This window comes from Hoeflea sp. CAU 1731 (assembly GCF_039888615.1).
Classification (GTDB): domain Bacteria; phylum Pseudomonadota; class Alphaproteobacteria; order Rhizobiales; family Rhizobiaceae; genus Flavimaribacter.
Map to the genome: position 1 here is coordinate 111,704 of NZ_JBDQQS010000007.1, position 57,370 is coordinate 169,073.

General features: G+C 61.7%; 52 protein-coding genes, 1 other RNA gene and 1 riboswitch (2 of these 54 cut by a window edge). Of the genes, 19 read left to right on the forward strand and 34 right to left on the reverse strand.

Annotation, left to right across the window (positions count from 1 at the left end; translation table 11 throughout):
* The 6 genes from AAFN47_RS13150 to AAFN47_RS13175 form a co-directional block, all read right to left on the reverse strand.
* On the reverse strand, positions 1-12 hold the 5' end (the start) of the coding sequence (locus tag AAFN47_RS13150; RefSeq protein ID WP_499809693.1) for a hypothetical protein. 258 nt of this gene lie to the left of the window's left edge; the window shows 12 of its 270 coding nt (coding positions 1-12); it begins with the start codon at positions 10-12; its stop codon lies beyond the left edge, outside the window.
* A gap of 6 nt (positions 13-18) precedes the next feature.
* Positions 19-141 (reverse strand): hypothetical protein, encoded by a 123-nt coding sequence (locus AAFN47_RS13155; protein ID WP_499809694.1) that lies wholly within the window; start codon positions 139-141, stop codon positions 19-21.
* A 227-nt stretch (positions 142-368) separates the two neighbouring features.
* Positions 369-787: RNase P RNA component class A (gene rnpB / locus AAFN47_RS13160), an RNA gene on the reverse strand.
* A gap of 68 nt (positions 788-855) precedes the next feature.
* Positions 856-1,401, reverse strand: a complete 546-nt coding sequence (locus tag AAFN47_RS13165) for a lytic transglycosylase domain-containing protein (protein ID WP_499809695.1) — start codon at positions 1,399-1,401, stop codon at positions 856-858.
* Positions 1,402-1,606: 205 nt separating this feature from the next.
* Positions 1,607-2,386 carry an N-acetylmuramoyl-L-alanine amidase gene (locus AAFN47_RS13170; protein ID WP_499809696.1) on the reverse strand — a complete coding sequence of 260 codons (780 nt, stop codon included), beginning with the start codon at positions 2,384-2,386 and terminating at the stop codon, positions 1,607-1,609.
* Positions 2,383-3,093, reverse strand: a complete 711-nt coding sequence (locus AAFN47_RS13175; protein WP_499809697.1) for a TerB family tellurite resistance protein — start codon at positions 3,091-3,093, stop codon at positions 2,383-2,385. The genes AAFN47_RS13170 and AAFN47_RS13175 overlap by 4 nt, the downstream gene beginning before the upstream one ends.
* Positions 3,094-3,232: 139 nt before the next feature.
* On the opposite strand from AAFN47_RS13175, the gene AAFN47_RS13180 reads away from it, so the two are divergent.
* The 7 genes from AAFN47_RS13180 to AAFN47_RS13210 all read left to right on the forward strand — a co-directional run bounded on the left by AAFN47_RS13180 (position 3,233) and on the right by AAFN47_RS13210 (position 11,818).
* Positions 3,233-6,868 carry a hydantoinase B/oxoprolinase family protein gene (locus tag AAFN47_RS13180; protein ID WP_499809698.1) on the forward strand — a complete coding sequence of 1,212 codons (3,636 nt, stop codon included), beginning with the start codon at positions 3,233-3,235 and terminating at the stop codon, positions 6,866-6,868.
* A complete protein-coding gene (locus tag AAFN47_RS13185; RefSeq protein ID WP_499809699.1) occupies positions 6,865-7,107 on the forward strand; it encodes a hypothetical protein in 243 nt (80 codons plus the stop codon). The genes AAFN47_RS13180 and AAFN47_RS13185 overlap by 4 nt, the downstream gene beginning before the upstream one ends.
* 26 nt (positions 7,108-7,133) lie before the next feature.
* Complete coding sequence (locus tag AAFN47_RS13190; protein WP_499809700.1) at positions 7,134-7,529, forward strand: hypothetical protein; 396 nt, start codon at positions 7,134-7,136, stop codon at positions 7,527-7,529.
* A 289-nt stretch (positions 7,530-7,818) separates the two neighbouring features.
* Positions 7,819-9,069 carry a BtaA family protein gene (locus AAFN47_RS13195; RefSeq protein WP_499809701.1) on the forward strand — a complete coding sequence of 417 codons (1,251 nt, stop codon included), beginning with the start codon at positions 7,819-7,821 and terminating at the stop codon, positions 9,067-9,069.
* The gene (locus tag AAFN47_RS13200; RefSeq protein ID WP_499809702.1) at positions 9,066-9,710 is read left to right on the forward strand and encodes a class I SAM-dependent methyltransferase; all 645 of its coding nucleotides are present in this window, start codon (positions 9,066-9,068) and stop codon (positions 9,708-9,710) included. Before AAFN47_RS13195 ends, AAFN47_RS13200 begins: the two co-directional genes overlap by 4 nt.
* 77 nt (positions 9,711-9,787) lie before the next feature.
* Positions 9,788-10,570, forward strand: coding sequence for a glycoside hydrolase family 25 protein (locus tag AAFN47_RS13205; RefSeq protein WP_499809703.1), 783 nt, complete (start codon positions 9,788-9,790; stop codon positions 10,568-10,570).
* A gap of 51 nt (positions 10,571-10,621) precedes the next feature.
* A complete protein-coding gene (locus tag AAFN47_RS13210; protein WP_499809704.1) occupies positions 10,622-11,818 on the forward strand; it encodes a lytic murein transglycosylase in 1,197 nt (398 codons plus the stop codon).
* Positions 11,819-11,822: 4 nt separating this feature from the next.
* Here AAFN47_RS13210 and AAFN47_RS13215 read toward each other — a convergent pair whose 3' ends face one another.
* Positions 11,823-13,250: a cation:proton antiporter domain-containing protein gene (locus AAFN47_RS13215; RefSeq protein ID WP_499809705.1), complete on the reverse strand. Its 1,428-nt coding sequence runs from the start codon at positions 13,248-13,250 to the stop codon at positions 11,823-11,825.
* 209 nt (positions 13,251-13,459) lie between these two features.
* Between AAFN47_RS13215 and AAFN47_RS13220 the strand changes: the two genes are divergently transcribed.
* Entirely contained in the window at positions 13,460-14,365 is a 906-nt protein-coding gene (locus AAFN47_RS13220) for a DMT family transporter (protein WP_499809706.1), read from the forward strand.
* Between the two features lie 463 nt (positions 14,366-14,828).
* On the opposite strand, the gene metF is transcribed toward AAFN47_RS13220, so the two are convergent.
* The 4 genes from metF to ettA form a co-directional block, all read right to left on the reverse strand.
* On the reverse strand, positions 14,829-15,752 hold the full coding sequence (gene metF / locus AAFN47_RS13225) for a methylenetetrahydrofolate reductase [NAD(P)H] (RefSeq protein ID WP_499809707.1): 924 nt from the start codon (positions 15,750-15,752) through the stop codon (positions 14,829-14,831).
* A 2-nt stretch (positions 15,753-15,754) separates the two neighbouring features.
* The gene (locus AAFN47_RS13230; RefSeq protein WP_499809708.1) at positions 15,755-16,774 is read right to left on the reverse strand and encodes an ArsR/SmtB family transcription factor; all 1,020 of its coding nucleotides are present in this window, start codon (positions 16,772-16,774) and stop codon (positions 15,755-15,757) included.
* 161 nt (positions 16,775-16,935) lie between these two features.
* Positions 16,936-17,520 carry an MOSC domain-containing protein gene (locus AAFN47_RS13235; RefSeq protein ID WP_499809709.1) on the reverse strand — a complete coding sequence of 195 codons (585 nt, stop codon included), beginning with the start codon at positions 17,518-17,520 and terminating at the stop codon, positions 16,936-16,938.
* Positions 17,521-17,554: 34 nt separating this feature from the next.
* Positions 17,555-19,204, reverse strand: a complete 1,650-nt coding sequence (gene ettA, locus AAFN47_RS13240; protein ID WP_499809710.1) for an energy-dependent translational throttle protein EttA — start codon at positions 19,202-19,204, stop codon at positions 17,555-17,557.
* A 259-nt stretch (positions 19,205-19,463) separates the two neighbouring features.
* On the opposite strand from ettA, the gene AAFN47_RS13245 reads away from it, so the two are divergent.
* The 4 genes from AAFN47_RS13245 (at position 19,464) to AAFN47_RS13260 (ending at position 22,365) form a co-directional block, all read left to right on the forward strand.
* Positions 19,464-19,652: a hypothetical protein gene (locus tag AAFN47_RS13245; protein WP_499809711.1), complete on the forward strand. Its 189-nt coding sequence runs from the start codon at positions 19,464-19,466 to the stop codon at positions 19,650-19,652.
* Between the two features lie 78 nt (positions 19,653-19,730).
* Positions 19,731-20,474: a DUF6969 family protein gene (locus AAFN47_RS13250; RefSeq protein ID WP_499809712.1), complete on the forward strand. Its 744-nt coding sequence runs from the start codon at positions 19,731-19,733 to the stop codon at positions 20,472-20,474.
* Positions 20,475-20,513: 39 nt separating this feature from the next.
* Positions 20,514-21,476 carry an alpha/beta fold hydrolase gene (locus AAFN47_RS13255; protein WP_499809713.1) on the forward strand — a complete coding sequence of 321 codons (963 nt, stop codon included), beginning with the start codon at positions 20,514-20,516 and terminating at the stop codon, positions 21,474-21,476.
* A gap of 79 nt (positions 21,477-21,555) precedes the next feature.
* Positions 21,556-22,365, forward strand: a complete 810-nt coding sequence (locus AAFN47_RS13260) for a TerC family protein (protein ID WP_499809714.1) — start codon at positions 21,556-21,558, stop codon at positions 22,363-22,365.
* Between the two features lie 40 nt (positions 22,366-22,405).
* On the opposite strand, the gene AAFN47_RS13265 is transcribed toward AAFN47_RS13260, so the two are convergent.
* Positions 22,406-22,744 (reverse strand): protein tyrosine phosphatase family protein, encoded by a 339-nt coding sequence (locus AAFN47_RS13265; protein ID WP_499809715.1) that lies wholly within the window; start codon positions 22,742-22,744, stop codon positions 22,406-22,408.
* 128 nt (positions 22,745-22,872) lie between these two features.
* Here AAFN47_RS13265 and AAFN47_RS13270 point away from each other — a divergent pair, with 128 nt between their 5' ends.
* Positions 22,873-23,898, forward strand: coding sequence for an ABC transporter ATP-binding protein (locus AAFN47_RS13270; protein ID WP_499809716.1), 1,026 nt, complete (start codon positions 22,873-22,875; stop codon positions 23,896-23,898).
* Positions 23,899-24,062: 164 nt separating this feature from the next.
* On the opposite strand, the gene AAFN47_RS13275 is transcribed toward AAFN47_RS13270, so the two are convergent.
* The 15 genes from AAFN47_RS13275 to glpK form a co-directional block, all read right to left on the reverse strand.
* A complete protein-coding gene (locus AAFN47_RS13275) occupies positions 24,063-25,781 on the reverse strand; it encodes an ABC transporter permease (RefSeq protein ID WP_499809717.1) in 1,719 nt (572 codons plus the stop codon).
* Positions 25,774-26,754 (reverse strand): ABC transporter substrate-binding protein, encoded by a 981-nt coding sequence (locus AAFN47_RS13280; RefSeq protein WP_499809718.1) that lies wholly within the window; start codon positions 26,752-26,754, stop codon positions 25,774-25,776. Before AAFN47_RS13280 ends, AAFN47_RS13275 begins: the two co-directional genes overlap by 8 nt.
* A gap of 96 nt (positions 26,755-26,850) precedes the next feature.
* Positions 26,851-28,428 (reverse strand): hydantoinase B/oxoprolinase family protein, encoded by a 1,578-nt coding sequence (locus AAFN47_RS13285; protein ID WP_499809719.1) that lies wholly within the window; start codon positions 28,426-28,428, stop codon positions 26,851-26,853.
* A gap of 4 nt (positions 28,429-28,432) precedes the next feature.
* Positions 28,433-29,518: a M24 family metallopeptidase gene (locus AAFN47_RS13290; protein WP_499809720.1), complete on the reverse strand. Its 1,086-nt coding sequence runs from the start codon at positions 29,516-29,518 to the stop codon at positions 28,433-28,435.
* A gap of 25 nt (positions 29,519-29,543) precedes the next feature.
* Complete coding sequence (locus tag AAFN47_RS13295) at positions 29,544-30,371, reverse strand: aspartate/glutamate racemase family protein (RefSeq protein ID WP_499809721.1); 828 nt, start codon at positions 30,369-30,371, stop codon at positions 29,544-29,546.
* Positions 30,372-30,392: 21 nt separating this feature from the next.
* The gene (locus AAFN47_RS13300; protein ID WP_499809722.1) at positions 30,393-32,057 is read right to left on the reverse strand and encodes a hydantoinase B/oxoprolinase family protein; all 1,665 of its coding nucleotides are present in this window, start codon (positions 32,055-32,057) and stop codon (positions 30,393-30,395) included.
* Positions 32,058-32,069: 12 nt separating this feature from the next.
* The gene (locus AAFN47_RS13305) at positions 32,070-34,142 is read right to left on the reverse strand and encodes a hydantoinase/oxoprolinase family protein (RefSeq protein WP_499809723.1); all 2,073 of its coding nucleotides are present in this window, start codon (positions 34,140-34,142) and stop codon (positions 32,070-32,072) included.
* Positions 34,139-34,648 carry a GAF domain-containing protein gene (locus tag AAFN47_RS13310; protein ID WP_499809724.1) on the reverse strand — a complete coding sequence of 170 codons (510 nt, stop codon included), beginning with the start codon at positions 34,646-34,648 and terminating at the stop codon, positions 34,139-34,141. The genes AAFN47_RS13305 and AAFN47_RS13310 overlap by 4 nt, the downstream gene beginning before the upstream one ends.
* Positions 34,638-35,465 carry an ABC transporter ATP-binding protein gene (locus AAFN47_RS13315; RefSeq protein ID WP_499809725.1) on the reverse strand — a complete coding sequence of 276 codons (828 nt, stop codon included), beginning with the start codon at positions 35,463-35,465 and terminating at the stop codon, positions 34,638-34,640. The genes AAFN47_RS13310 and AAFN47_RS13315 overlap by 11 nt, the downstream gene beginning before the upstream one ends.
* Complete coding sequence (locus tag AAFN47_RS13320) at positions 35,462-36,340, reverse strand: ABC transporter ATP-binding protein (protein ID WP_499809726.1); 879 nt, start codon at positions 36,338-36,340, stop codon at positions 35,462-35,464. Before AAFN47_RS13320 ends, AAFN47_RS13315 begins: the two co-directional genes overlap by 4 nt.
* Entirely contained in the window at positions 36,337-37,170 is an 834-nt protein-coding gene (locus tag AAFN47_RS13325; protein ID WP_499809727.1) for an ABC transporter permease, read from the reverse strand. The genes AAFN47_RS13320 and AAFN47_RS13325 overlap by 4 nt, the downstream gene beginning before the upstream one ends.
* Positions 37,167-38,201 (reverse strand): ABC transporter permease, encoded by a 1,035-nt coding sequence (locus tag AAFN47_RS13330; protein ID WP_499809728.1) that lies wholly within the window; start codon positions 38,199-38,201, stop codon positions 37,167-37,169. Before AAFN47_RS13330 ends, AAFN47_RS13325 begins: the two co-directional genes overlap by 4 nt.
* A 99-nt stretch (positions 38,202-38,300) precedes the next feature.
* Positions 38,301-39,905: an ABC transporter substrate-binding protein gene (locus AAFN47_RS13335; protein ID WP_499809729.1), complete on the reverse strand. Its 1,605-nt coding sequence runs from the start codon at positions 39,903-39,905 to the stop codon at positions 38,301-38,303.
* Positions 39,902-40,582 carry a helix-turn-helix domain-containing protein gene (locus tag AAFN47_RS13340; RefSeq protein WP_499809730.1) on the reverse strand — a complete coding sequence of 227 codons (681 nt, stop codon included), beginning with the start codon at positions 40,580-40,582 and terminating at the stop codon, positions 39,902-39,904. The genes AAFN47_RS13335 and AAFN47_RS13340 overlap by 4 nt, the downstream gene beginning before the upstream one ends.
* Before the next feature lie 148 nt (positions 40,583-40,730).
* Positions 40,731-42,224 carry a glycerol kinase GlpK gene (gene glpK / locus AAFN47_RS13345; RefSeq protein WP_499809731.1) on the reverse strand — a complete coding sequence of 498 codons (1,494 nt, stop codon included), beginning with the start codon at positions 42,222-42,224 and terminating at the stop codon, positions 40,731-40,733.
* Positions 42,225-42,429: 205 nt separating this feature from the next.
* On the opposite strand from glpK, the gene AAFN47_RS13350 reads away from it, so the two are divergent.
* From AAFN47_RS13350 to cysN, 5 genes are all read left to right on the forward strand, one after another.
* Positions 42,430-43,599, forward strand: coding sequence for a YeeE/YedE family protein (locus tag AAFN47_RS13350; RefSeq protein ID WP_499809732.1), 1,170 nt, complete (start codon positions 42,430-42,432; stop codon positions 43,597-43,599).
* A gap of 111 nt (positions 43,600-43,710) precedes the next feature.
* A complete protein-coding gene (locus tag AAFN47_RS13355) occupies positions 43,711-45,126 on the forward strand; it encodes a mannose-1-phosphate guanylyltransferase/mannose-6-phosphate isomerase (protein ID WP_499809733.1) in 1,416 nt (471 codons plus the stop codon).
* A gap of 39 nt (positions 45,127-45,165) precedes the next feature.
* A complete protein-coding gene (gene cysQ, locus AAFN47_RS13360; RefSeq protein ID WP_499809734.1) occupies positions 45,166-45,975 on the forward strand; it encodes a 3'(2'),5'-bisphosphate nucleotidase CysQ in 810 nt (269 codons plus the stop codon).
* Between the two features lie 667 nt (positions 45,976-46,642).
* A complete protein-coding gene (gene cysD / locus AAFN47_RS13365) occupies positions 46,643-47,578 on the forward strand; it encodes a sulfate adenylyltransferase subunit CysD (RefSeq protein ID WP_499809842.1) in 936 nt (311 codons plus the stop codon).
* On the forward strand, positions 47,578-49,461 hold the full coding sequence (gene cysN, locus AAFN47_RS13370) for a sulfate adenylyltransferase subunit CysN (RefSeq protein ID WP_499809735.1): 1,884 nt from the start codon (positions 47,578-47,580) through the stop codon (positions 49,459-49,461). The genes cysD and cysN overlap by 1 nt, the downstream gene beginning before the upstream one ends.
* Here the strand turns inward: cysN and thiD are convergent.
* From thiD to AAFN47_RS13405, 7 genes are all read right to left on the reverse strand, one after another.
* Positions 49,451-50,227 (reverse strand): bifunctional hydroxymethylpyrimidine kinase/phosphomethylpyrimidine kinase, encoded by a 777-nt coding sequence (gene thiD / locus AAFN47_RS13375; protein WP_499809736.1) that lies wholly within the window; start codon positions 50,225-50,227, stop codon positions 49,451-49,453. The genes cysN and thiD overlap by 11 nt on opposite strands.
* Positions 50,197-50,802 carry a thiamine phosphate synthase gene (locus tag AAFN47_RS13380; RefSeq protein ID WP_499809737.1) on the reverse strand — a complete coding sequence of 202 codons (606 nt, stop codon included), beginning with the start codon at positions 50,800-50,802 and terminating at the stop codon, positions 50,197-50,199. Before AAFN47_RS13380 ends, thiD begins: the two co-directional genes overlap by 31 nt.
* Positions 50,799-51,575 (reverse strand): thiazole synthase, encoded by a 777-nt coding sequence (locus AAFN47_RS13385; protein WP_499809738.1) that lies wholly within the window; start codon positions 51,573-51,575, stop codon positions 50,799-50,801. The genes AAFN47_RS13380 and AAFN47_RS13385 overlap by 4 nt, the downstream gene beginning before the upstream one ends.
* Before the next feature lie 3 nt (positions 51,576-51,578).
* The gene (gene thiS, locus AAFN47_RS13390) at positions 51,579-51,776 is read right to left on the reverse strand and encodes a sulfur carrier protein ThiS (RefSeq protein ID WP_499809739.1); all 198 of its coding nucleotides are present in this window, start codon (positions 51,774-51,776) and stop codon (positions 51,579-51,581) included.
* A complete protein-coding gene (gene thiO, locus AAFN47_RS13395; RefSeq protein ID WP_499809740.1) occupies positions 51,760-52,755 on the reverse strand; it encodes a glycine oxidase ThiO in 996 nt (331 codons plus the stop codon). Before thiO ends, thiS begins: the two co-directional genes overlap by 17 nt.
* The gene (gene thiC / locus AAFN47_RS13400) at positions 52,752-54,590 is read right to left on the reverse strand and encodes a phosphomethylpyrimidine synthase ThiC (RefSeq protein ID WP_499809741.1); all 1,839 of its coding nucleotides are present in this window, start codon (positions 54,588-54,590) and stop codon (positions 52,752-52,754) included. Before thiC ends, thiO begins: the two co-directional genes overlap by 4 nt.
* 112 nt (positions 54,591-54,702) lie before the next feature.
* A riboswitch (TPP riboswitch) is annotated at positions 54,703-54,819 on the reverse strand.
* A 254-nt stretch (positions 54,820-55,073) separates the two neighbouring features.
* Positions 55,074-56,903 carry an acyl-CoA dehydrogenase gene (locus tag AAFN47_RS13405; RefSeq protein WP_499809742.1) on the reverse strand — a complete coding sequence of 610 codons (1,830 nt, stop codon included), beginning with the start codon at positions 56,901-56,903 and terminating at the stop codon, positions 55,074-55,076.
* Positions 56,904-57,023: 120 nt separating this feature from the next.
* On the opposite strand from AAFN47_RS13405, the gene AAFN47_RS13410 reads away from it, so the two are divergent.
* Positions 57,024-57,370, forward strand: the beginning of a protein-coding gene (locus AAFN47_RS13410; RefSeq protein WP_499809743.1) for a GMC family oxidoreductase. Its footprint extends 1,288 nt past the window's final position; the window shows 347 of its 1,635 coding nt (coding positions 1-347); it begins with the start codon at positions 57,024-57,026; the stop codon falls past the right edge of the window.

Here is a 57,370-nt window from a genome sequence, read left to right on the forward strand (position 1 = left end):
GAAATCTGTCACGCAATTCTATTCACCACCGACGACGAACCACCGGGCGGCGGCGATTGTGAGGAGTTCGCGACCGATCTGGCCGTGACGTTTTTCGGTTTCGGAGTTTTCGCCGCCAACAGCGCTTTCGAGTTCCGGCAATTTTCCGACGGTGTGACGCAGGGGTGGTCGACGCGGCGCCAGGGCTATCTGACGGAGGCGGAGTGGGGCTTTTCTCTCGCTACTTTTCTCAGCCTGAAGGAAGAAGGCGTGGAGACGGCCCTCAAATATCTCAAGCCGGCCCTCGCAACCCACCTGAAGAAATCGTTGAACTATCTCAACAGCAATCCGGATCTCCTGGCTCCCCTCAAGAGCGGTCACGGAAACGAAGCGTCAGCCGGCCTGTAAGCCGGGTTTTGTATGGCAACGCCATGGATATGGAATTGCGTGGCAACCATTCCTCTGGGACAGGATTTGCATCCTGCCTCTAGCGACCAACCCGGGCGACGACCCGGAAACGGGCCCGGACTTGCGTCCTCGCCACCCCTATTCGGTCTTGCTCCCGGTGGGGTTTGCAATGCCGTTCCTGTTGCCAGCAACGCGGTGGGCCCTTACCCCACCCTTTCACCCTTACCCCGCCGGTATTCAGGTCCGCGACAGGACCGGAATACAGGCGGGGCGGTTTACTTTCTGTGGCACTTTCCCTGGGGTCGCCCCCGCCGGATGTTATCCGGCACCGTGTTTCCGTGGAGCCCGGACTTTCCTCACCGCGGACCGAAGTCCGAAGCGCGGTTGCCCGGCCGGCTGACGGCTTCCTGATAGCCGAGACTGCATTGCTTGACCAGTCCCGGCGTCAGGCGCCGCGGTTAAGGGATATCAGCCGAGGATATTCTTCACCTTGGAGCAGTAGCCGGCGGAAATCTTGTTCATCCGCTTGGCGGCGTGTCCGGCGTTGTAGCGCAGGATGGTGCCGCAGGTGTCTCCACCGGACAGCTTGTGCGCGCCGCCGAGATATTTCATGCCGTATTTCAGGTTGGTGTCCGGATCATAAAGACCGGACTTCGAACCCTTGTAGCCCATGCCGCGCGCGGTCTGGAGCTTGATCTGCATCAGGCCGATCTCGCCGGCGCGGCCACGGGCCTTCGCGTTGAAATTGCTCTCAACCTTCACCACGGCGTGCGCAAGATCGACAGGAACGCCTTCGCGCCTTGCATGCGCCCTGATCATATTGCTGTAATTGCTGTTGAACTTCTTGGTTTCTTCAGTCTTCGGCTGAAGCGCATTGTTCAATGCTTTTCCAATAGATGAGAGAGTAAGGGTATTCTTCTCTTCCTTCTTGGCGTCTCCGGCATAGGCGGCGCTTCCCATAGTCACCGCCAGAACACAACAAACCGCTGACGCGAGCACTCGGTACTTTTTCATTCATGACTCCAGATCAAAAGTCGGAAATCCGGGTCCCTCCAGCAACCGGTTTCCAGACAGTAAAAAAAGCCGCCAACGCAAAACCCTATGGCGGCTGCAGGTTTGAGCAGGTGGTTCTAGTGGAGAATTTCCGGGAATGGTGGCGGCGCGTTCAACTTGTGTTACACGCAGTAAGCGGACTTGCAGTTTGGCGCGGATTCCATGCTTATTTCGCCATGGACGGCAGCGCTGCAGTCAGCCGGTAGAGGGTTTCGATGGTCGCCGCGTCCGCCACGCCATCGACCTTCGACGGTCGGAAATGCTGTTGAAACGCATAAACGACGGCGCGCAGGTCATCGTCAAATTCGCCTGTAACTTCAGCATTATAGCCGTAAAATGACAGCATCGCCTGCAGCGCCTCGACAGGCTGACCCCGGTCGCCCGCCTGCAGAAAGCGTCCGCCGACTGCCTGCGACGGATCGACCCAATGCCCTACTCCTGCGTCGAAAAGTGAACTCCAGGGGAATTTTTCCCCCGGATCGACCTTTCTGCCGGGCGCGACATCGCTGTGACCAAGGACACGATCAGCCGGGATCGCCCACTTTGCGACACATTTACGACAAAGTTCGATAACCGAACGAATTTGTTCCTTGGAAAAATCCGGATAATCGTAGGCGTGCCCCGGATTGGCGATCTCGATTCCGATCGATCGCGAGTTGATATCCGTCTCGCCGCGCCAGAAGCTCCTGCCCGCGTGCCAGGCCCTTTTATTCTCCGCAACCATCTGGATGATACGGCCGTCTTCGTGCACCAGATAGTGAGACGACACCTGCGATTCCGGATTGCACAGCCAGGCTTGCGCCTTTTCCGTCGATTCCATGCCGGTATAGTGAAGGATGACCGTGTCCACGGATTTTCCGTGCGCCCTTTCTCCGAAATTCGGAGACGGACAGACCTCGGCGTCCGCAAAATCCGCCGCAAATGAAACCCCGTGAGCAGCCGTCATGCGGCCTTGCGCTCCTTCTCGATATCCGCGAAAGCCACGTTGAGCGCGCTCATCCGGTCATTGGCGATCGCCAGGAACTCTTCCGGAACGCCGCGCGCCGTCAGCCGGTCCGGATGGCTTTCAGCCGCCAGTCGTCGATAGCGTCGCCGGATCTCCTCGAACGGCGTATCCCGTGTTACACCCAGAACCGCGTAGGGATCCCTCACGGAAGCATAGCTGTGACGCGCGACGATCTGTTCGAAGCGATCTTCGTCGATCTGAAAAATATCCGCAATGCGTGCCAGAAAGGCCAGTTCCTTCTCGTGAATGACGCCGTCTGCCTTGGCGATGTGGAACAGTCCGTCGAGAATGTCTTCGAGAACAAGGCAGTTGGCTTCGCCTGTTCCGCACAGGCTCGCCATCCTGGCGGCGTAGGTCTCGTAGCCGGCGATATCCTGCTTGGCGAGATTGTAGAGCCTGGAGACGTTGCGCGATTCGCTTTCGGAAATCTCGAAAATGTCCTGGAACGCGATCACCTCGTCGGGCGTAACCACCCCGTCGGCTTTCGCCATTTTGGCCGAAAGCGCAATCATCGCGATCGAAAACGCCACGCGCCGCCGGGTTTCGGGATCACCCTCTAGCGCCGTGCGCACAATTTCGATTACTCCGGACAACGCGCCGGACGTAGCGTTGCCGATCAGGTCGCCAAGTTTCGAAAAGATGGACATATCCGCTGTTTAGACGATTTCGCACTGCAATGCGAGTGTCGCACAACGCACACGCGCAATTGCCTCGGCAAGCGCCGGCGGTTATGCACGGGGCGAGGCAATCATTCATCCTCTCGATGGCTGCGAAAGGACAAGCGACATGGTGGGCAAGTGGGAATTCTGGATAGACCGCGGCGGCACATTCACCGACGTCATCGGACGGTCGCCGGATGGAAGCCTGATCCAGAAGAAGCTCCTGTCGGAGAACCCGCAAGCCTATCGGGACGCCGCCATCAAGGGCATCCGTGACCTCATCGGCGTCGGCGCTGACGATCACATTCCCTCCGGCGTGATCGGCGACGTGAAAATGGGCACGACCGTCGCCACCAATGCGCTGCTGGAGCGCAAGGGCGATCGTACGCTACTCGTCATCACGAAAGGCTTTCGCGACGCTCTGCGCATCGCCTACCAGGCGCGGCCGGACATTTTCGCCAAGGAAATCATCCTGCCGGAACAACTTTACGATCAGGTCGTCGAGATCGCCGAACGGGTGCGCGCCGACGGCGCCGTCGAGGCGGCGCCGGACGCAGCGGCGATCCGGCCCGAACTCGAAAAGGCCTACCGAGACGGCATCGACGCGGTCGCCATCGTCTTCATGCATTCCTGGAACTATCCGGACCATGAACGGACCGTCGCCGAAATTGCCCGCGAGATCGGCTTTTCGCAGGTTTCCGTGAGCCACGAGGTCTCGCCACTCGCCAAGCTCGTTGGACGCGGCGACACGACGGTGGTCGACGCCTACCTTTCGCCCATCCTGCGGCGTTACGTCAACGAGGTCGCAAGCGAACTCGGCGCCGGCGAAGCGGGCGCCGAGGACACCCCGACCCTGAAGTTCATGATGTCCTCGGGCGGCCTGACAACCGCGAAGCTGTTTCAGGGAAAAGACGCCATCCTTTCCGGCCCGGCCGGCGGCGTCGTCGGCATGGTCGAGACAGCGGCGCTGGCCGGCTTCGAACGCGTCATCGGCTTCGACATGGGCGGCACCTCGACGGATGTCGCGCACTATAACGGCCGTTACGAGCGCGCCTTCGACACCGAAGTGGCGGGGGTGCGCATCCGCGCCCCGATGATGGATATCCACACCGTGGCCGCCGGCGGCGGCTCGGTGCTTCACTATGAGTCCGGCCGGTTCCAGGCGGGACCCGATTCCGCGGGCGCCGATCCGGGCCCGGCCTGCTACCGTCGCGGCGGACCGCTGGCGGTGACGGACGCCAATGTCATGCTCGGCAAGCTGCAGCCGGATTTCTTCCCCGCGATCTTCGGTCCGGACCAGGACCAGCCCCTCGACAGCAACGTCGTGGCCAGCCGTTTCGCCGAACTGGCGCAAAGCATCGGCGACGGCAAGACGCCGGAGGAAATTGCCGAGGGCTTCATCACGATCGCGGTGGAAAACATGGCGAACGCCATCAAGAAGATCTCCGTGCAGCGCGGCTATGACGTGACGAAGTACCTGCTCAACTGCTTCGGCGGCGCCGGCGGACAGCACGCCTGCCTTGTCGCCGACGCGCTGGGCATGGAGGCAATTCTCATTCACCCTTTCTCGGGCCTGCTTTCCGCCTACGGCATAGGACTCGCAAGCCTCTTTTCCACGCGCCAGCAGGCGCTGGTCAAACCGCTGGACGAAAGTTCCGTCGCCGATGTGGAGGCGCTTGTCGAACGCCTGTCCGGGGAAACCGCCGAAGAGTTGCGCGCGCAGGGCGTCGCCGATCAGGACATGCGCTGGCGGCCGCAATTGCATCTGCGCTACGACGGAACGGACACCGCCCTGCCCGTCGATTTTACGAGCCGTTCCTTCTCGGATGCGCGCAGCGCTTTCGAAACCGCCCACAAGGCGCAATTCGGGTTCATCTACGACGCCAAGCCCGTGGTGGTGGAAGCCGTCGCGGTGGAAGCGACCGAAACACGCGGCCCGAGCGCAGCAGAGACCGGACAGGAACTGGCGCTGCGCGACATCGCGTCAGACCGTGTCCGGCCGGTCTTCTCCGGCGGCAAGTGGCATGACGCCGCCATCGTCCGGCACGACGAGCTGTCTCCCGGCGCTCGGCTCAGCGGGCCAGCCCTCATCATAGAGAAAAACCAGACGATCGTCGTCGAGCCCGGCTGGCAGGCCGAAATCAACGCCTGCAATCATGTCGTCATGCGCCGCCGCGAAAAGAAGCAGCGGCAGCAGGCGATCGGCACGAGACAGGCCGATCCGATCCTGCTCGAAGTCTTCAACAACCTCTTCATGTCGATCGCCGAGCAGATGGGCGTGACGCTGCAGAACACCGCCCATTCCGTCAACATCAAGGAGCGGCTCGACTTCTCCTGCGCGGTCTTCGACAGCAGCGGAGCGCTGGTCGCCAATGCGCCGCACATGCCGGTCCATCTCGGCTCCATGGACCGTTCGGTCGAAACCGTCATCCGGCTGAACAAGGGAAAGATCAGGCCGGGCGACGTCTTTGCGCTCAACGCGCCCTACAATGGCGGCACCCACCTGCCCGATATCACCGTGGTGACGCCGCTCTTCGACAAGGCTGGCGAAGAAATCCTCTTCTATACCGCGTCGCGCGGCCACCATGCCGACATCGGCGGCACGGCGCCTGGTTCAATGACGCCGCTTGCGACGACCGTCGACGAGGAAGGCGTGCTGATCGACAATTTCCTGATCGTCGATCAGGGCCGCTTCCGCGAGAAGGAACTGGTCGACCTGTTGACCGACCACCCCTACCCCGCCCGCAACACGTTCCAGAACGTCGCGGACCTGAAAGCCCAGATCGCGGCGAACGAAAAGGGGATCGCCGAACTGCACAGGATGGTCGCCGATTTCGGCCTCGACGTCGTTCAGGCCTATATGGGCCACGTCCAGGACAACGCCGCCGAGAGCGTGCGCGAAGTCATCGACGCGCTCTCCGACTGCGAATACGAATATCCGACCGACACCGGCCAGGTCATCAAGGTGAAGATCAGCGTCGATCGGGAAGAGCGCACGGCGACGGTCGACTTCACCGGCACGTCGCCGGTCATGAAGAACAATTTCAACGCGCCTGAGCCGGTCACGCGCGCCGCCGTGCTCTACTGTTTCCGGGTGATGGTCGAAGGCTCGATCCCGATGAACGCCGGCTGCCTGCGGCCGATCAACATCGTGCTGCCCGACGAATGCATGCTGAAGCCCTCCTGGCCGGCCGCTGTCGTCGCCGGCAACGTCGAAACATCGCAGCATGTCACCAACGCGATCTTCGGCGCGCTCGGCGCGCTCGCCAACAGCCAGGGCACGATGAACAATCTCACCTTCGGCAATGACCGCTACCAGTATTACGAGACAATCTGCTCCGGCTCTCCGGCTGGAAGAATGAACAACGGCCGCGGCTTTTCCGGAACTTCGGGCGTGCACGTCCACATGACCAATTCGCGGCTCACCGACCCGGAAATCCTGGAAATGCGCTTTCCCGTGCTTCTCGAGGATTTCCGCATCCGTGAGGGCTCCGGCGGCCGCGGCGCCTTCAAAGCCGGCGACGGCACCCGGCGCACAATCCGTTTCCTTGAAAAAATGGAGTGCGCGATCCTGTCGTCCCACCGCAACAGGCCACCACAGGGGATGGACGGCGGCGGCGACGGTCAGGTCGGCAAAACGGAGGTCCGTCGTCGCGACGGCACTGTCGAGGAACTGAAGGCCTGCGACCAGACGGAACTCGAGGTCGGCGAGGCGGTAATCCTGACGACGCCGACCTCGGGGGGATATGGGGAAGTATCATGACTGAGGACCGAATGCGCTGGATAATACAAATCAAGCAGCTTCGAGAAGAGCATGGCTTCAGCATATATGAGGCTGAGCGAATGGCGTTCGGCTCCGAAGAATGGTGGAGATGGACCGAGCGGCGGATAAACAGCGACAAACAATGCCGGAAAATGGCGCTGTTCCACATCAAACACCACGGAGAAAAATCACTCATCGTGGAAGAAGCCGGCAGGCTGAAAGTCAAGAAACCCGACTGAATACAGGAAGCGTTGCGAGAAGCAGGATGCGATATGTCATTGCGCTGGACACCACGCTTCGGTTGTGTCGCGAAAACTTGATCCCGCCAGCCAGTAAGCTGGTCGCGCCGGCTCTGTTGAGATCCCAGATGCTTTCGCAGCTCTACGCATCGGTTCGTCGCGGGGAAATCGATCGCAAAACCGCAAATCTCCAACTCGATCACTTGAGAACGCTGAAGGTTCGTCTTCTTGGCGACCGCGTTCTGCAGAAAGCCGCATGGGATATCGCCGCGCATTTTGATTGGAATGACACCTTCACCGCCGAGTACGTGGCGCTCACGAAGTTGCAAGCGGATGCTTTTATCACTCTGGACGATGATCTTGCCCGATCCCTGGACGGGATTGTGCCGCTGGCTCCGTTTGAAAGTTTAATGGACACGTAGACGGTCCCCAAAGCGACTTTGACGCCCACTTGATTGCTTTCTGGCGTCGGATACGCGCGTTTCACATCGATTCGTTCGTCAAAAACATTGCAATGTGTCCGGGCAATGGGTAGCGGCGACAGGCCGGAGCCGTCGGCATCGAGACCAACGATTCTCATTTGAAATTCAACATTTTCAATATCTTGCACTCATTCCACCCCACCGTCACCATTCTGTCACCGATATGTCATGTCGATGTCACCGCCCGGAGGTACCCGCTCGGAAATGACGGAATGCGGGGAATTGCAGCATGTCGGATATCGCCACGGAATCGGGTTTTGTACTTAGCGGCAATCGCCATCTGGGAAAGGCGCTTTACCAGAACAGGGCCTATACGAAGGAAGGATTGTCGGAGCGACTCTTCGCGCTGCTCTTTACCGGGCTCGTCTATCCGCAGATCTGGGAAGACCCGAAGGTCGACATGGAAGCCATGGCGCTGTCCGAAGGCCACCGGATCGTCACCATCGCGTCTGGCGGCTGCAATGTGCTCGCCTACCTCACCGCGCGACCGGAAAGCATTGACGTCGTCGATCTGAACAAGGCGCATATTGCGCTCAACCGCATGAAGCTCACCGCCATGCGGCGCCTGCCGGGCCACAGCGAGGTCCTGAGCTTCTTCGCCAGGGACAACCAGCGTGGCAACTCGGCCATCTACGACAGGCACGTCGCGCCGCATCTCGATCCGGCGTCGCGATCCTATTGGGAGCGGCGGACCATCAAGGGCCGTAGGCGCATCGAAGCCTTCAACGGCAACTTCTACAAGGGCGGCCTTCTGGGCTGGTTCATTGCAACCGGCCACCTGATCGCCCGTCTGCACGGCGTCGACCCGGCCGAAATCATGCAGTCCGGCAGCCTGCGCGAGCAGCGGCGGTTCTTTGACGACCGTCTCGCGCCGCTGTTCGAAAAGCCGCTCGTCAAATGGATGACAGGTCGCAAGGCGTCGCTGTTCGGCCTTGGCATTCCACCCGCGCAGTATGACGAACTGCTCGCCGGCGAAGACACCATGGCCGCAGTCCTGAAGACGCGGCTCGAGAAACTCGCCTGTCACTTCCCCCTGAACGAAAACTACTTCGCATGGCAGGCCTTCGCGCGCCGCTATCCGGAGCACGGCGCGGCGGAACTGCCGGCCTACCTACAGGAAGACCACTACGAGACGATCCGCGATCTGGCCGATAACGTCTCCGTCAATCATATCGGCTTCACCGATTTCCTCAGACACAAGCCCGCCGCGTCCCTCGACCGCTATGTGCTGCTCGACGCCCAGGACTGGATGAGCGACGCGCAACTCAACGAACTCTGGTCGGAAATCACGCGCACGGCCGACGCCGGCGCGCGCGTCATATTCCGCACCGCCGGCGCCCCGACCATTCTGCCGGGCCGCGTCGACGCCGCCATCCTCGACCAGTGGCGCTACCGCGAGACTGAATCCGAAACCTGTTGCCGCCGGGACCGGTCGGCGATCTATGGCGGCTTCCATCTTTACGAGAAGCGCGCCTCATGAGTTCGGCCGCCCATGCGGAGCTGATGGACGGGACCTATCGTCATCAGCGGCATATCTACGACCTGTCACGAAAATATTACCTGCTTGGCCGCGACCGGATGATCGAGGCGATGGAAATGCCCCGGGGCGCGGACGTTCTGGAGCTCGGATGCGGAACGGGCCGCAACCTTGCAGCCGTTGCGAAACGCTGGCCCAACGCCCGCCTGCACGGGCTGGACATCTCGTCCGAGATGCTGGCTTCGGCGCACAATACGGCGCGACGTTCAGGTCTGGAGATGAGGCTGGTGCAGGGCGACGCCTCCGGCTTCGAACCGGAAGCGCTGTTCGAAAAGCCCCGTTTCGACCGGGTTTTCATTTCCTATTCGCTGTCGATGATACCCGCCTGGGAAGAGACGATCGACGCCGCAATGGCTGCGCTGTCGCCGCAGGGCTCCCTGCACATTGTGGATTTCGGTCAGCAGGAACGGCTGCCGTCCCTCTTCCGATCCGCGCTTCACGCCTGGCTCGCGCGCTTCCACGTTAACCCGCGAGCAACCCTTTTCGATGTAGTACAGGGCAAGGCCGAAAAGGCCGGATTGAAGGCCAGAAGCGAACGGCTCTACCGCGGTTATACTTGGCACATGATTGTCTCGCAGGCTTGAATACGCCTTTTCACTGACGAGAATCTGCATTATTACTGCCAGAGCCGGTTATCGCCAACCGAATTGGACGGTTCGCCATGCGTCGACGCGCGCTCATTTTCGCACCCCTGCTTTTCATGCTGGCGGCATGCACCACATACGAATACAGCTTCGACGACATCACGGCGCCGTCGCCGATGCGCTATGGCGACAGGGACCCGCAGAATTTCGGCAAGAACCATCCGGCCCGCCATGAGGTGCATGGCATCGACGTGTCCAAATGGCAGGCGGACATCGACTGGCGCAAGCTGCGCAAATCCGGCATCGACTTCGCCTATATCAAGGCGACGGAAGGCGGCGACCTGAAGGACGACCGTTTCGACGAGTACTGGCGCAAGTCCAGGCAGGCCGGCATTCCGCGCGGCGCATATCATTTCTACTATTTCTGCACGACGCCGGAAAAGCAGGCTGCATGGTTCATTCGCAACACGCCGAAGGAACGCGGCGCCCTGCCGCCGGTGCTCGACATCGAATGGAACCACGCCTCGCCCACATGCAAGAAACGCCCAGACCCCGCCACAGTGCGCAGGAACATGAAAATCTTCATGGACCGCGTCGAGGCGCATTACGGCCGCAAACCGATGGTCTACACGACGGTGGATTTCCATCGTGAAAACCTGGTGGGTCACTTCTCCGATTACACCTTCTGGGTCCGTTCCGTCGCCGATCATCCCGACAACATCTATGCCCAGCGCGACTGGCATTTCTGGCAATACACGGGAACCGGCATCGTGCCCGGCATCCAGGGCGACACCGACATCAACGTCTTTGCAGGCGACCGCAAGGACTGGCTCAAGTGGGTTTCCGCTTCCGCGCTCTGAGCGCGGCCACAATCCTACGACAAACAGACCGCCACCCTTTCGGAGGAATTCATGATTCGCCTGAACAGACTCGCCGCAGCAACCGCCCTGATCTTCGCCTGCCAGTTCGCGACAGGCATCGCTCAGGCGCAGACCTGCGGGGGCGATCTCGGCTCCTTCCTCGCGGGCGTCAAGCAGGAAGCGGTTGCAAAAGGCGTGCCGCCGCGCGTCGCAGACCAGGCGCTCGCCAACGCGCGCATCGACAAGACGGTGCTGAGCCGCGACCGGGCCCAGGGCGTCTTCAAGCAGACATTCCTGGAATTCTCCAAGCGCTCCGTCAGCGGCTACCGCATGCAGCACGGCAAGGCGAATATGGGCAAATACGCCAACGTTTTTGCGCAGGCCCAGCGGGAATATGGCATACCGCCGGAAGTCATCACCGCCTTCTGGGCGCTGGAGACAGATTTCGGCGCGGTCCAGGGCGATTTCAACACCATGAACGCCCTGGTGACGCTCGCCCATGACTGCCGCCGGCCGGAACTCTTTCGTCCGCAACTGATCGCCGCGATCGAGATGGTCCAGCACGGAGATCTCGATCCGGCCAGGACGACGGGCGCCTGGGCCGGCGAGATAGGCCAGGTGCAGTTGCTGCCGGAAGACATAATCCGCTACGGCCGCGACGGCGACGGCGACGGGCACGTCAATCTGAAGACAAGCGCGCCAGACGCCATCCTCACGGCGGCGGCTTTCATCCACCATCTCGGATGGCGACCGAACGAACCATGGATGCAGGAAGTCACGGTTCCGTCCAATCTCGACTGGTCAAAAGCGGGAATCGACCAGACCCTGCCCGTCAGCCAGTGGCAGGCCATGGGAATAAAGGCCCGGAACGGCGCTTTTCCGTCGGGCTCGCTACCGGCCTCCCTGCTTATGCCGCAGGGCCGCAAGGGACCGGCGTTTCTGGTCTATCCGAATTTTGCGATCTATCTGGAATGGAACCAGTCCCTCATCTACACCACGACGGCCGCGTATCTTGCGACCCGTCTCGGCGGCGCCCAGCGTTATGACGCCGGCAATCCGGACCCCGGCCTGAGCGACGCCCAGATGAAGCAGCTGCAGACCATTCTCCAGTCGCGCGGCTACGATGTCGGCAAGATCGACGGCATTCTCGGCAGCGGAACGCGCAACGCCGTCCAGCAGGAACAGCTTCGGCTTGGAATGCCGGCCGACGCCTGGCCGACGCCGGAACTCCTGTCACGGCTGCAATAATCGGTCAGTCGACCTTTTCCCCGGTCTTGTCCGGTTCCACGGCGGCGTTCTTTCCGGGTTCGGCGTCCTTCGCCGCGGCCTGCTCCATACGCGCCGCGCGGCGGTGGTAAGCGGCAAGCCGCACAGCGCGGTAACGCAGCCGCGTATGGAATATCGCCACATCGACCACCATGCGGCCACGCTGCATCTCCTCGATCTCGCGCGCATAGGCCTCGCGAAGCGCAACGCGATAGGACGTGATGTGCGACGCAGCAACGTTCTCTATGCGATGCATGAGCCCCGCCCAGACAGGCGAAACCAGCAGCGATATGGCGGTCACGGCGATCGCCAGCCGATAGGTGTCGTCGTGCAGAATATGCGCGCTCATCCCGGCCGCCGCCAGCACGAAGGAGAATTCGCCGATCTGCGCCATGGACAGGCCGGCGACCAGCGCCGTGCGGGGATCAGACCCCGTCATGCGCAGGAGAGCGATATTCAGCACCGACTTCGCGGCGATCACGACCAGGCAGGCCAGCAGCACAATCAGTAGATTGTCCCAGATGAACCACAGATCGATCAGCAGTCCGATCGACAGGAAGAATATGACGAGAAGCACGCTCTGTATCGGTTCGATGACCGGTATGACGCGGCTTCTGAGCGTCGAGTTGCCGATCAGGATTCCCGCCAGGAAAGCGCCGTATACGGGCGATAATCCCGCAAGACTCGAAAGCGAAGCGGCGGTGAAGCAAATCGCCAGCGCCCCGACCGCGACGATTTCCACATTGCGCTCGATCTTCTCGGTATAGGGCACGCGCAGTTTCCCGCGCGAACCGAGCCACCACAAAAGGCCGCCGAGGAGCCCCACCGAGATCACGATCTTCAGTGTGACGACCGTATAGTTGACGGACTCGCCCCCAAAACTCGACGCGAAGACCAGCATCGGCACCACGGCGAGGTCCTGGGCGATGAGCACGGCGATCGCCACCCGGCCTTCTTCGCCGCGCAGCACGCCCATCTCGTCCAGCATCTTCATCGCCACAACGGTGCTGGAAAGCGCGATGATGAAGCCGAGGATGATGCCTTCTGCAATCGACGAACCGATCGCGTAACCGATCAGCAGCCCGACCGAAACCGCCGCCGCGATTTGTCCGCCGCACACAAGAACCGCCTGTTTGAGCGTGAGTACAAACGCCTTGAGCGACAACTCGATACCGATGAAGAACAACAGCACCAGAACGCCCATTTCCGCCAGCACGTTGACGTAGGTGGAGCTGGGGATGACCCCGAAACCTGTCGGCCCCAAAGCCATGCCTGCAAGTATGAAGCCGACGAGCGGCGGCTGACGCAGTATGATCAGGCCCAGTCCCAGGAGGCCCGCGATCGCAGCGACAAAGGCGATATTGCTGAGTGCGGCGCCCTGTGCTGCATGTTCGGCGGCGGCTGCATGATCCATCTTGCGGGTTTCGGCTCCTTTCGCAGATGCACACTTGCAAGTCTTGCACGCCGTTTTGCGCACGACAAGTGATCTCGTGTCTTAGGATCATGATTTCGTTGCTTTAATTGTGGCCTTTAAAACAGCAACGCCTGATATGAAGAGCAAGAAGCGGATTGTTTCAATTACAGGTCTGATTAAGGTCAAACGCTGCAAAGCAAGAGAGACTCATGCAAAATCGATTGACGCTTTCCACCTGGCTGATGCTTGTCACCCTCGGGCTGATCTGGGGCGCCTCGTTCTTTTTTGCGCGGATCGCCGTTGTCTGGATACCGCCGCTCACCCTGGTTTTCCTGCGCGTGGTTCTGGCGGCGATCGCGCTTCATCTGTACCTGCAAGGGCGAAACGGGCTTTATCGGATACTTGCAGCGCGTTGGCGCTCCTTTCTTGTTCTCGGCGCAATCAACAACGTCATCCCGTTTTCGCTGATCTTCATGGGCCAGACACAAATCGGCGCAGGCCTGGCGGCGACTCTCAACGCAACCACCCCGCTCTGGACCCTTGTCATCGCAAATGTCCTCACCGAAGACGAAAAGATGACGACGACAAAGATATTGGGATGCGTCCTTGGCCTTGTCGGCATGCTGGTTCTGACAGGCCCGTCGGCGCTCTCCGGTTTCGACGCCCATATCTGGGCCCAACTCGCCATTGTCGGCGCCGCCGTCAGCTACGGATTTGCAGCGACATTCGCCAAATCGTTTCGCGGCGTGGCGCCCACAGTCATCGCCACCGGACAGCTGAGCGCGTCATCCATCATCATGATTCCGCTGATCTGCGCCATAGACCAGCCATGGACGCTCGCCTTTCCGCCCATCGAGGTTGTCAGCGCCATTGTCCTCCTGGCGGTGCTGTCGACATCGGTCGCCTACATTCTGTATTTCCGCATTATCGCAGACGCCGGTGCCACCAACGGATCGCTGGTCACGCTGCTCGTCCCGCCCAGCGCCATCCTGCTGGGCGTCCTGTTTCTCGGGGAAACGCTCACGACCCACGCCGCGCTCGGCCTCGCCCTGATTGCGGCCGGACTACTCGTCATTGATGGAAGGTTGTTCCGCAAGCGGAGATTTCACGCATGATTTCAGTGCGTTACAGAATCATCATTCCTCGGCGGATGTAAAAGAATGTCACAGAATCGCCACAAGTGCGATTCGCACCTGCAAAAAATGCGTGAATCTGTCCCCATATTCCACATTTTTCTGGCGCCACAGGAACGCGATTGATTTCATGGCGTTAGCACCACTTAAGGAGGCGGTTATTCCCGCTAATATCGCATTGCAGCAACTATTTTTCTTTTCAACGCCTCGCATTCCATCATAGCATTCGACTGTAAACCTCAAGGAGGTCAGCTATGGGACTAACGCGATCTGTGAATGTCCTGATGATCGGTGCAGCGTTCTTGTTCATCTTGGTCATGCTGTTTCTCTAAAAAGAACACATGGGCGGCATGAGTCCGAAACCAGGACTCCACAGTTTCAGAAGGTAAAACGGGGGTGGCGCAAGCCACCCCCGTGCTCATTTCCGGGATATTAATAAAATCAGCTACGCGGCGGCGTTGCCGGTCACCGGGGTCCCTGTCACCGGAGCGCGCAGCCCCAGAAGATGGCAGATCGCATAGACGAGCTGCGCCCGGTTCATCGTATAGAAATGGAAATCCTGCACGCCGCGCTCAACGAGATCCATGACCTGGTCCGCCGCGACCGTAGCCGACACCAGCGCCCGGGTCTGCGGATCGTTGTCCAGCCCCTCGAAGCGTTTCGCAAGCCAGTCGGGTATCGAGGCGCCGCACCTGCCGGCGAACTCCGCCACCTGACCGAAATTGTGGATCGGCAGAATGCCCGGCACGATCGGAATGTAGATTCCGGCCCGGCGCACCCGCTCGACATACCGCTCATAGCTGTCATTGTCGAAAAAGAACTGGGTGATCGCCCGCGTCGCGCCGTTGTCAACCTTGCGTTTCAGCATGTCGATATCGGTCATGAAATCCGGACTTTCGGGGTGCTTTTCCGGATAGGCCGACACGGATATCTCGAAATCAGCGAAGGCCTTAAGCCCGGCCACCAGTTCGGCGGCGTTTCCGTAGCCGTCGGGGTGCGGACGATAGCGCTTGCCGACGCCGTCGGGTGAATCGCCGCGCAGCGCCACGAAGTGCCGCACGCCGGCGTTCCAGAATTCACGCGCAACCGCGTCGACCTGGTCCCGCGTCGAGTTCACGCAGGTCAGATGAGCCGCCGGCTTCAGCTCGGTTTCCGAAAGCAGGCGACGAACCGTCGCAAGCGTCGGCTGTCGCGTCGAGCCGCCTGCGCCATAGGTAACCGAAACGAAATCCGGGTTGAACGGCGCAAGCCGCATGACGCTTTCCCAAAGCTGGCTTTCCATATCGCCGCTGCGCGGCGGGAAGAATTCGAACGATACGTTCATGGCTTTGCCGAGCAGAGCCGGGGCCGATCTGTGCAATGTGGACATGATCAGGCAGTTCCTTTCGCTTGGGGTGAGAGTGCGGCGTCGTCGGCGATCAGCAGACGCGGATCGCGGGCGAGCCATATTGTTACCGTCAGTTTCTCGCCGCTGTTCTTGCCGGGCGTCAGGCCGACTGTCTTTTCGACCGTCAGCCCCGCGTCCTTCAGCCAGCCCGACATCACATCGGACGCGAAGCCGAGACGAACATGGGCGTGTTCCTTCTGCAGGACGTCGAGTTCGTGCGGCGCGAAATCCACGACGATCATGCGTCCGCCGGGCGCAAGCATGCGCGCGGCCTCGACAATCGCATCTTCCGGATTCTGCAGAAAATGCAGCACCTGATGGATCGTGACGAGGTCGAAGGAATCGCGATCAAGCGGCAGGTTGAGAATATCCGCATGACGCACGGAGGCGTGGGACACGCCTTCCCTGTCGATATGGGCGCGGGCGACAGCCAGCATGTCGCGACTGGCGTCGACGCCGATGCCGCGCCGGTAAAGGCCGGAAAAAAGCTGCAGGATGCGTCCCGTGCCGGTTCCCAGATCAAGCATGGAATCAAAGGGCGTCGAACCGACCAGTTCGACCAGCGCCGCCTCGACCTGCTCGTCGGACACATGCAGGGAGCGCAATTCGTCCCAGCTTGCCGCGTTGCGGCTGAAATATTCCTGCGCGCGCGCCGCGCGGGCGGCCTTAACCGCCTCCAGCCGTTCCCCGTCCCTTTGCAGAAGCGCATCGGCCGGGGAAACGCTTTGAATGACCTGGCGCGCCAATTCGCCGGCAAGCCCCTCGGATGCGAGGCGAAAATACGCCCAGGCGCCTTCCTGGTAGCGCTCCACCAGTCCCGCTTCGCCGAGCAGTTTGAGATGTCTGGAAATGCGCGGCTGCGACTGGCCCAGGATTTCGGTCATGTCGGTCACGGTCAGATCGCCTTCAAGCATCAGCGCAAGCAGGCGCATGCGCGTCGGCTCGCCAGCGGCCTTGAGCACGTCCACAGTCCTGTCCAGGCTGAGTTTTCGACTGTCGAGCATCGTTTCCCGTTTCGGTCGAAGCGCTCGACTGGACCTTCGTCCCAATCTGCAATCAACGCCACGACTTCATTCAATCACATAAACATATCTTTATATGATTTCGATGCGTGTCGCAACAGCAATATTGTGTGGCGCAAACAGAATCCGCGGCGCGGCTCTCGTCAGCCGGTGTAGATCCACTGTTCGGGCAGTTGAGCGTACATCTTTTCGTCAGGCTCAATCACACCCGGCTTCTCGACCCAGCCAAGCAGACCGCGCTTGCGCTTGGCCGCCGGCACGAAACCCAGTGACAGGGTCGTGCGGTCCTTGTCCGGATAGTGATCGGCGATGGCGTTGCCCGATATCCTGCATGGCCCGTTCTGGAAATCGACCTTGAGAGTCACGCCGCCCTCGAAAAACAGAAGCGTCGCCGCCGGCAGCATCGACAGGCTGGCGATCCCGTCGATCGTGATGTTGCCGCCGATCCATTCGGGCGCGATCCGCTCGATCTCCATGATCGCGGCGGTCTCGGCCAGTTCCTCCGGCGACAGGATCGTCAGCTGCCGCTCATTGCGCATCTCGGTGCCGCGCGGATACCAGGGCTCGCGCGATCCGGATTTGCGAAGGATGCCGGCGTGGTGATCGCCTGCGATGCCTTCATAGCTCAGTTCCAGCCGATCCACTGGCTCGGTGGTGAATGTATCGCCAAGCGCGGCGAAAACGCCGGCGACAACACCGCTGATCTTGCGCGAGGGAATGATGTCCATGGTCGGCTCACTTTTTTTGACGGAGTAAAGGCCCCTACCGCGTCAACCGCTTGTAGGTGACCCGTTTCGGATTGACGGAATCCGGTCCGAGGCGGCGGATCTTGTCCTTCTCGTAATCTTCGAAGTTTCCTTCGAACCACTCCACATGGCTGTCGCCTTCGAAGGCCAGGATATGCGTCGCCAGCCGGTCTAGGAACATGCGATCGTGGCTGATGATCACGGCGCAGCCTGCAAAATTTTCCAGTGCGTCCTCGAGCGCGGCCAGCGTTTCGGTGTCCAGATCGTTGGTCGGTTCGTCGAGCAGGATGACGTTGGAGCCCTGCTTCAGAACCTTCGCCATATGCACCCGGTTACGCTGTCCGCCGGAAAGCGTGCCGACTTTCTGCTGCTGGTCGCCGCCTTTGAAATTGAAGTTGGAGCAGTAGGCGCGCGAATTGACCTCGTGCTTGCCGAGCTTGATGATATCGTTGCCGCCGGAGATTTCCTCCCAGACGGTCTTGCTGGCGTCGAGCGCGTCGCGGCTCTGGTCGACATAGCCGAGATCGACGGTCTCGCCGATCGTCACCTCGCCGTCGTCGGGCTTTTCCTGACCGGTGATCATCCGGAACAGCGTCGTCTTGCCGGCGCCGTTCGGGCCGATCACGCCGACGATGCCGCCCGGCGGCAGCTTGAAGCTCAGATCGTCGATCAACAGCCGCTCGCCATAGCCCTTGCTGACATCCTCCACGTCGATCACCTGGTTGCCGAGGCGCTCACCGACAGGAATGATGATCTGCGCATCGCCCGGGCGGCGATCGTCGGCAGCGTCCACCAGTTCGTCATAGGCGCGGATACGCGCCTTGGATTTCGCCTGCCGCGCCTTCGGACTGGATGATATCCAGGCCTGTTCCTGCGCCATGGCCTTTTGGCGGTTGGCCTCCTCGCGGCCTTCCTGCACCAGCCGCTTGGCCTTGGCTTGCAGATAGGCGGAGTAGTTGCCCTCATAGGGAATGCCCCTGCCCCGGTCGAGTTCGAGGATCCAGCCGGTGACGTTGTCGAGGAAGTAGCGATCATGGGTGATCATCAGCACGGCGCCCGGATATTCGCGCAGGTGCTTTTCGAGCCAGGCGATCGTTTCTGCGTCCAGGTGGTTGGTCGGCTCGTCGAGCAGCAGCAGGTCTGGCTGGGAGAGCAGCAGCTTGCACAGCGCGACGCGGCGCTTTTCACCGCCGGACAAATTGTCGACCGCGCTTTCGCCGGGCGGACAGCGCAGCGCGTCCATCGCCATTTCGACCTGGCTGTCGAGATCCCAAAGGTTCTGCGCGTCGATGATGTCCTGGAGCCTGGCGCCCTCGTCCGCCGTCTCGTCGGAATAGTTCATCATCAGTTCGTTGTAGCGGTCGACGATCGCTTTCTTCTCCGCGACGCCTTCCATGACGTTCTCGGCGACCGTCTTCGTTTCGTCGAGCTGCGGCTCCTGCGGCAGATAGCCGACGGTCGCGCCCTCCGCGACCCAGGCTTCGCCCGTATATTCGGTGTCCAGCCCCGCCATGATGCGCAGCACAGTGGACTTTCCCGCGCCGTTCGGACCCAGAATGCCGATCTTGGCGTCGGGATAGAAAGACAGGTGGATGTTTTCAAGAACCTTCTTGGAGCCATAGGCCTTGTTGAGGTCGGCCATATGGTAGATGAACTGGCGTGCCATGGCGCGCGTGTTTCCTCGTGACTGATTGCTCGGAATTTCGGCTGCTTGTAGTGCGAGACGCGGTAAATTGAAAGCATATTGAAATATAAATTCGATGCTGGCGAGACGACGCCGCTGCATGGTCGAAATCCGCTCCCACTTCACTTCACTCTCGCAAAAGCGTGAATTTGTTCGTGGCCATCGTGAGAAAAGGTGAGGAAATGATCATCTAGATTGCGCGTGCCGAAACTGATTTCGGTAGTTTCCAGAGGAGATACTCATGAACGGCAAATCCAGAAAAGCACTCGCAATGATGATCGTTGGCGGCGGACTGACGGCTGCAGTCGCAGCGACCCCGGCCTGGTCTTCCTGCGGCGCATGCGGCGCTTGCGGCGCCTGCGGATCGAAAAAGGAAAAAGTCTGCGGCGCTTGTGGCGCATGTGGTGCTTGCGGCGCGAAAAAAGACTAAATCGGTACTATGCCGGGAGCCGTATCTTTCGGCTCCCAGCAATTTCTGGCATAACCAAAGCGTAGCGGACCCGGACAGATGAACATCACGATACGCGACAAGGCCAGCATCGATTTCGCAAGCCTGCCCAAAGACAGGCTGCTCGCAATGCAAAAAGCGGCCGACGACATGATCGGCGTGCTTCAGGAGGCGGCGCTGCAGGAAAAGCACATCCTCATCGACGTGCTGGGCTCCACCTCCCCCGATCCCTTCACCATGTGGCAGCATTATCCGCCGGGAGACGTGCGCGACAAGAAGAACGGCGCGGTGTGGTTCTATCACGCCCATGCCGAGGACAAGGAAGCGCGGCCCTGGACCGAACACGGTCACTTTCATCTGTTCGTTTACACGGAACATGTCGCTGAGGGCGTCGAACCGATCGCATTGCCGCCCGAGCCCGATTTCGAGAATGGCGGCCTGTGCCATCTCGTCGCGATCTCTTTCGACCACTCCGGAACCCCGATACGCGTCTTCACCACAAATCGATGGGTTGCGGCGGAATGGCAGTACCCGGCCGAAGAAGTCATCCGGCTTCTCGACTATTTCGACCTCGACAACGACGAATACGCCTTGACGACGCGCTGGCTGAAGGCGGCCCTACAACTTTTCCGGCCGCAGATCGAATGGAGCCTGATCGAACGCGACAAGGCGATCGAGGCGATGCGCAGGCAGGATCCGGAAGGCTTTTCGGAAGACACGTCCGTCGAGGCGTTGTCCTCCTTCGAATTCGATCTCGGCTCCCAGATCGACGGCATAGAAAACGCCCTCGCCGCTGGCGAATAAACAGTTGTTTTCGGCAGCGCCTGCGGGCATTGTCCGGCCATGCCTGATTTCGACGAAAAAAGCAGCCTTGAGTCGCCCACGCAAGCAACGCTCAATCTCCTGCATATGAAGCCTGTGCAGGACTGTCGCGCGATCGTGCAGATCAATCACGGCATGGGAGAGCACGCCAGCCGATACGCGCATTTCGCGTCGTTTCTCGCCAAGCGCGGTTTCGCCGTCTACGCCCACGATCATCGCGGCCATGGCGAAACGGTCGCTCCGGGTATATCCGTCGGCATGTTCGGCAAGGGACCGTCTGGCGAAAACTGGAAGCTGGTGATCGCCGATGTTCTTGCTGTCAACGAGCATGCACGGCAGCGTTACGCGGATGTTCCGGTGATCACATTCGGTCATTCGATGGGAGCGGCCATCGCCTTCAATTTCGCCCTGTCTCATCCCGGCCGCCAGGCCGGTCTCGCAGCATGGAACCATGGCTTTGCTGCCGGTCTTCCCGCGCGGACGGCGTTGGCGATCCTCAGCGCAGAACGCATGCTCAAGGGCTCCGACACGCCAAGCCGCATCCTGCAAAAACTTACGATCGACGCCTGGGCCGCAAAGATCAAAGACCGGAAGATCTACGAGGACTGGCTCTCCCACAATGCCGAATCGAACGCCGCCTACGCGGCCGACCCGCTTTGCACGGGTTCTGAGCAGGTCTCCATATCGATGTGGCGGGACGTTATCGCCATGAATCTGCGCGCCGCCGATCCCAAGATGCTCCAGGTCCTGCCGAAAAAACTTCCCGTCTACCTGACCGGAGGCGGACAGGACGCGGGCGTGGAAAACGGCAAGGCGATCGAAGTTGTGGCAAAGCGCATGCAGGCGGCCGGAATGGAAAAGGTCTCCTCCCGCATCTACGAGAATATGCGACACGAAACATTGAACGAAACGGCCGAGCCCGGCGCCCGCCAGGTGATGATCGACTTCGTTTCGTGGGCCGAAGGGATCCCGGAGCTCGCTTGAGCGTTACGCCTTGCGAGTGTTCTTTTCCGGTTCACTTTGCTAACATCCAGTCACGACCACACCTAAAGCGGAGCCGCCCATGCTGGCTGATCTCTTCACCCTCGACAATCTCACGACGTTTCTCATCCTGACCGCGCTGGAGACGGTGCTCGGTTTCGACAATCTGCTCTACATCTCGATCGAGGCGAAGCAGGTGGATCCGGCGCGCCAGTCCTGGGTCAGGAGGGTCGGGATTATCCTGGCGCTCGTGTTCAGGATCATACTGCTCTTCGTCGTGCTTCAGCTTATCAAAGTGCTGCAGGCGCCGCTTTTCGTTCTCGACCATCCATGGATATCCGGAGAAATCAGCGGTCACTCGCTGATCGTGCTCGCCGGCGGCGTCTTCCTCATCTACACGGCGATGAAGGAAATCTACCACATGATCGGCGTCGAGGACCTTGAGCATCACGAGCTGGAGTATACGCGCCGAACAGTGCGCGCGGCCCTGTTCTGGATCGTCGTCATGAATGTGATCTTCTCCTTCGACACGGTGCTTTCGGCCGTGGCGCTGACCGATCATTTCTTCGTCATGACCGCCGCGATCGTGGTTTCCGGCGGGCTCATGGTGCTGATGGCGGATACGGTCGCCAATTTCCTGCAGAAAAACCGCATGTACGAGGTGCTCGGTCTGTTCGTTCTGCTGCTCGTCGGCTTCATGCTGATGTCGGACGGCGGCCATATCGGCCATCTGCACTTCTTCGGATACGCCATCGAGCCGATGGCCAAATCCACCTTCTACTTCGTCCTGTTCACCCTGGTGGCGGTCGAAGTCGTGCAGGGGCGTTATCAGCAACGCATACTGTCGGAGAAGCGGGCCAAGGCCCGCGCCGAAAGGGAGCGTATCGCCTGATTGCTGTCGCGTCGGGGCGCTTGCGCCCCGACCTTTAAGCTCAGTTCCGGATGTGCAATGTCTGCTGGTAAATCGCTGTGGAGCGCGCGCCGGAACGGCAGTAGCCGAGCATCGGGCGGTCCAGTTCGTCGAGCGCGTCGACGAACGCCTGCACCTGCTCAAAACCCACGCCCGTCGACCCGACCGGAACGTGCCGCATCTCCAGGCCAAGCGCTTTCGCCGCCTTCTCGATCTCTGCGAAGTCAGGCTGTCCGGCTGTTTCGCCATCGGGGCGATGACACACGATGGACTTGAATCCGGCGGCCTTGATGGCCTCCAGATCGTCCACGCTGATCTGGCCCGCAACCGAATATTCCTCGTTGATTTGTCGTATGTCCATGATCGACCTCACGCTTTTGCGAAACGAGGGACTTATAAACTGGAATTGCCGCCCGCCGCCAGACCTGTCACAAAATTGAAGAACAAATTTCGTACCCGGACCCGATTGGCGCAACACTGGAGCACGTTTTGTCGGTATCGATACGATCGGCAGTCAAGACTTTCGGCAAGCACGCCGCCGTCAACGACGTCTCGGCGGATATCGCAGACGGAGAATTCTTCGTTATCCTCGGCGCTTCGGGGTGCGGCAAGACAACCCTGCTGCGACTGATCGCCGGACTTGAGACGCTGGATTCCGGCGAAATTCTGATCAACGGCAGACCTGTCGCAGGCCCCGGCCTGCATTTGCCGCCGGAAGAGCGCCGCGTCGGAATGGTTTTCCAGTCCTACGCGCTGTGGCCGCACATGACGGTCGTCGACAATGTCGCCTTTCCGGTCAAGGCCGCCGGCCTTGGCAAACGAAAGGCCCAGGATATCGCCGCGCGTCAGATCAGCGCCGTCTCGCTGACCGGTTTCGAAGGACGCAAACCGTCCGAACTCTCGGGCGGTCAGCGTCAGCGCGTCGCCCTTGCCCGTTGTCTTGCCGGCAATGCAGACACCATACTTATGGACGAACCGCTCGCCAATCTCGATCCGCATCTCAGATCCTCGATGGAGGAAGAGCTGGCCGCCTTCCACAGGATGGCCGGAGCCACCACGCTCTTCATCACCCACGACCAGCGCGAAGGCATGACGCTCGCCGACCGGATCGCCGTAATGGAAAACGGCCGCTTCCTGCAGGTCGGCGCGCCGGACGACATCTACCGGTTCCCGGAAAGCGAAAAGGTCGCTCGGTTCATCGGTCAAAGCGCGATCGTCCCGGCGCTCTACAACGGCAATGGCGCGGCGATGATTGCGGGCAAACCCGTTCGCGTCGAAACCCGCGACAAGACAGGCCGCGCGGCGCGCGCGGTGATCCGCCCTGCAGATGTGACGGTCGACGCGGACGGACTTGACACCCGCATCAAGTCCATCGCCTATCGCGGCGGCGTGTGGGAAGCCCGGTTGACAGTCGACGGCGTCGACGAAGCGCTTCCGCTGGTGCTCGATCACAAGGCAAAGCCCGGCGACACCGTTCCGGTCGCGATCCGGTCGGCCTGGCTTCTGCCGGACTGAATTCGCTTCTCGGCACAAAGTGAGCTGGCTTCTTCCTGGATTGCGCGTCAATCCCGCAATGAAGTAGAATACTCCAATATTTCCATATGTTTACCCTCATGCTGCACTTGATCCGGCATCCAGCGGCCCGCGCGTCTGCGCGGGTGGGTAATGCGATAACCTGCTCAGTCGTTGCGCCAGGGTATCACTCCGGCCGGCAGTCTTCCGGAGACAAGGTTCAGCCCGAGCATCAGGACGATGGTCGCCAGCACCGTGAGGCTCGCCATCGCCGAGGCGAGCGTCGTGTAGCCGCCGTCCTCGTAGTTGAAGATCGTCGTGCCAATGGTCTCGTTGCCGGTCGACCACAGAAGCGCCGACACCGTCACCTCGTTGTAGGCGGTCAGGAACACCAGGATCGCGCCCGACGCCGCGGCCGGCAAAATCAGTGGAAAGAACACCGATCGAATGCGCAGATAAAAGCGTGCGCCGGAGACGCGCGCCGCGTCGTCCAGCGAACGATCAAGCTGGGCGTAGGCCGCGCCGACAGGCTTCAGCGCAATGGCGAAGAATGCGCAGAGATAGGCGATGAGGATGATCCCGCTCGTTCCGTAGAGCGAGCGATCGATCAGCGGCAGCGGCCGGATGAAGGCGAGGATGAAGCCGATCGATATCACCAGTCCGGGAATGGCGTAGGCGATGTCGCCCATACCGGCCACGCCGCCGGCAAGCCATCGGCTTCGTCCGCGTTTGTGCATGTAGTAGCCGATCAGGATGGCGAAGAAGGCAAGCAGCGCGGCCGCGCAGCCGGCGATCAGTGTCGAATTAACAAATGCCCTGACGGTCACGGACTGCCGGAACAGGATCTCGGCAAAATTGTCGAGCGTGAATGTCTCGAATGCCAGCGGCAAACCATAGGTCTTCACCAGCGAAGTGGCGATCAGCGAGGACAGCGGCAGAACAAGCGACACCGCGATCACCGCGGCGAGCAGGATTTCCATCGCCGGTCGCCAGCGTCCGAGCGCGATCTCCAGCGGCCGGCCGCTTTGCCCGACAAGGCCAAGCCGCGTCCGGTTTTGCCAAAGGATCTGCATCGTGACGGCAAAAATCGCCACGATCGCAACGATCACAGCCAGCACCGCAACGTCGCCAAGCACATCAGGCCCGAAGCTCGCCAACCGCCGCCAGATCAGCACCGGCAGGGTCGTGTATCGCGCCGGAATGCCGATCAGCGCGGTGATGCCGAAATTGCCGAGCGCCGAAACGAAAGCGAGCGCGAAGCCGGCCACGAGGGAGGGCAGGAGCAGCGGCAGCAATATCCTGTGGCCCAGCATCAGCGCGCCGGCACCGCTCACGCGCGCTGCATCGAAAAGGTCACGCGGCAGTCCGCGTAGGCCCGCGCGAACGACCAGAAACACGAGCGGCGAATGCTGGACGGCGAGCAGGAAGACCAGCCCCTCGCGCGAATAGATCGGATGCGTGCTGCCGAGTTCCGGCGCAAGGCCCAGCCAGCGCAGAACCGGGCTGGACGGCCCAAGCGCCTGAATCCATGCAATCGCCGTCACATGCGGCGGGATCATCATCGGCAGCAGGATCAAAAAAACGGTCACCGCCTTCCACCGAACATCCGTAAGGCCGACGATCAGCGCCAGCACCGCGCCGATGAACAGCGCCAGAAGCGCGGAAAGAAAGCTGCTTTCGAGCGAATTCCAGAGCGCCCGCAGTACAGAGCGGCTTTGAAGCGCCTCGTAAACCGGCGTCAGCGACCAGCCTGCGTCTCCGGAAAGACCGGTTTTCAATAGCAGATAGAGCGGCAGCCCGAACAGGATCGCCGCTATGAAAACAAGAACGGCGAGGGTTAGCCCCTCGCCGTCCAGCAGTTTTATACTTGTTTGGCCGTCAGCCACCAAACATCTCGGTGAACTTCATCTTGTTCTGCGTATCGTTTTCCAGCGCATCGGCGGGATCGAACGGCAGAAGTTTGATCTGGTCGCGGGCTGGAAAGCCTTCCGGCGGAGCGACGTCCGGATGCGTCGGCAAATAGCCCTGGCTCGACGCCAGTTCCTGGCCTTCCTTCGAGATCAGGAAATCGACGAACGCCTTGGCCGCCGCCGGGTTCCTGGCGGTCGACAGGATCGCCACCGGTTCGGTCACAGCCGATACGCCTTCGGTCGGGAACACGAATTCGACGGGCGCGCCGTCCAGCTTGTTGCGGATCGGCAGGAAATCGACGACGAAACCGTACAGCTTCTCGCCGCCGGCGATCGCCTTGTATGTGCCGCCGTTGCCGCCCTGCGGGTTGGCGCCCTGCTCGGCCAGGCCTTCATAGAAATCCCAGCCAAGCTCCGGATGGGCGGTGATCGCGGCCATGTGGATCGTCGCGGCGCCAGACGTGAGCGGCGAAGGCATGGCCAGCTTGTCCTTGGCTTCGGGTTTGAGGAGATCCTTGTAGGATGTCGGCTTCATCGGCGCGTCGGCGTTGTAGACAATGCCGGTCGTGATCAGCTTGGTGGAGAAATAGGTCTTGTCGTCGTCCATGATCGCCGGGTCGTAGGCAGAGATGTCGGCGTCTGCGTGGGCCATCAGACGACCTTCCTGCTTCAGGCCTTCCATGGTGACCATGTCGGCGATCAGAAGCAGATCCGGCTGCGGCGCGTCGGCTTCGAACTCGGCTCGCAGCTTCGCCATCACCTTCGTTGTGCCGTCGCGAATCCACTCGACATCGACGTCCGAATATTTCGCCTTGAAGGCGTCGACGGTCGCCTGGGCGTCCTGGTTCGGCTGCGATGTGTAGAGCACCAGCTTGCCGGATACATCCTGGGCCATTGCCTGGCCGGCGATCACCGCGGCGGCAACGAGAGACAGTGCAAGTCTTTTCATGGAATCGTCCTCGTGGTTTGTCGGAAAATGATCTGTTCCGCTCTGGTTAAACCGCGAGTATGACGTTCATATTTCAGTGGGTGGCATAACGGCCATTCACTGCGATTGAAGCTTCCCCCATCCGCCGCCATTGGCCGTATGGATCAGGATCGTGTCTCCAGCCTCAAGTTCCACGCCGCTTGCGAATGCATGATCGGTCGTCGTCCCGTCGCGGCGGCGGATCGCAAATCCATTCGTTCCGCCCGCTTCACCGCCATTCAGCCCCCAGACCGGCTGCCTGGTGCGACTGTAGCCGGCGGAAAGCAGCGCCGGGCCCCTTAGCGTGTAGGCGAGCGACAGTCCCTTGCCGCCCTTGTGAAGACCGGAACCCTCGCCGCTATCGTTGAGCGTCTTGTATTCGACATCGAGACCATAGCGCGTCTCCGCGATCTCGACCGGGCAATTGAAGGTCTCGCCGTGACTGCACGAATACATGGCGTCGAGGCCATCACTTTCTGTCGTCGCGCCCCAGCCGCCCATCTGCGGCTCCACCATGGTGAAGCGGCGACCGTGATCCGGGTGCTGTCCGGCGATCACCGTGCCGCAGATCGACGCGAAATGGCCGGCCGGCAACCGGTCCGGCATCGCCCTGGCGATGCATTGCCACAGCATGTCGTAGAGCCGGATCCGGGTTTCGAAATAATAGCCATGCGGCGCAACCCCCGTCGCATGGAAAATCGTGCCGGGCGTCGTCAGCACTTCCAGCATCCGGAACGACCCGGCGTTGGCGAAGAGAGTGGGATCGGATAGCGCCTTGAAGATCATCTGCGCGGAAATCACCGCGCCATCGCGGCTGGTGTTGTAGGGAGCGGCCCGCTGCTCCGGATTGCCGCGCAGATCCACTGTAAACACTTCGCCGGAAACAGTAATCGACGCGCGCCAGATCGCGCCGTCATCCTGTTCTTCCTCGATGTTGTAAGTCCCTTCCGGAAGCGTCGCCAGTCCTGCCCTCGCGCGCCGTTCGCCTTCCTCGAAGAGCATGTCGAGCGCCGCCTCGAACGCCTCCGCGCCATAGGTCGCAACCAGTTCGACAAGCCGCTTTTCGGCGATGCGGGAGGCTGCGACCTGCGCCCAGAGGTCACCCCGCGCAAAATCCGGAAGCCTCGAATTGGCGGATATGATGTCGAAAACGGCGGCGATCGGCTTGCCGCCCTGCATCAGCTTGACGGCGGGCAATCTCAGGCCCTCCTGGAAAATCTCGCTCGCTTCCGTCGACATGGACCCGGCCACCCGGCCGCCAATGTCGTTCCAGTGCGCAATCGAGGCCGTCCAGGCGATCAGTTTTCCGTCCGCGAATACAGGAAGCGCGATGACCACGTCGTTGAGATGCGTCACCCCGCCATAATAGGGATCGTTGGTCACGTACATGTCGCCCGGCAGAATCGTCTCCTTGCCGTGCAGTTCGACGATCCGCCTGACCGCCTTGTCGAGGACGCCGACGAATGTCGGAATGCCCGCGCCGGAACTCACCAGTTCGCCGTCGGCGTCGGTGACGCCGGTCCCGACGTCGAGCACCTCGTAGATGATCGGGCTCATCGCGGTCTTGCGCAGGACCGCGAACATCTCGTCGGCGGCGGCGACGAGGCTCGCCTGGATCACCGACGCGGTGAACTGATCGGTGGTTCCGGCCGTCATGACATCACCCTGCCCGAAATGCGTCGCGCGGAAGCTCCGACAGGATTTCCGGGCCGTCCTCGCGCAGGAAGACGATATCCTCGAGCCGGAGGCCGAAGCGATCCGGCAGGTAGATGCCGGGCTCTATGGAATAGACCATTCCAGGTTCGAGGATCGTCTCGGAAGTCGACGTAACCCATGGCGGCTCGTGAGGTTCGATACCCATGCCGTGGCCGGTTCGATGGACGAAATAGGGGCCGTATCCGGCAGCTGTGATCACGCCTCGCGCCGCTTGATCGACGTCGCGCGCCCGCGCGCCCGGACGCGAGGCGTCGAGAGCGGCCTGCACGGCGGCTTCCACGACTGTGTGCACGTCTTCGTACCCTTCAGGACTTTCGCCCACCACCACCATGCGCGTTATGTCGGAGGAAAAATCACCTTTCTGCGCGCCGATATCGATGACGATGGCGTCGCCCTCGCGGATCACGGTATCGCCTGTATGGTGATGGGGAAACGCCCCGTTTCGGCCGGCGCCGACGATCCGGAACAGCGGCTTTGCGCCATGGTCTTCGAAAACCCTGCCGATGATGTCGGCCGCTTCCAGCTCGCGCATGCCGGGTCGGATGGCGTTGAAAGCCGCCTGCATGGCCTTGTCGGCAATGCCGGCGTTCATCTTCAATTCGGCGGACTCGGCCTCGCTCTTCTTCATCCGCAGCGGACCAACGGTCGTGTCCGTAAAGTGATGTTTGGCGCCTGGCAGCGCGTCGAGCACGGACAGCGCAAAATCCGCGCGCATCGTTTCATCGATGACGACGTTGCGCGCGCCCTTCGCGCCGACATGCGCCAGCGTCTTATCGAGCGCGTCGGCCGGACCGTCCGCGTCATCCCATTCGAAGAACGCAATGTCCGTCGATTCCCGCGAACCCTCGGCATTGAGGGCCGGCATCAGAAAGGCCTCCTTCTCCGGACCAACCATCAGCATGCAGGGTCTTTCGTCCGCGTGCGGATGGAATCCGAGCAGCCAGTGCATGTTGGGTCCCGGTCCGAGCGCCGCCAGATCCACCGAATTCTGCGCCATCGCCGCGCGCAGAGCTTGCATTTTTTCGCTCATCTCATACCTCTTCTTCTAGATTCAATCAGGCCGCTTCGCTTACCGCGGCAGTGGCCTCGACCACGATGCGGCTGCCGAAGGCCTCGCCCTCGTCGAACCCGCCGAAGCGGGCGATTTCCTCTTCAGACGGCGCTTCGCAGGACCATTTCCTGCTTGGTTTCCAGCCGCACTGACGTTTCAGAAGCGCCGCATATTCCGCGCGCTTGAGCACTGCGATCGATGGATCGATCACCGGCACGCCGAGCAGTTTTTCCAGTTCCGAGTAGAACCCGACCTCAAGCGTGCAGCCGAGAATCAACGCCTCTGCATAGTCGTCTTCGACCGCCTTGCGGCCGGCGTCGAGCAGGCATTGCGCGGTGCGGCCATGATCTGTCTGAAAATCGTTGACCCCGAGCTCCACGTGATAGAATCCCGAAAGCCGGGCGCCGTGGCCGTAGTCGCGGACATTTCCCTCCATCTGATCGACCCATTTGCGCCGCCCGACGATGACGCCAAACCGGTTGGCGAGGCTCACGGCGATTTCGCAGGAGGCGAAACAGGGCGCCGTCACCACCATCTCGCCGGAAATCTCGCGCGCGTCGTGCAGCGCCGTATCGTAGAAGCAGCCGATCGCCAGGGCGTCGAACCCTTCACGCGCCGCCGCCCGGACGGCGCGGATGATCCCGCGCGTGACAATCGCCTCGTAGGATCGGTACTCGATATGCGTAAACGCGCCGTCCGTCGCAGGGAGCGACGCGACGTGCACCTCCGTGCCGGGCAGCTTCCGTGCGCGCGCCATGTCGGCGAAGATAGCGTCATCGCCGCTGTGCCCTATCGGGTTGAGATACATGATCTTCACAGGCGCATTGGCCATGTCCATTCCTCCCGTTTTACCTCAGACCTTGACGCCGTAGACCTCGAGAGCCCGTTCGGCGCTGAGAAGCCCGTTCTTCACGTCGCTGCGCACCTTGTCCGGATCGCGCTCCTTCGGATCGCCCAATCCGGCGCCGTTGCCGGTGACGACGCGAATGACGTCGTCGCGGTGCGTGGCGAGACCCGACACGAAGGCGAAGCGTTCAGGCTCTCCCTCCTTCGGCCGGAATTCGACGTAATTGGGCGAGCCGTCTTGGCCGCCCTCGACGCCCCAGGCCGGAAATTTTGACCGTGTGTAGCCGGCGGTGAGAAAGCCGTTGTCGGCGCGCACCCGGTAATCCATCACGATGCCGCGTCCACCGGTGAACTTGCCTTCGCCGCCCGGCTCCATATTCAGACGCAGCTGGTCGACATAGAGCCCGTTGCGAGCCTCGTTGATCTCGGCCGGACAATTATAGGTTTCGCCGTGGAAACCGCAGAAGACGGCGCTGTTGCCGTCGCCCTGTCGGCTCGCGCCCCAGCCGCCGAGCTGCGGTTCGATGATCGTGTATTGCCGCCCGGTGTCCGGATGGATCCCGCCGATGAACGTGCCGCATACGGATGCGAAATGCCCGGCCGCAAGACGATCCGGCATATGCGCGGCGAGACATCGCCACATGATGTCGTAGACCCGAAGCTCGATCTCGTAATAGAAGCCGATCGGCGCCGGCTCCTTCGCATGGAAGACCGACCCTTCGCGCGTCAGCAGATTGATCGGTCGGAACGAACCGCCATTCGCTGGCGAATAGGGATCCGTCAGCGATTTGAAGATCATCTGGGCCGCCACCATCACGCCATCGCGGCTGGTGTTGACCGGATTGTTGGACTGGTCGGGATTGTCGCGCAGATCGACCAGGAATTCGTCCGGCCCGATGGTAATCTTGACGTTGAAGGTCCGGCCGTCGTCCTGCTCTTCCGACAGTTCGAACGTTCCCTGGGGAAGTTCGGCAAGCGCCGCGCGCGACACTTTCTCGCCGAAATCCATGAAGGATTCCATGGCGCGCTCGAAGGTCGCCGTGCCGTATTTGGCCGCGATCTCGCGCAGCCGCTTGTCGCCGACGCGCACGGAGGCGATCGCCGCCCAGACGTCGCCTTCCAGCACATCGGGCATGCGGGAGTTGACCTTGATGATATCCATTACCGGCTTGATCAGCTCGCCTTTCGAGATGACCTTGACCGCGGGAAGCCTAAGTCCTTCCTGGAAGATCTCCGTCGCCTCGCCGGACAGCGATCCGGGCGCCATGCCGCCGACATCGGAATTGTGCGCGATGTTCGCCGTCCAGGCGATGATGCGGCCGTCGGCGAAAATCGGCATCGCCACCACGATGTCGTTGAGATGCGTCACGCCGCCGTAATAGGGGTCGTTCGTCAAGAAGACGTCGCCGGGCTCGACGTCGCCGGGCTTGTCGAACTTGGCGATAATGACCTGCACCGCCTTGTCGAGAACCCCGATGAAGGCCGGAATGCCGGCGCCGGACGAGGCCAGCATGCCCTTGGCGTCCATGATGCCGGTGCCCATGTCGAGCACCTCGTAGATGATCGAGCTCATCGCCGTCTTGCGCATGGCGGCGAACATCTCGTCGGCCGTCGCCTGCAGGGAATTCTGGATGATTTCCAGGGTGATCGGATCGTTCGTCGGTGTGCTCACAATGCGCCTCCCTCAGGACTTCATGTCGATGTGGATATTGCCGTAGGCGTCGATGTCGACACCGCAGCCCGGATTGATGACGACCGTCGTGCCCGGATCCTCGATAATCGCCGGCCCGGTGAATTTCATTCCCGGCTTCAACTTCAACCCGTCATAGATCGCAGTGTCGTGGCTGCCTTCGAGCGCGAAATCGACCTCGCGGCGGCCTTTCAGCGCTGCGGATGCGTCGGCGTCGCCCAGCGGCTCAGGCTTCATGGTCAGCTTGCCGACCTCGGCGGACGCGACCAGATGGATGCCGACCATCTCGACCGGCGCATCGAGCCGGTAGGTGTATTCCCGCTCGTATGTCTCGTGGAAAAGATCGCTGATCTTGGCGATTTCCGCATCGGTTACTTCGCCTTCGGGAAGCAGCACTTCCGTCGTGTGTTCCTGGTTCTGGTAGCGGAACTTGCCGTAGCGCAGGAAGGTGACCTTCGCCGGATCGATCCCCTCATCCGCGAACTGCTTGCGCGCGCCCTCTTCGGTTTCGGCGAACAGGGACTCGATGCTGTCCGCTCCGCCGGCCTCCAGATCGACCAGCCGCGTAATGAAATAGTCGCGCCGGAGATCCGACATCATCATGCCCCAGGCCGAGAAGACGGAAGCGCCCGCCGGCACGACCACCTTCTTGACGCCGAGTTCAGAGGCGAGCGCCACGGCGTGCATGGCGCCGCCGCCGCCGAAGGCGACCAGCGTGAAGTCGCGCGGGTCGAAACCGCGATTGAGCGATACGAGCTTCAGCGCGTTGACCATGTTGTTGTTGGCGATACGCACGATGCCGCGGGCGGCTTCCGCCGCATCGACGCCAAGCTTGTCGGCGACCGCCTCGATGGCGCGGCCCGCGGACTCCATGTCGGCGTCGATCGCGCCGCCGCAGAAATAATCCCTGTTGATCCGGCCAAGCCACAAATTGGCGTCCGTGGTGGTCGCTTCCGTTCCGCCCTTACCATAGGCGGCAGGCCCCGGCAGCGCGCCGGCCGATTGCGGCCCGACATGCAGCTTGCCGAAATCGTCGACCCAGGCGATCGATCCGCCGCCATTGCCGATCTCGACGAGATCGACCACCGGCACCATGATCGGATAGCCGGCGGACGTCCGGTCGCGCTCGATCCAGTAGTCGGTCATGATCTTGACCTGCCCGTCCTCGATCAGCGAGCATTTTGCGGTCGTCCCGCCGATATCGAGCGCCAGCACGTTCGTCTCGCCGATCAGCTTGCCGAGTTCGGCCGCGCCCCAGAAGCCGGACGCCGGGCCGGATTCCACCATGGTGATGGGAATGCGCGACACCGCTTCGAGCGAATCCACGCCGCAGTTTGACTGCATGATATAGGGGCTGCCCGAAAAACCGCGGCTGGCGAGCCCGTCCTGCAGCCGTTTCAGGTAGCGCTCCGCCGTCGGCTGGACGTAGGCCGAAAGCACCGCCGTGTTGGTGCGTTCGTATTCGCGCCATTCGCGGGTGATCTGGTGCGAGGACACGACTGAGATCTCGGGCCACATTTTCGCAATCTCTTCGACCACAGCCTGTTCGTGCGCGGGATTTGCGTAGGAATGCAGAAAGCACACCGCAACGGCTTCAACGCCTTCAGCGCGGAAGTCATCCAGGATCGCGGCAAGACCCGACATGTCGAGCGGCTTGAGTTCCTCGCCCTTGTAGCTCAGGCGGCCGGGCAGTTCGCGACGCAGGTAGCGCTGCACGAAAGGCGCAGGCTTGCGATAGTGGAGATTGAAGAAGTCGGGCCGGTTGCCCCGCGCAATCTCGAGAATGTCCCGGAAGCCGTCGGTGGTGATCAGGCCGACCTTGACGCCCTTGCGCTCGGTCAGCGCATTGATGACGACAGTGGTGCCGTGGGCGAGAAAATCGATCTCGGCGGGGTCGACGCCGCCCTTTTCCAGGACGTTCAGCACGCCCTGCTCGAAATTCGGCGGCGTCGTGTCCGATTTTGCGGTCCGGATGATCGCATTGCCGTTTTCATCCGTTTCGAAGCAGACGAGATCGGTGAACGTTCCTCCGACATCCGTCGCAACCCGCATGGTTGAGCCCGTCATTGCTGAACTCCATTGTTTTCGATTAATCGTTGCAAGAGAAAGCAGATCGAGCCCGGCAGTTTCAGCGCCTCGGCCGCCTCCACCCTCTCTGCGTTGTAGTAGCCCTTCTCGTGAAGGCAGTTGATCGTGCCGAGAACCTCGCCGCAGACTTCCACAGGAATGTTGACGACGGATTCGCAACCAAGCGACCGGATCAGTTCATGATCGGGGAAGACTTCCGCAATGCCTTCTATATCGTTGGCGACGAAGCTCTGCCGGCCGTCCAGGACCTGACGGCTCCAGTCGCTGCTGTCCATGTCCTTCTTGCCGGAGATCGGGTAGGCGTCCGGCATGTTGCTGTAGAGCCGCCGCGCCTGGCCAGACGCGCGATCAAACGTCATCAGGGTGAACAGCTTGGCGCCGACGATCGTGTCGGCCAGCGTTTCCAGAGCCGCGAAAGCGCCGGTTTCGTCGCCGGACCTCGCGGTCGATCGGTAGAACGTGTCGAACAGTCCTTCAACTGTCATTCGTTTCCTCCATCAGGGAGCGGCGCAGGGTCTCTTCCTCGTCCGAAACGATCGGAATGGCCGAGATCAGGCGTCGCGTGTAGGGGTTGTCAGGATTTGTGAAGATCGTTTCCGTGTCGGATTCCTCGACAAGTTTCCCCTTTTCGAAGACGGCGACACGGTCCGCGATGTTGCGGACCACACCCAGATCATGGGTGATGAAAACATAGGTCAGATTGCGCTTGTGACGCAGTTCGTCGAGCATGCGCAGAACACGGGCCTGCACCAGCACGTCGAGCGCCGACGTCGGTTCGTCGAGCACGACGATTTCCGGTTCGCAGGCGAGCGCCCTTGCGACGGCCACGCGCTGGCGCTGGCCTCCGGACAGCGCCGCCGGATAGCGCGCGGCGAAATCGGCCGGCAAGCCGACCTCCTCCAGAAGCGCGCCGACGCGCTCCTTGCGCCCCTGTCGGTCGCCGATATCGTGAACGTCAAGCGCCAGCCTCAGCGAGGCGCCGACCGTGCGGCGCGGATTGAGCGAGGACAGCGGGTTCTGCTGCACAAGCTGGATCATCCGCCTGAGCGGCAGCGTGCGATGACCCGGAAGAAGGTTTCCATCAAGATAGAGATCGCCCGTCGTCGGCTGGTGAATGCCAAGCAGAAGATTGGCGAGCGTGCTCTTTCCGGAGCCGCTTTCACCGACCACGGCCACGCACTGGCCGCGCATCACCTTCAGCGATACTGTATCCAGCGCCTTGACCCGGTGCTCGCCGCTGACGAAGGTTTTCGAGACGGTTCGCACGTCCAGAACAGGCGCGGTTTGATCGACCGTGGTCATGACGACGCCTCCGTCGCTGGATGCACCACGATCGGTTCGGAGAAACTGTCCGACCGGTCCGGGATTTCCGGAATACCGCCGCCGGTGATCTTCGGAACGGCGGCCATCAGCGCGCGCGTATAGGGATGACCGGGATCGGAAAAGAGCGCGTGGGTCGGCCCCTCCTCGACGATATTGCCCTTGTAGATCACATAGACCCGGTCGGCGAATTCGCGCACCACGCCCAGATTGTGGGAAATGAACAGAACCGAAGTATGTTTGCGTTCGACGAGATCGCGCATCAGATGTAGCGTCTGCGCCTGCACCGTCACGTCCAGCGCCGTTCCCGGCTCGTCGGCGATCAACAGCTTCGGCTCGTTGGCGAGCGCCATGGCGATCATCACCCGCTGGTTCATGCCGCCGGACAACTGGAACGAATAGGAATCAAGCACCCGTTTCGCATCCTCGATCGAGACGTCGCGCAGCGCGTCCGAAGCGCGTTCGCGCACAGTGGCCCGCGCGATCTTCGGGTCGCGGCGTTTCAGCACCTCGTGGAACTGGACATCGATCGGATAGACCGGGTTGAGCGACGAGGTCGGATCCTGGAAGATCATCGAAATGTCGGTTCCGCGCAGCCGGCGCCGCGCCTTTGCGGGCATCGACTCGAGATCCTGTCCGTCGAACTCGACGGCGCCGGAAACCCGGGTCGAGCGCTGTTCCTGCAGAAGCCCCAGGATGATGCGAGCCGTCACCGACTTGCCTGAACCGCTCTCGCCGACCAGCGCCACCTTCTCGCCCTTGGCGACATTCAGCGATATGCCGTGCAGCACCCGGTTCTCGCCTTCGAAGCCGCGGAAGGAGAGCGAGAGGTCGCGAATGTCGAGAAGCGCGGTCATTGATCGCTCCCCAGCACCTGGCGAAGCGCGTCGCCGACGAGGTTGAAGCCGAACACCGCGATCAGGATCGCCAGAGACGGGAACACCGTCAGCCACCAGCTGTCCGGCAGGTAGTTGCCGCCCTCGGCGACCATCGATCCCAGATCCGGCGTCGGCGCCTGCACGCCGAGGCCAAGGAAGGACAGCGATGATGCAATCAGGATGACGAAACCCAGATCCAGCGTCATCTTGGTGACGATCGACGGAACGCAGTTCGGCAGGATCTCCATGAACATGATATGGAGCCGCGATGCGCCGATGATCTGCGCCGCCAGAACATAGCCTTCCTGCGCTTCCGATCGCGTGACATTGTAGACGAGCCTCGCGTACCAGGGCCACCACATCGTCGTCACCGCCAGCATGCCGTTCGTCAGCGTCGGCTCCAGCACGCCCATGATCGCCATGGCGAGCACCAGCGGCGGGATCGACAGGAACACATCGGTCACCCGCATCAGGATGAAATCCACCCAGCCGCCGAGATAGCCCGCAGCAAGCCCGACGGTCACGCCGATCGGCACGGCGATCGCCAGCACCACGACGCCGAGCATCAGCGAGATGCGGTAGGCGTAGATAATGCGGGAAAACAGGTCGCGCCCGACGAGGTCGGTGCCGAAGATGTTTGGCCAGTGCGGCGGTTGGTTGAAATTGGTGAAATCCACCACCGCGCCGCGATGCTCGGGAAAAGGCGCAATGAAATCAGCAAAGACTGCCGAGAACACCACGAGGCCGACCAGGATCAGCCCGAACAGCGACATCGGATTGGACGCCAGGATCAGGAAGGTGCGCTTCATGAGCGGCCTCCACTATTGGCGAGCCTGATACGCGGATTGATGTAGGCGATCAGCAGGTCGACGATGATGTTGACGATCAGGAACATCGCCGAGATGACGAGCACCGTGCCGACGATGGCGTTAAGATCCTTGCGCAGGATCACCTGCACGCCGTAGCGCGAAAGCCCCGGCCATGCGAACACCGCCTCGACCAGGAAGGCGTTGCCGAGCATCGCCGCGAAATCGAGGCCGATGATTGTCAGCGACGGGATCAGCGACGGCCGGAAGGCGAACTTGTTGGCGATGCGCCGCGGCGCAAAACCATAGGATTCCGCCATTTCGATGTAAGGCTTGTCATAAGTCTCGACCATGTTGGCGCGGGTCAGCCGCGCCGCCTGGCCGATGCCCGAGAGCGCCAGCGCGAAGGCAGGCAATATGATGTGATGCAACGCGTTGAAGAAGGCCTTGAAATCGCCGTCGAGCAGGGAATCCACGAGAAGGAAGCCGGTGACGCGATGCGGCGTCGGTATCGTGTCGGAGATCTGGCCTGCTATCGGGAAGAGCGGCAGGAAGAATGCAAAGAGCAGCATCAGTATCACCGCCCAGACGAAACTGGGCGCCGAGACACCGAGCAGCGAGACGACGCGAATGAGATTGTCGGCGATGCGGCCGCGGTAGCGCGCAGACAAAATGCCGAGCGGAATGCCGAGGCCCACCATGAAGACGCCGGCGACGAAGACGAGTTCGAGAGTAGCCGGCAGAAACTGGGCGATGTCGGTCGTCACCGGCCGATTCGTATAGAGCGATATGCCGAGATCGCCATGCGCCAGGTTGCGCACGAAATAGCCGTACTGGACCCAGATCGAATCCTCCAGATGCAGCTTCTGTCTGAGTTGCTCCACCTGCTCGGCCGTCGCGTTAGGCCCAAGCGCGATGCGCGCGGGATCCCCCGGAATGACCCGGGCGATCGTGAAGATCAGCATGGAAACGCCGATCAGCACTATGATCGATATCGAAAGCCGCTTCGCGAGGAGCCGGACGACGGGTGACATGGAACTTCTTTTGTCAGCAGGTGAGGACGCGGCGGGTACTCCCAACCGCGGATTATCCAGGCGCCGGCCGGCCAGCAGGCCGGCCGAACTGAAGCCGGATCAGCTTCCTTCCTGCATTTCCATCAGGCGGAAGGTGAAGCCCATGCCGTCGAGGCCGAAGGCCTTGGACGGGTCGGACAACGCCGGAACCTTGACCCGGTCGCTGGCGGCGAAGACCGACTGGCGATCATAGGCGTAGATGGTCGGCGCGATCTCCATCAGTCGCTGGTTGAGCTTGTGATAGGCTTCCGCGCGGCCCGCCTCGTCGGTGATCGTGCGCCCCTGCGTCAGCAGTTCGTCGACCTCGGCGTCATCGAGATATTCCGGCGACTGCCAGGTGCCGGCGGCGTCGGAGAAATACATGCCGTAGAGCAGCGTATCCGGATCGCCGGTGACGGCGTTGACGAAGAGCTGCGAAATATGCGGCGTGTTTTCTGGCTTGGACACCTGCTCTGCGAACAGGGCCCACGGCATTTTCTTGATTTCCGACTTGACGCCCAGTTGGGCGAAATTCGCCTGCATCAGCAGCGCGAAACGCTCTTCCAGCGGCACCTCTGCGATCCAGGACACTTCGAGATTGAAATCTTCCGGCGCCGTGGCGCAGGCTTCCATATGCTTCTTCGCCGCGTCCATGTCGGAGGTCAGGATATCGTCCGACGGGTTGGCGCCGAGCATGCCGACGGGAATTGCGCCGGTCGAAGGGCTTCCCTGCGACACATTGTCGGTGATGGCGATCATCTTGATCGACGATGCATAGTCGAAGGCTTTGGAGAGCGCCAGACGGCATTCCGGATCGTCGAGCGGCGGCTTCGTCGTATTCATCTTGATATAAAATCCGGCGCTGCCCGATTCGGTCAAAAGCTGCGCGCCGTCGTCGGCAAGCGCCTTCATGACCTCCGGCGGCAGCCACTGAGAGGATATGTCATGCTCCCCCTGGCTGATCAGGGTGCGTACGGTCGCCGGTTCGAGACCGTAGCGCAGGCGCACCGTGTCGGGCGCCGCATCAGGAACCGACAGGAAATAGTCGGGGTTCTTCTGCATGACCGTTTCCTGCTGCGGATTGTGCGCGGAAACCGTATAGGCGCCTGAGCCGGCGCTGTTGCCGGAAAGGAAGGCCTGTCCCCAGTCCTTCATCTCGCCGTCGCCGTCGCCGAGATTTTCCATCACCAGCTTCTTGTCGACGATCGGCAGGCGCACCATCGATGCGATGAAGGGCGCATAGGGCTCCTTCAGCGTGAAGGCGACGGTGGTGTCGTCAATCGCTTCCGCGCTCTCGACGACATTGAAAAGATAAGACAATCCCTGTCCGAGCGCCTGCATGCGTTCGAGCGAGTAGACGACGTCTTCGGCGGTCATGGGATTGCCGCTTTGAAATTTCACGTCGTCGCGCAGCTTGAAGGTGAAGGTCTGGCCGTCGGCCGACCAGCTTTCGGCCAGATGCGGAACGTGCCCGGGCGCGCCCTGCGCCGGCATGACCAGCGTGTCGTAGACGTTGAACATGAGGATCGAATCCGCGTAGTCCGACGCCTTTCCGGGATCGAGTTCGCCGACCGCGACCTCGTCGAGGCGCAGAACGGTTTCGGCAAGGGCGGGAGCCGCCGCCGCGAGAGTGAGCGTGCTCGCGCCGAGAAGCGCGGCGGTGAGTGACCGTGCAAGTGTGTTCATTTTACAGTTCCCCTGTTGGTGGATTGGGTTTCAGTCCTTTTCCTGGGCCTTTTCGGGCCTTCTGGGTTATTGGCGTTGTGCAGCGGGACGGTGGGTTCCTCGCAAAAGACATCCATTGTTCCCGCCCACAGGACCGTCGCCGGCGCATCGCCGTGATTCCATGTGGAATGCACCCTGGTCGACGGGAAATGAAGAGAGTCGCCGGCTTTCAGAACCGTGCGTTCGCCGTCAAGCTCGACGGTGATCGTGCCTTCCAGCACATACATCATCTCCTCTCCCTCATGGGAGATCGGCTCGCCGCGATGGCCGGGCGGTTCGTGGATGATGACGCTGCGGAGAATGTTGCCCGGAAAGGACGCGGAGATGCGCTCATAGGTCAGCGAGTTTTCGCTGATCGCATAGACCGGCCGCTCTGCCTGTCTAGTCACCACATCGCCTCTCGGCTGGGTCAGAAAGTCGCCGACATTGACCTTGAGGATACGCGAGACCGCCACCAGCGAGCTCAGCGATGGCGTCGCGATTCCGCGTTCGATCTGGGAAATGAAACCGACCGACAATCCGGATGCGTCCGCGACCGCCTTCAGCGTCAGCCCCAGCTCCCGGCGGCGTTCGCGCAACCGATGGGCGAGCGTATCATGCGCGTTTTCACGGGCAGCGGCTGCAGCGGATCGGACCAAATTTCGCCTCCGGTTTTAGTATCACTAAAATCATGGAGGCGACTTGAATTTCTGTCAAGCGTTTTTTAGTCAGGCTAAAATTTGGGCGGACAGAGTAAAATTGAAGCAGCTCGGTGCCGAGCGCCTTCGTGTAAAAGACCTTAGGAAACTATCGCTTGGTCAAAGTGCGACTGATGGCATCCTGCCAGCCGGCGAGATCGCGCTGTCTGGTCTCCTCGTCGAGCTGCGGCTCGAAGCGGCGATCGAGACGCCAGCTTTGCGAAAAACCTGCCGCGTCCGGCCACACGCCAGCCTTGTATCCGGCAAGCCATGCGGCGCCCAGCGCCGTGGTCTCCAGGATCACCGGACGGTCGACAGGCGCGGCCAGAATGTCGGCAAGACGCTGCATCGTCCAGTCGGAGGCGACCATGCCGCCGTCAACCCGCAGCACGGTGTCGGCGTCGCCGGAACTCCAGTCGTTCTTGTTGGCCTCCAGCAGATCGTAGGTCTGGAAGCAGACCGAATCGAGCACCGCTTTCGCCATTTCGGGCGCGCCGAAATTGCGCGTCAGCCCGAACACGGCGCCGCGTGCGTCGGCGTCCCAGTGCGGCGCGCCGAGCCCGACGAACGCCGGCACGAAATAGACGTGCTGCTGCGGATCGGCCTGTGCGGCAAGCCTGCCGCTTTCAGCGGCCGAACGAATGATTCCGAGTTTGTCGCGCAACCACTGCACGCCGGCGCCGGCGACGAAGATCGAACCTTCCAGCGCATAGGTGGTTGCGCCGTCCAGCCGATAGCCGATTGTCGTCAGGAGCCGGTTCTTCGAGCGCACCAGATCGGAGCCGGTATTGAGCAGCGCGAAACATCCTGTCCCGTAGGTTGATTTCATCATGCCGGGCTCAAAGCATGCATTGCCGATCAACGCCGCCTGCTGGTCGCCCGCCACGCCCAGGATCGGCGTTCCGGCGAGCGGAAGACCGCTCGCGACCACGCCGAAATCGGCCGCGCAGTCATGAACCTCAGGCAGCATCGAGGCCGGGACCTCGAGAATTTCGAGCAGTTCCGCGTCCCAGTCATTCTTCTCGATATTGAACAGGAGCGTGCGCGAGGCGTTGGTCGCATCGGTGACGTGGCGCGCGCCGTCGGTCAGACGCCAGATCAGAAAGGCGTCGATGGTTCCGAAACACAAATTGCCGCGCGTCGCGCGCTCCCGCGCGCCTTCGACGTTGTCCAGAAGCCAGTTGACCTTGGTGCCGGAAAAATACGGATCGAGGAGCAGTCCGGTCTTTTCCGTGAACACCGGTTCAAGACCGCGCTGCTTGAGCGCGTCGCAATACGCCGCCGTACGCCGATCCTGCCAGACGATGGCGTTATGGATCGGCTCACCGCTCTCGCGATCCCAGACGACGACCGTTTCGCGCTGATTGGTGATGCCGATTGCGGCGATGTCGGCGGGCTTCAGCGATGCGTCGGCCATCGCCTTCTCGACAGACCAGAGCACGGTTTTCCAGATTTCCTCCGGATCATGCTCCACCCAGCCCGAATCGGGGAAATGCTGGGCGAATTCCTTCTGGCCGACGGCGACAATGGATTGCGCGCCGTCGAATATGATGGCGCGGCTCGATGTCGTGCCCTGATCGATCGCAAGAATGTGGTCCGCCATTATGTCCTCCCCCCGCAGTTACCCCACGACGTTGCATGCGCCGCACGGCACGAAACATCAAGCAACCGTATATCGTCAAGCAGAAGGACCTCCATTTCCATTCCTTCGGCGATCTTCAAGACAAAACCCTGTCACACACTGTCGAAAATGTGTTGTTGTTTGACTTGTGCAATCCGGCAGGTCTGCCCGATAGTGTCAGGCTATCATGCTGCAGAAAACGCCCGGCGCATATCTTCCCCTTCAACGACCGGTTCTGGTCGCCTCGCTGCTGCTTGCGTTGCTTCTTCTCCTGGCGGCATGGCGCGAAGGAGCGACAAGATCGACGGAAGCCGCGCTGCTGGGCCTTTTGGCCGGCGTATCGCTCTATCATGCGGCCTTCGGCTTCACTTCCGCCTGGCGCCAAGTCGCTGTCGAGGCGAGGAGCGACGGGCTGAGAGCGCAGATCCTGCTCATTCTTCTGACATGCGCGGTTTCTTTTCCCTTGCTGGAAAGCGGCGGCGTTTTCGGACGCAACCTTTACGGCGCCGTTGCGCCCTTCGGCGTGTCGGCTGCGCTCGGCGCCTTCCTGTTCGGCGTCGGCATGCAGTTCTCCGGCAGTTGCGCCTCCGGCACGCTGTTTACGGCAGGCGGCGGCAATACGAGAATGATCGTGACACTCGCGGGCTTCGTTCTGGGTTCCATCATCGCCACCGCGCACATGCCGTTCTGGTGGTCGTTGCCGGCCTTCAGGGCCTACTCGCTTGTCAACGACTTCGGCGCCGTCGGCGCTTTCGCTCTCACAGCGTTTCTGCTGGGCGCAATCGCATTTCTGGCAATGCGCCGGGAGCGGCGGCGGTACGGACATCTTGAAGAAGCCGTTTGGAATGGCGGTCTGTTGCGCGGACCGTGGCCAAAGTCCTGGGGCGCTATCGCACTGTCCGTGGTGAGCATCCTGACCCTTGTGACGTTGACGCATCCCTGGGGTATTACGTCGGCCTTTGCCCTTTGGGGCGCCAAGATCGCAAATGGAATTGGCGTTCCGGTCGAGACGTGGCCGTACTGGTCAGGACAGACGCACCGCATCGAGGCGAGCGTCTTTGCCGATACGACGTCCGTCATGAATTTCGGCATCGTCGCCGGCGCGCTCCTCGCCGCCTCGCTCGCCGGCCGGTTTGCTCCGAATTTTCGAATTTCCGGCAAGGCTCTGCTCCTGTCGATTGTCGGCGGCCTGTTGATGGGATACGGCGCGCGCCTCGCATATGGTTGCAATATCGGCGCCTATATCGGCGGCGTGATATCCGGCAGCTTGCATGGCTGGGGCTGGCTCGTCTTCGGTTTTGCAGGCAGTCTGGCAGGCATCCGCATACGGTCTCGGATCGCCGGCGGAACCGTCTAGATCAACCTGCGTTGAACCCCTGATGTTTCATCCATGTCTTGATAATGTAAACAATTGGGTTCATCACACTCAAGCAATGCAACCGACCGCTCTCAGGGAAAACCCGAAAGAATGATTGTACCAGTCATCGTCAGCGGCGGCGTGGGCTCCCGTCTGTGGCCTGCATCCCGCCAGTCTCATCCGAAACCCTTCCTGCCGCTCGAAAACGGCCGGTCACTCCTGCTCAACACCTATGACCGCGCCGCATCTCTGGAAGGCGTCTCCGACGTGGTGACGATCACCGCGCGGGATTCCTCGTTCAAGACGGTCGATGAATACGAACAGTATGGCGACGGTCCGGTCAAGAACCACTATCTGCTGGAGCCGCAAGGGCGCGACACGGCTGCGGCCACGGCCGTCGCCGCAGCCTATGTGGCGGAGGCCTTCGGCGACGACGCAATCATCCTGCTCCTGCCCGCGGATCACGTGATCCTCGATCGGGAAGGCTTTCGCGCAGCGGTCGCCAAGGCGGCGCAAAGAGCCTCGGAAGGCCGCATCGTCACTTTCGGCATCAAGCCGACAGGACCTGAAACCGGCTACGGTTACATCGAGGTCGACGGCGAGAACGCCGTGCGCTTCGTCGAAAAGCCTGACGTTGAAACCGCGCAATCCTATCTTGAATCGGGCCGTTTCCTCTGGAATTCCGGCATGTTCTGCTTTGCCGCCGGTTCGATGATCGCGTCGATGCAGGAGTGGTGCCCTGATATCCTCGAAAAGAGCCGCCTCGCTATTGAGAAAGGCGACAGGGAAGAGTTCGACGACGGCCGCATAGAGACGACGCTGGACGGCGAGACATTCGCCACGGTTCCGAAGATCTCCGTCGACTACGCGGTGATGGAGAAGGTGAAAAACCTTTCCGTCATTCGGGCGGATATCGGCTGGAGCGATGTCGGAACCTGGTCTTCCCTTTCGGAGAGTTTCGCCCGCGACGCGGACGGCAACTCGGCGATCGGCGACGTCGCTATGGTCGGCGCGCACAACTGCTTCGTCCATTCCGAAAATCGTCTGGTCGGACTGGTCGGCGTCGACGACATCGCCGTCGTCGATACCCGCGACGCGACGCTGGTCGTGAAGAAGGACAAGGCGCAGGACGTGAAAGCGCTGTTCGAACAGCTTCGCGATGCCGGTCACGAGGCCTACGCCACCTTCCCAAAGGGCCGCCGCCCATGGGGGTCCTACACCGTTCTGGACGAAGGCCCCGGTTACAAGGTCAAACGGATCGAGGTGCGGCCGGGCGGCTGCCTGAGCCTGCAGTCTCACAAGCATCGCTCGGAGCACTGGACGGTGGTCCAGGGCGTCGCGCATATCGTCAACGGCGACGCCAATCTCGTGCTCGAGGCGAACGAATCGACCTATATCGAACGCGGCAACGTCCACCGGATGGAAAATCGCGGAAATGAACCAATGACCCTCATCGAGGTGCAGACGGGCGCCTATCTGGGCGAGGACGACATCGTCCGCTACGAAGACATCTACGGCCGCTCGTAAACGGCTCCCAGCAATACATTGGAATATGAGGATTGAAAAATGGCGCAGTCCGTTGGCTCAGCCGAGCGTGAATCACTGACATATCTGTTTCTCGAGGCCGCGCTTGCGGCAGGCGGCGTCGTCATGCGGCACTACCGCAACCTGTCCGGCGTGGAGACCAAATCCGACAATTCGCCGGTGACGGCGGCGGACCGCGAAGCCGAGGCTGTCATTCTCGAGTACCTGGCGAAGGGCGCCTCCCGGTTTCCGGTCGTTGCGGAAGAATCGGTTTCGGCCGGCCGCATTCCGCAACTCGACGGCGACGCTTTCATTCTTGTCGATCCGATCGACGGCACCAAGGAGTTTATCCAGAGCCGGACGGATTTTACCGTCAACATCGCCCTGATCGACAATGGCCAGCCGCTGCTCGGCGTCGTGTTCTGTCCGGCGCTCGAAACGATATACTGGTCCGACGGCGACAAGGCCTGGAGCGGCGCGGTAAAAGCCGGCGAAGGCGTCGACGCCATTGCCGACCGCAAGGCGCTGCGCGTCCGGCCCGTTCCGGAAAAGCTGACCGCCGTCGCAAGCCGTTCGCATCGCGACGAAAAGACGGACGCCTTCCTGAACGAAAAAGGCGTCACGGAGTGCGTTTCGCGCGGTTCCTCTCTGAAATTCTGTGTTGTGGCCGAAGGCGAAGCCGATATCTATCCGCGCTTCGGCCCGACCATGGAGTGGGACATCGGCGCCGGACACGCCGTCCTCTCAGGCGCCGGCGGCAAGGTCGTGCGGGCAGACGGCTCGGACTTTGTCTACGGCAAGCAGGATGCGGGATTTCGCAATTCAGCCTTTATTGCCTACGGCGGTCAGTAGCTTTCCAGTGTCGCAATTTGTAAAATCTTGTAATTGACTGTCATTTCTGGAGTCATTTACAAGGCACACGCATTAATGTTTAGAATAGTTTGCATTTTGCGACAAAGGGCGACATCTGATGAAATTTCCCGAGGAGGTACTTCGGAACCGCACTTCCGGCGACGGCGCAATACGCTGCTGGACCACGGACACGCTGTTTTCCGCACTCTCGGAGAAGGGCGACGCGGCCACCAAGCGCACTGTCGAACGCACTATACTGTCGGAAGGCCTGCTGCCGCCTGCGCTGGAAACGGCTGACCTGCGTGACGAGCGCGACCGTACTGTCAAGAGCTTTGCGGCAGAAACGCTTGCCGAACTGGCGCGCAAGGAACGGGTGCTCTCCCTGCATGTCCAGCAACATGAAACCCCGGATGGCCAAAGTCTTCTGGTCTCCAATGACGGGCGCGGTGGCCGCCGCTGGGTGTTTTTGTCGTCCAGCCAACCGACGGACGAAGAGCTTCTCCAGGCCATCGGCTTGCTGCGCGAGGATCCGGAGCGCAGGATGCTGGTCTGGCCGCACGGCCTCCTGACAGCGCGTCTGAGAAAACTGATCGACAGCGAAAACAGGCTCGGCGACGGCGTGACTGCAGCGCTCGCAGCCTATCACCCGATCGTTGACCTGGAGGATATCGTCGCCCGCTCCGGAGGCGATGTCCCCAAGACAACGCACCTGACCCATCTCGATCGCCTGGAGGCTGAAAGCATCCATATCATGCGCGAGGTGGCCGCCACCGCCGACAATCCGGTGATGCTCTATTCGGTCGGCAAGGACAGCGCCGTCATGCTGCATCTGGCGCGCAAGGCCTTCTACCCGTCTCCGCCGCCCTTCCCGCTGCTGCATGTCGATACGCGCTGGAAGTTCCAGGAGATGTACCAGTTCCGCGACCGCATGGCCGCCGACGCCGGCATGGACCTGATCGTCCACGTCAATCCGGAGGGCGTTGAAAAGGACATCAACCCGATCGACCACGGCAGCGCTGTCCACACCGACATCATGAAAACGCAGGGCCTCAAACAGGCGCTCGACAAATACGGTTTCGACGTCGCCTTCGGCGGCGCCCGTCGCGACGAGGAAAAAAGCCGCGCCAAGGAGCGCGTCTTCTCGTTCCGCACCAGGACGCAGCGCTGGGACCCGAAGAACCAGCGTCCGGAACTGTGGAACCTCTACAACACGACGAAGAGCAAGGGCGAGAGCATCCGCGTCTTCCCGATCTCCAACTGGACCGAGCTCGACGTCTGGCAGTACATCTATCGCGAAAGCATCCCCATCGTGCCGCTCTACTTCTCGCATGTCCGGCCGACTGTCGAACGCGACGGCATGCTGATGATGCTTGACGACGACCGCGTCCGGCCGATGGACGGCGAAACCGTGAGATTCCGCAAGATCCGCTTCCGCACCCTTGGCTGCTATCCGCTCACCGGCGGCATTGATTCCGAAGCCGAAGACCTCGGCGCGATCATTCTCGAACTCCTCCAGACCCACAGCAGCGAACGCCAGGGACGCGCCATCGACACCGACAGCGCCGCCTCCATGGAGCACAAGAAGCAGGAGGGGTACTTCTGATGAACGTCGAAACGGCAAAGGACATCCAGTCCTATCTGGAACATCAGGCGGGCCTCGAAACGCTCCGCTTCATCACCTGCGGCAGCGTCGACGACGGCAAGTCGACCCTGATCGGGCGCATGCTCTACGAATCGAAGATGATCTTCGACGACCAGCTGGCGGAACTCGAAAACACGTCGCGCAAGATCGGCACGCAAGGCGAAGACATCGACTTCGCGCTGCTCGTCGACGGCCTGAGCGCGGAGCGCGAACAGGGCATCACCATCGACGTCGCCTACCGGTTCTTCGCGACCGACAAGCGCAAGTTCATCGTCGCCGACACACCCGGCCACGAACAATACACCCGCAACATGGTCACCGGCGCCTCGACGGCCGACGTCGCCGTCATCCTGATCGACGCCCGCAAGGGCGTGCTCACCCAGAGCCGCCGCCACAGCTTCATCGTGTCACTGCTCGGCATCCGTCACATCGTGCTCGCCGTCAACAAGATGGACCTCGTCGGCTATGACGAGGCCATCTACGACGCCATCGTCGAGGACTATGAAAAGATGGCCGAGGCGCTCGACTTCGAGACGATCACGGCCATTCCCGTCTCTGCGCTCAAGGGCGACAACATCGTCGAACGCTCAGGCAAGACCCACTGGTATCACGGACCTACCCTGCTTGGTTTCCTCGGCGTCGTCGAGACACGAAAGGCGCTCGCCGATCACGGCTTTCGCATGCCGGTGCAGTGGGTCAATCGCCCGGATCTCGACTTTCGCGGCTATGCCGGCGTCGTCGTCGCGGGCAGCGTGTCCAAAGGCGACAAGGTCCGTATCCTGCCATCGGGTGAACAGGCCACCGTCGACCGCATCCTGCTTGGCATGAGCGATCTTGAGACAACGCTCACGGACCAGGCCGTCACCGTTACGCTCGACCGGGAAGTCGACATATCGCGCGGCGACGTCATCGTCGCCGGACAGGACCCTTGCGAAACCTCGGATCAGTTCGAGACGAAGCTTGTCTGGATGGATCAGGAAGAAGGCTTCATCGGCCGCAGCTACCGCATGAAAATCGGCGCAGCCATGGTCAACGCCACGCTGTCGGACATTCGTCACAAATACAATATCAACACCTTCGAGGAGGTGCCCGGCCGCAATCTGGCGCTCAACGACATCAGCGTCGTGAAACTCGGTCTAGACCGGCCGGTCGCCTTCGAGCCCTTCAGGGATTGTCCGGCCATGGGCTCCTTCGTGCTCATCGACCGGCAGACCAACCGCACTGTCGCCGCCGGCATGATCGACTACGCGCTGCGGCGCGCAAGCAACGTCCACCGCCAGGCCGTCACCGTAGACAAGGCTGCCCGCGCGCATCTCAACGGCCACAAGGGCAAGGTGCTGTGGTTCACCGGCCTCAGCGGCTCCGGCAAGTCGACCATCGCCAATGCGTTGGAACAGCGGTTGCACGCTCAGGGCCTGCGGACCTACATCCTCGATGGCGACAATGTCCGCCTCGGCCTCAACCGCGATCTCGGTTTCACCGACGCCGACCGGGTGGAAAACATTCGCCGCATCGCCGAAGTCGCAAAGCTGATGGTCGACGCAGGGCTGATCGTCATGACCGCCTTCATCTCGCCATTCCGCGCGGAGCGGCAGATGGCGCGCGAACTCTTCGAGGCAGACGAGTTCGTGGAGATTTTCGTCGATACGCCGCTGGAAACCGCCGAAAAGCGCGACCCGAAGGGGCTCTATAAGAAAGCCCGTCGCGGCGAACTGCCGAACTTCACCGGTATCGACAGTCCTTACGAGGCCCCGGAAACCCCGGAATTCCACCTCCACACGGAGATGGAAACCCTCGACGCGCTGGCCGACCATCTGGCGGCCGGTCTCGACCTCAACCTGTAGCGGCCTCCGCGATCCGGTCGAAGACATAAGCTTTCGCCGACCGGATGCTGTTTTCAAGGCTTTCGCCGCTGGCCAGGCCGGCGGCGATCGCGCTCGCCAGCATACAGCCGGTCCCGCGCAACGATCCGTCCAGCCGGGGAGCCGAAAACCGGACCGGTTCGCTGTCGTGTCGAAACAGCACGTCTGTTGCAGCGTCTCCGCCGGCGTGTCCGCCCTTGACCAGAACGGCCCGGCAGCCTTGCCTCAGCAGCGCCCTGCCCTGATGTTCCGCCGCCGATGCGGATTTCGCCTCCGGCTCTTCGAGCAGACAGGCCAGTTCGGCAAGATTGGGCGTCACCAGAGTGCAGAGCGGCATGAGACAGTCTCTCAAGTTGACGATCGCCGCCTCGTCGGTCAGCCGACCTCCCGACGAACTGACAAGAACAGGATCGAGCACCGCCGGCATCTCTCTGTTCGCCGCCAGAAAGGATACAACGGCACGAATGGCCTCCGCGTGCCCCAGCAGGCCGATCTTGACGGCACGGATCGGGTTCGCCTCCGCTGCCGCCGCCATCTGCTGCAGGATCAGGTCGCCCGGCATCGCCTCGATATGTCTCACGCCATGATGGGTTTGCACAGTCACCGCCGTGATCGCGGGACAAGCCGCCACGCCGAACGCAGCCAGCGTCGTCGTGTCGCGCGACACCCCCGCGCCGCCCGAGGAATCGGTTCCTCCGACGACCAGCACATACGGCTTCATCGCCATCGCGCGGTGGTTTCGATCCATTCGACCGTCCGCGCTTTCGGATCGGGATTAAGCGTGATGTCGGTCACCACCGCCGCGCATTCGGCGCCATGCGCGAACACGCCTTCCAACCGATCGGGCGTCAACCCGCCAATCGCGACCAGCGGCAGGTCGCCAATCCGCTTCCTCCACTGCGCGATGCGATCGAGCCCCTGCGGATCCCACTTCATTTTCTTCAGCCGGGTCGGATAGATCGGGCCGAGCGCGACATAGTCCGGTTCAGCCAGAAGCGCCGTTTCCAGTTCGTCGTAGTCGTGAGTGCTCAGTCCCAGCCGCAATCCGGCCTTCCTGATCGCGAGGCGATCGGCTTCGGCCAGATCTTCCTGGCCGAGATGCACAAAGTCGCATCCCTCCTCGATCGCCAGCCGCCAGAAATCGTTGACGATCAACTGGCAGCCATGGGCATGGCAAAGGTCGCGCGCCTTGCGGATTTCGGCGCGTAGCTCTGCCTCCGCGGCGTCCTTGATCCGCAACTGCACGAGCCTGACGCCGAGCGGCGCCAGCCGCTCGATCCAGGCGGCGCTGTCGACGATGAGATAGAAAGGATCGAGCGTCACGAGAACACCGCCTTGCCGATCACCGGCGTCGAAGGCACGGCGACGTCACGCGGTTCGAGCGGCTGTGCGCCGGCCGCGAGATGTCCCGCCTCGATCGCCAGCGCAAAGGCCTTCGCCATCGCCACGGGATCGCTGGCCGCGGCCACTGCCGTGTTGAGGAGCACGGCGTCGTAACCAAGCTCCATCACCGCGGCCGCATGCGACGGGCGTCCGATGCCAGCGTCGACAATCAGGGGAATGTCCGGGACATGGGCGCGCAGGCTTCGGAGCGCATCCTTGTCGACAGGCCCCCTGGCAGAACCGATCGGCGCGCACCAGGGCATGAGCACCCGGCATCCGGCGTCAAGCAGCCGGTCGGCGACCACCAGATCGTCTGTCGTGTAAGGGAACACCTCGAACCCGTCGTCAATCAGGATTCGCGCGGCTTCCACCAGCGCGAAGACATCCGGCTGCAGCGTGTCGTGGTGGCCGATCACTTCGAGCTTGATCCAGTTCGTGCCGAACACCTCGCGCGCCATTTGCGCCGTCAGCACGGCCTCCTTCACCGAGTGGCAGCCAGCGGTGTTGGGCAAAACCTGCACGTCGAGATCGCAGATCAGCGACCAGAAACCGCCAACCCGTCCGCTGCCGCCGGCGATCTCCCGGCGCAGCGACACCGTCACGATCTGCGCGCCCGCTTCGCGCACCGCCCGCTGCAGCACGGCGGGCGAAGGGTAGTTCGCGGTTCCAAGCAACAGTCGCGAGGCCACCGCCCGGCCATAAAGTTCCAGCATGACTCACCCTCCCTTCATCGGCGACAGGATCTCGATCCGGTCGCCTTCGTTGAGTATCCTCGACGATCTGCGGGACGCCTTGACCAGTTCGCCGTTGACGGCCGTCGCCAGCCATTCGCCGCGATAATCGAGGGCGTCCATGAGGTCGGCGAGCGTCGACGCCGATATGTCTTGGCGTTCGCCGTTAACCGTGAGTTCCATTGCGCAACTCCATTCCTGATATCTGTTCGCAAAGAAGATCGGCCGCCTGCCTGGCCATGGCGGGCGCCAGCAGAAAGCCGTGACGGTAGAGCCCGTTGACCGAAACCACGCCACCCTCGACTTTCACCCGCGGCAGGTTGTCGGGATAGGCCGGGCGGACGCCGACGCCGGTTTCGACCACTTCGGCTTCGCCGAAGGCCGGGTGCAGGCTGTAGGCGGCGTTCATGAGCTCCATCATCGAGCGCACGGAAACCGGTCCCGCCCGGCTGCTTTCGATCATCGTCGCGCCGACCATGAAGCAGTGGTCCTGCCGAGGCACGACATAGACAGGGAAACGCGGGTGGAGCAGACGCACCGGTCGCGACAGGCTGATCTCGGCGGTCCGCAGGATCAGCATCTCGCCGCGCACGCCGCGCAGATCGGGATCGTCCGCAGCTCGTGCGAAACCCGTGCAGTCGGCCTCGAGGCTGCAATTCTCTGCGGCTTCATTGAAGGTTCCGCCGAAGTAAAATCGAACCCCGCGGCTTTTCAGTATGTCCAGCAGCCCCGACAACGCTCGCCGCGGGTCAAGATGCGCCTCGCTTTGGAAGAACAGCGCATGGTGAAAGCGACCAGCCAGATCCGGCTCCAGCTCCGCGATTCTATCGGCGTCGATAACCGTGTAGCCTGTCGTGCGGCTCGCAAACCGCGCCAGTTCCGCCCTGTCCCGTCCCGGCGCAACGACGAGCGTTCCGTTCCGGGTCACTTCGCCCGGCAGGATATCGTTCCACCAGTCGGCAGCGTCCCTGCCCCACGTCAGCACCTCTTCTTCCGCGCTCGCCCGCTCGCACCAGGGCGCCAGCATTCCCCCCGCCATGGCAGAGGCGTTGCCGAGGAGGCTCTCGCTGCGATCGATCACGGCCACCGCGACCTCCCGCCTTGCAAGTTCAGCCGCAAGGGCGAGGCCGGCGACCCCGGCCCCCTTGATCAGGACGGTCACAGCTTCTGATCCCCGGATTTTTCCAGCGCCTCCGCAGACATGTAAAGATCGCCGCCTTCGCGATATTTCTGGGCCATCGCCGCCATCCCCTCCTTCTGCGCCTCGGCGCGAATGTCGTGCGAGATACGCATGGAACAGAATTTCGGGCCGCACATGGAGCAGAAATGCGCGAGCTTGTGCGCCTCCTTCGGCAGCGTCTCGTCGTGGAAGTTCTGCGCCGTCTCCGGATCGAGCGACAGGTTGAACTGGTCTTCCCAGCGGAACTCGAACCGCGCCCGCGACAGGGCGTCGTCGCGGATCTTCGCCGCCGGATGTCCCTTGGCGAGATCGGCCGCATGCGCCGCGATCTTGTAGGTGATCACGCCGGTCTTCACGTCCTCCCGGTCCGGCAGGCCCAGGTGCTCCTTCGGCGTCACATAGCAGAGCATCGCGGTGCCGAACCAGCCGATCATCGCTGCCCCGATGGCGCTGGTAATGTGGTCGTAGCCCGGCGCAATGTCGGTCGTCAGCGGTCCGAGCGTGTAGAACGGCGCCTCGCCGCAGATCTCGAGCTGCTTGTCGACATTCTCCTTGATCTTGTGCATCGGCACGTGACCCGGCCCCTCGATCATCACCTGGCAGTCCTTGTCCCATGCGATTTGAGTGAGCTCGCCCAGCGTCTCCAGTTCGGCGAACTGCGCCGCGTCATTGGCGTCCGCGATCGATCCGGGCCGCAATCCGTCGCCCAGCGAAAATGACACGTCGTACATCCGGCAAATGTCGCAGATCTCCTCGAAATGCTCGTAGAGGAAGCTTTCGCGGTGATGGTGCAGGCACCACTTGGCCATGATCGAGCCGCCGCGCGAGACGATGCCGGTGACGCGATCGACGGTCAGCGGAATGTAGTGCAGCCTCACACCGGCATGGATCGTGAAATAGTCTACGCCCTGTTCCGCCTGCTCGATCAGCGTGTCGCGAAAGACCGGCCAGTCGAGATCCTCCGCCACGCCGCTGACCTTTTCCAGCGCCTGGTAGATCGGCACGGTGCCGATGGGCGCGGGCGAATTGCGGATGATCCATTCGCGGATGTTGTGGATGTTGCGGCCGGTCGAAAGATCCATGACCGTGTCTGCGCCCCAGCGCGTCGCCCACACCATCTTCTCGACCTCCTCGGCCATCGACGAGGTGACCGCCGAATTGCCGATATTGGCGTTGATCTTGGTCAGGAAATTCCGGCCGATGATCATCGGCTCGGATTCCGGATGGTTGATGTTGGCGGGAATGATCGCCCTCCCGCGCGCCACCTCGCTGCGCACGAATTCCGGTGTCACGTGATCGGGGATCGAAGCGCCAAAACGCTCACCGTCGTATTCCGCCTCCAGCGCTTTTTCGCGACCGAGATTCTCGCGGATCGCGATGAATTCCATTTCCGGCGTGATAACGCCGGCGCGGGCGTAGGCCAGCTGGGTGACGGCCTTGCCGTCGCGACCGCGCATCGGCGCGTTGCGCACAGGAAACTCCGGCGTGAGCCGCTTGCCGTCGACAAAGCCATTGTCCTCGGGCTTCACGTGGCGGCCTTCATAGGTCTCCACGCCGCCGCGTTCTCTAATCCATGCTTCCCTCAGCCGCGGAAGGCCTGCGCCGATGTCGGTGGTGCGTTCCGCGTCGGTGTAAGGTCCGGAAGAATCGTAGACCGTAACCGGCGGTTCGCCGGAGGTCGGATGCACGGCGATCTCGCGCATTGGAACGCGCAGGCCGGAATGCAAACGGCCTGCCTTGTAGACCTTGCGGGAAGCCGGCAGCGCGCCGGTGGTGACGGTTGGCGTTGTGCCGGACCGGTTGAGGGGAGCAGTCATGGGAGCCTCCTTTGCTCGCTTGCATTGGAGACCCAGTTCGACGTCGAAAGGAGAAAGAGGCTTGCCGGATTCAGGAAGGACTCTCGTCGTTTCCGAAAGCGGGGTTGAGACCCGGGAAGCTTCCGCACCGTCCCTACGCCAGTATGAACTGGATCAGGTTCATCGGGTCACTGCGCTGCTCGCGCCAGCAGTATCTCAGCCCCTTGTCGGGACCCCCCTGGTGAAGCGTCAACAATGGGAGAGGACTGCGATCTTGTCAACGGACAAAGATTGTTCTCTTCTTCACAGGAAGAGATTGATGTTTCCGCGACGTCTTGCGAGGGACGGAGGCGTCGAAAAAATTCATACTGGGTGCTGCAGACCCGGCGCCGCTGGGTTACCCAATTCAACCACTTCCCTCATGCCGGCCAACGAGCCGGCATCCAGCAGCCCGCACGTCCGTGCAGGCGAAAAATGAGATGGTAGCTCAATGAGACCCGGGTATCAGAAACCGGCCTCGTTCATCTCCAGGCACGTCCGGTCCATGGTGACGAGCAGCGCGCACTGGCTCTTGATCACCGGCATTTCGTATCGGAAGAAATACCGGCAAGCCTTTGTTTTTCCATTGTAGTAAGCATCGCCCGCCGCGCCGCCGGTCTCAAGCGCCCTGAGCGCCGCCTGCGCCTGTTTCAGCCACAGCCAGCCAACGACCACGTGGCCAAGCATGTCGAGATAGATCGTGGCGTTGGCAAGGTAGGTTTCCGGATCGACTTCCCCGGCCTTCGCCCCCATGGACGCCGTCGTGTCGGCGGCAAGTCGCGACCACTTTTCAAGGGCTTGCGCGCTTTCCCTCAACTCCTCGACATTCGATGCTTCCGCGACGGTTTCCGATATCTTCTTCATCAGCAGCCGGAAGGCCTTGCCGCCCTCCATCGGCACCTTTCGACCCAGCAAGTCGAGCCCCTGAATACCGCGCGTGCCCTCGTGAATGTGGTTGAGGCGATTGTCGCGATAGAGACGTTCGACAGGATAGTCGCGCGTATAGCCGGCGCCGCCAAACACCTGGACGGCGCTTTCATTTGTACGCAACCCGAACTCAGACGGCCACGATTTGACGATCGGCGTCAGCATTTCAAGCAGCGTACCGGCCTCTTCCGCCGCCTCGCCATCGCCCGATGCAGCTTCGTCGAAGAGGCTCGCCGCGAAGAAACACAAGGCCAGCGCGCCCTCCGCATAGGCCTTCTGCTGCATCAGCATGCGGCGCACGTCGGCGTGCCGGATGATCGGGATCATCGGCGAAGAGGGGTCGCGGTTCGTCAGCGGCCGACCTTGCGTCCTGTCCTTGGCGTAGGCGAGCGCATGCAGATAGCCGGTATAGCCGGTCGCGGCGGCGCTCAGGCCCACGCCGATCCGCATTTCGTTCATCATCGAAAACATCTGGGCCAGGCCCTTGTGCGGTTCGCCGACGAGATAGCCGATCGCGCCCCCGTTCTCTCCGAGATTGAGAACGCAATTGACCGTGCCGCGATTGCCCATCTTGTGATTGAGGCCGGCAAGCCGGATGTCGTTGCGTTTTCCGCGCGAACCGTCCGCCTCAATCAGGTAGCGCGGCACGATGAACAGCGAAATTCCCTTCACGCCGGGCGGCCCGCCGGGGATCTTCGCCAGCACCAGATTGATGATGTTCTCCGACATTTCGTGGTCCGCGCCGGATATCCACATCTTGTTTCCGAAGAGCCGGTAGCGGCCGTCGTCCTGCGGTTCCGCGCGCGTCCGAATGTCGCCGACCGACGAGCCGGCATGCGGTTCCGACAGCGCCATGGTGCCGAAATAACGGCCCTCGATCATCGGCTTGAGATAGATTTCCTTTTGCTCCTGGTCGCCATGCTCGGCCAGCAGATTGCCCGCCGCCATGGTGAGACCGGCATAGCCGTGCGTGCCCGTATTAGCCGCGCCGAACCAGGCCGAGATCGCCGTGTTGAGAAGATAGGGCAGTTGCAACCCGCCATACGCCTCGTCGAAACTCACGCCCATCAGGCCGGCCTCCGTGAAGCTCGCGAGCGCCTCCTTCACATCCGGAATGATCGACACGGTCTCGCCGTCGAAAGTCGGCTCGTTGGCGTCCACCTTGGCCGCATGCGGTTCGAACTTGTCCTCGGCGATCCGCTCGACGCTCTCCAGGATCGCGTCGTAGACGTCGCGTCCGGCCTCGGCGTATCGCGGCCTGCTTCCAAGGTTTTCCAGATCAAGAAAATCATAGAGGAGAAAGGCGATCTCCTCTCGACGCATGACATTCGGCACAGCTTCCTCCCGGCCCGTGAATCTTCTGTTCATCCTTGATCTATTTTGACCACGATCTCAACACGAAGGAGGTGAAAAACTGCGGGTTGTCCGCGTCCGGCGAGTCGATTATTCGTGTGGCTTCTTCGAACCGCCTTCTGCCGGAGTCGCAGCATGAACGGGGCCAGATTTGATTTCGTCGTGGTCGGCGCCGGCTCCGCCGGATGCGTGCTCGCCGATCGGCTCTCGCGCAGCGGCCGCAATTCCGTACTGCTTGTAGAGGCAGGCGGCAGCGACCGGCGTCCCGACATTCGGGTGCCGATCGGCTATGGCTTCACGTTTCGCAGTCCCGCTGTCAACTGGATGTATTCGGCTGAACCGGATCCCGGCCTCAACGGACGCGTCGCCTACTGGCCACGCGGTCGTGTTCTCGGCGGTTCGAGTTCGATCAACGCCATGGTCTATTGCCGCGGCCTGCCGCCCGACTTCGACGACTGGTCGGCCGCAGGCGCAAAAGGCTG

Bases quoted from the DNA above. Each gene is read 5' to 3' on its own strand.
- AAFN47_RS13165 (WP_499809695.1), bottom strand. From the start codon at position 1,401: ATGAAAAAGTACCGAGTGCTCGCGTCAGCGGTTTGTTGTGTTCTGGCG.
- AAFN47_RS13170 (WP_499809696.1), bottom strand. From the start codon at position 2,386: ATGACGGCTGCTCACGGGGTTTCATTTGCGGCGGATTTTGCGGACGCC.
- AAFN47_RS13175 (WP_499809697.1), bottom strand. From the start codon at position 3,093: ATGTCCATCTTTTCGAAACTTGGCGACCTGATCGGCAACGCTACGTCC.
- AAFN47_RS13180 (WP_499809698.1), top strand. From the start codon at position 3,233: ATGGTGGGCAAGTGGGAATTCTGGATAGACCGCGGCGGCACATTCACC.
- AAFN47_RS13185 (WP_499809699.1), top strand. From the start codon at position 6,865: ATGACTGAGGACCGAATGCGCTGGATAATACAAATCAAGCAGCTTCGA.
- AAFN47_RS13190 (WP_499809700.1), top strand. From the start codon at position 7,134: ATGCGATATGTCATTGCGCTGGACACCACGCTTCGGTTGTGTCGCGAA.
- AAFN47_RS13195 (WP_499809701.1), top strand. From the start codon at position 7,819: ATGTCGGATATCGCCACGGAATCGGGTTTTGTACTTAGCGGCAATCGC.
- AAFN47_RS13200 (WP_499809702.1), top strand. From the start codon at position 9,066: ATGAGTTCGGCCGCCCATGCGGAGCTGATGGACGGGACCTATCGTCAT.
- AAFN47_RS13205 (WP_499809703.1), top strand. From the start codon at position 9,788: ATGCGTCGACGCGCGCTCATTTTCGCACCCCTGCTTTTCATGCTGGCG.
- AAFN47_RS13210 (WP_499809704.1), top strand. From the start codon at position 10,622: ATGATTCGCCTGAACAGACTCGCCGCAGCAACCGCCCTGATCTTCGCC.
- AAFN47_RS13215 (WP_499809705.1), bottom strand. From the start codon at position 13,250: ATGGATCATGCAGCCGCCGCCGAACATGCAGCACAGGGCGCCGCACTC.
- AAFN47_RS13220 (WP_499809706.1), top strand. From the start codon at position 13,460: ATGCAAAATCGATTGACGCTTTCCACCTGGCTGATGCTTGTCACCCTC.
- metF (WP_499809707.1), bottom strand. From the start codon at position 15,752: ATGTCCACATTGCACAGATCGGCCCCGGCTCTGCTCGGCAAAGCCATG.
- AAFN47_RS13230 (WP_499809708.1), bottom strand. From the start codon at position 16,774: ATGCTCGACAGTCGAAAACTCAGCCTGGACAGGACTGTGGACGTGCTC.
- AAFN47_RS13235 (WP_499809709.1), bottom strand. From the start codon at position 17,520: ATGGACATCATTCCCTCGCGCAAGATCAGCGGTGTTGTCGCCGGCGTT.
- ettA (WP_499809710.1), bottom strand. From the start codon at position 19,204: ATGGCACGCCAGTTCATCTACCATATGGCCGACCTCAACAAGGCCTAT.
- AAFN47_RS13245 (WP_499809711.1), top strand. From the start codon at position 19,464: ATGAACGGCAAATCCAGAAAAGCACTCGCAATGATGATCGTTGGCGGC.
- AAFN47_RS13250 (WP_499809712.1), top strand. From the start codon at position 19,731: ATGAACATCACGATACGCGACAAGGCCAGCATCGATTTCGCAAGCCTG.
- AAFN47_RS13255 (WP_499809713.1), top strand. From the start codon at position 20,514: ATGCCTGATTTCGACGAAAAAAGCAGCCTTGAGTCGCCCACGCAAGCA.
- AAFN47_RS13260 (WP_499809714.1), top strand. From the start codon at position 21,556: ATGCTGGCTGATCTCTTCACCCTCGACAATCTCACGACGTTTCTCATC.
- AAFN47_RS13265 (WP_499809715.1), bottom strand. From the start codon at position 22,744: ATGGACATACGACAAATCAACGAGGAATATTCGGTTGCGGGCCAGATC.
- AAFN47_RS13280 (WP_499809718.1), bottom strand. From the start codon at position 26,754: ATGAAAAGACTTGCACTGTCTCTCGTTGCCGCCGCGGTGATCGCCGGC.
- AAFN47_RS13285 (WP_499809719.1), bottom strand. From the start codon at position 28,428: ATGACGGCCGGAACCACCGATCAGTTCACCGCGTCGGTGATCCAGGCG.
- AAFN47_RS13290 (WP_499809720.1), bottom strand. From the start codon at position 29,518: ATGAGCGAAAAAATGCAAGCTCTGCGCGCGGCGATGGCGCAGAATTCG.
- AAFN47_RS13295 (WP_499809721.1), bottom strand. From the start codon at position 30,371: ATGGCCAATGCGCCTGTGAAGATCATGTATCTCAACCCGATAGGGCAC.
- AAFN47_RS13305 (WP_499809723.1), bottom strand. From the start codon at position 34,142: ATGACGGGCTCAACCATGCGGGTTGCGACGGATGTCGGAGGAACGTTC.
- AAFN47_RS13310 (WP_499809724.1), bottom strand. From the start codon at position 34,648: ATGACAGTTGAAGGACTGTTCGACACGTTCTACCGATCGACCGCGAGG.
- AAFN47_RS13315 (WP_499809725.1), bottom strand. From the start codon at position 35,465: ATGACCACGGTCGATCAAACCGCGCCTGTTCTGGACGTGCGAACCGTC.
- AAFN47_RS13320 (WP_499809726.1), bottom strand. From the start codon at position 36,340: ATGACCGCGCTTCTCGACATTCGCGACCTCTCGCTCTCCTTCCGCGGC.
- AAFN47_RS13325 (WP_499809727.1), bottom strand. From the start codon at position 37,170: ATGAAGCGCACCTTCCTGATCCTGGCGTCCAATCCGATGTCGCTGTTC.
- AAFN47_RS13330 (WP_499809728.1), bottom strand. From the start codon at position 38,201: ATGTCACCCGTCGTCCGGCTCCTCGCGAAGCGGCTTTCGATATCGATC.
- AAFN47_RS13335 (WP_499809729.1), bottom strand. From the start codon at position 39,905: ATGAACACACTTGCACGGTCACTCACCGCCGCGCTTCTCGGCGCGAGC.
- glpK (WP_499809731.1), bottom strand. From the start codon at position 42,224: ATGGCGGACCACATTCTTGCGATCGATCAGGGCACGACATCGAGCCGC.
- AAFN47_RS13350 (WP_499809732.1), top strand. From the start codon at position 42,430: ATGCTGCAGAAAACGCCCGGCGCATATCTTCCCCTTCAACGACCGGTT.
- AAFN47_RS13355 (WP_499809733.1), top strand. From the start codon at position 43,711: ATGATTGTACCAGTCATCGTCAGCGGCGGCGTGGGCTCCCGTCTGTGG.
- cysQ (WP_499809734.1), top strand. From the start codon at position 45,166: ATGGCGCAGTCCGTTGGCTCAGCCGAGCGTGAATCACTGACATATCTG.
- cysN (WP_499809735.1), top strand. From the start codon at position 47,578: ATGAACGTCGAAACGGCAAAGGACATCCAGTCCTATCTGGAACATCAG.
- thiD (WP_499809736.1), bottom strand. From the start codon at position 50,227: ATGGATCGAAACCACCGCGCGATGGCGATGAAGCCGTATGTGCTGGTC.
- AAFN47_RS13385 (WP_499809738.1), bottom strand. From the start codon at position 51,575: ATGCTGGAACTTTATGGCCGGGCGGTGGCCTCGCGACTGTTGCTTGGA.
- thiS (WP_499809739.1), bottom strand. From the start codon at position 51,776: ATGGAACTCACGGTTAACGGCGAACGCCAAGACATATCGGCGTCGACG.
- thiC (WP_499809741.1), bottom strand. From the start codon at position 54,590: ATGACTGCTCCCCTCAACCGGTCCGGCACAACGCCAACCGTCACCACC.
- AAFN47_RS13405 (WP_499809742.1), bottom strand. From the start codon at position 56,903: ATGAACAGAAGATTCACGGGCCGGGAGGAAGCTGTGCCGAATGTCATG.